This is a genomic window from Streptomyces bicolor, assembly GCF_000719285.1.
GTDB classification, from domain to species: Bacteria; Actinomycetota; Actinomycetes; order Streptomycetales; family Streptomycetaceae; genus Streptomyces; species Streptomyces bicolor.
The window spans coordinates 1-57,671 of record NZ_JOFS01000007.1 but is presented as its reverse complement, the minus strand read 5'-3'; the positions used below and the strand labels follow the sequence as shown (position 1 = coordinate 57,671).

Genomic DNA, 57,671 nt, shown 5'->3' with positions numbered 1-57,671 from the left:
ACCACGTGGCCGGGGTGGACGCCGTGATCCACCTGGCCGCACTCTCCAACGACCCGCTGGGATCGCTGGCGCCCGAACTCACCTACGACATCAACCACCACGCCTCCGTACGGCTGGCCCGGCTGGCCCGCGACGCCGGAGTGCGGCGCTTCCTGTACGCGTCGACGTGCTCGGTCTACGGCGCCGCCGGCGGCGACGACCTGGTCGGCGAGGACGCCCCGCTGCGCCCGGTGACGCCGTACGCGGAGTCCAAGGTGCGGGTGGAGGACGACCTGCACGCGCTGGCCGACGGCGACTTCACCCCGGTGTTCATGCGCAACGCCACCGCCTTCGGTTACTCGCCCCGGCTGCGCGCCGACATCGTGCTGAACAACCTGGTGGGCCACGCGCTCCTGTCCGGCGAGGTCCTCGTGCTCTCCGACGGCACCCCCTGGCGTCCTCTGGTGCACGCCGCCGACATCGCACGGGCCTTCACAGCCGCGCTGACCGCGCCGCGGGAAGCGGTGCACGACCGGGCGTTCAACATCGGCAGCGAGATCAACAACGTGACGGTCGCTGAGATCGCCGAGCAGGTCGCCGAGGCGGTGGCCGGGGCGAAGGTGGTGATCACCGGGGAGACCGGTGCCGATCCGCGCTCGTACCGGGTCGACTTCTCCCGGTTCCGCAACGCCATCCCCGGCTTCGACTGCGAGTGGACGGTGAAGCAGGGCGCCCTCGACCTCGCCGACGCCTACCGCCGACACGGGCTGACCCGGGAGGACTTCGAGCGCCGCTTCACCCGCCTCGCCGTGCTGCGCGCGGCGTCCGACGCCGGCACCGTCGACGACACCCTGCGGTGGCGCGGATGACCGCGGCCGGCGACCAGCCGATGACCTCCACCGGCGCGGAGATGTACGCGCTGGTGGAGCGGCTGTACCCGCTGTGCCGGAGCATCACCGGCGACGGTGTGCGCGCCACCCTGGACATCGTCAGGGAGTACATCCCGCTGCAGGTGCACGAGGTACCGACCGGGACGCAGGTGCTCGACTGGACGGTGCCGCAGGAGTGGAACATCCGGGACGCCTACATCGCCGACACCGCCGGCCACCGGGTCGTCGACTTCGCCGCGTCGAGCCTGCACGTGCTCGGCTACAGCGTGCCGGTGTCGGCGACCATGCCGCTGGCCGAGCTGCGCCCGCACCTGCACACCCTGCCGGAGCACCCGTCCTGGGTGCCGTACCGCACCAGCTACTACAAGCCGGAATGGGGGTTCTGCCTGGCCCAGGACACCCTGGACGCGCTGCCGGACGGCGAGTACGAGGTGCGCATCGACTCCACGCTCGCCGACGGCCATCTCACCTACGCCGAGCACGTGGTCCCCGGGCAGGTCGCCGACGAGGTGATCGTCTCCTGCCACGTCTGCCACCCGTCGCTGGCCAACGACAACCTGGCCGGCATCGCGGTGGCGACGTTCCTGGCCCGGGCGCTGGCCGAGGAGACGCCGTACTACACCTACCGGTTCCTGTTCGCGCCCGGCACCATCGGCGCGATCACCTGGCTGGCCCGCAACGCGGAGCGGGTGGAGCGGGTCAAGCACGGCCTTGTGCTGGCCTGCGCCGGCGACTCGGGCCGGCTGACGTACAAGCAGAGCAGGCGCGGCGACGCGGAGATCGACCGGGTGATGCGGCACGTGCTGGACACCTCCGAACGCCCGCACCGCGTCGCCGAGTTCACTCCGTACGGCTACGACGAGCGACAGTTCTGCTCGCCCGGGTTCAATCTGGGCGTGGGCTCGCTCACCCGGACCCCGTACGCCGGCTACCCCGAGTACCACACCTCGGCGGACAACCTGGACTTCGTCTCCCCGGGGGCGATGGCGGACACGCTCGCCGTCTGCCGCGAGGCGTTCGCCGTACTGGACCGCAACCGGCGGTACGCCAACCTCAGCCCCTACGGCGAACCACAGCTGGGCCGGCGTGGGTTGTACGACGCGCTCGGCGGCCGCAGTGACACCAAGCAGGCCCAGATGGCCATGCTCTGGGTGCTCAACCTCTCCGACGGCGAGCACAGTGTGCTGGACGTCGCCGAACGGTCCGGGCTGCCGTTCGAGACCGTCGCCGCCGCGGCCGACGCCCTGCACGGCGCCGGGCTGATCAAGGCATGACGCCGTTGACCACCGAGGAGGAGAAGACGAGGCCCAAGGCGGCGACCGCCAGACGGGCCATCGTCGGCCGGCTGTCCTGGGGACTGGCCGACCAGGCGGCCTCCAGCATGACCAACTTCGCGGTGGGGATCTACGTGGCACGCTCGCTCGGGCTGACCGCGTTCGGCGTGTTCAGCCTGGCCTGGGTGACCTACGGCGTGGTGCTGAACGTCTCCCGCGGACTGGCCACCGACCCGCTCGTGGTGCGCTTCAGCGGCGTGTCGGACACGTCCTGGCGCGGGGCGGTGGCCCGGTCGTCGGGTACCGCGCTCGGCGTGGGTACCGCCATCGGCGCGGCGTGTCTGGTGATCGGTCTCGCTGTCGGCGGCAGCGTGGGACCCGCGTTCGTCTGCCTCGGCGTCATGCTGCCGGGGCTGCTGCTGCAGGACGCCTGGCGGTACGCGTTCTTCGCCGCCGGCGCCGGGCGGAAGGCGTTCGTCAACGACCTCGTCTGGGGCGTCGCGCTCGTCCCGGCCATGGTCGTGGCGGCCCGCGTGGGCAGCGTGGCCGCATTCGTGCTCGCCTGGGGCGCGTCCGCCGCTGTCGCCGCGGCGTACGGCTGCATCCAGTCCGGCATCCGGCCCCACGTGACCGGAGCGCGCGCGTGGCTTCGCGAGCACCGCGACCTCGGCACGCGGTACCTGGTCGAGAACACCTGCCTCAGCGGCGCGAGCCAGCTGCGGGCGTACGGCCTCGGCGTGATCGTCGGGGTCGGCGCGGTGGGCGCGGTCCGGGGCGCCGAGCTGCTGCAAGGCCCGTTCCTCGCCGTGCTGATGGGGCTTTCACTGGTCACCGTCGCGGAGGCGGCACGGGTGCTGCGGCGGGCCCCGCACCAACTGGCCAGGTTCTGCCTCCTGCTGGGCGGCGCGCAGGCCGCCGCCGCGCTGCTGTGGGGCGCGGCGCTGCTGCTGATGCCGGACCGGCTCGGCGAGTTGACGCTCGGCGGTGTCTGGCGCTCCGCCTCGGAGCTCATCGTGCCGGCCACGCTCGGCGTCGCGGGCGCCGGCCTCGGCACCGGCGCGGCGGCCGGACTACGCGCGCTCGGCGCGGCCCGGCGCAGCCTGCGCAGCCAGCTGTTCGCCTCCGCCTGTTACGTCATCGGCGGGCTCGGCGGGGCGGCCGTGGCCGGCACGGTCGGCTCGGCCTGGGGCGTCGCCGCCGCGACCGTCTGCGGCTCGGCCGTGTGGTGGCTGCACCTGCGTTCCGCCCTGCGCGAGCGCCAACAAGACCCCCTCCCCGAAGTGAGGACGCCATGACCGCCCATCCCCGGCTGAGCATCGGCCTGCCCGTGTACAACGGCGAGGAGTACCTCGCCGAGTCGCTCGACGCCCTGCTCGGCCAGACCTACGAGGACTTCGAGCTGGTCATCTCCGACAACGCCTCGACCGACGGCACCCAGGACATCTGCCGCGAGTACGCGGCGCAGGACTCCCGAATCCGGTACCTCCGGCTGCGCCGGAACATCGGCGCCGCGCCGAACCACAACTACGTGTTCACCGAGTGCCGCGGCGAGCTGTTCAAGTGGGCGTCGCACGACGACCTTTACGCCCGCGACCTGCTGCGGCGCTGTGTGGAGGCGCTGGACGAGCGGCCGGACGTGATCCTCGCGCACTCCGACCAGGCGGTCATCGACGGCGACGGCAAGGTGAAGGTCCCGTACGAGTACGGGCTGGCCACCGACTCGCCGCACGCGCCGGAGCGCTTTCGCAGCCTGCTGTTCGAGCCCGGTGGCGACGACTTCTACGGAGTGATGCGGGCCGACGTGCTGCGTCGGGTGAAGCCGCACGACAGCTACCACCACGCGGACCGCACGTTCGTCGCCGAGATCACCCTGCACGGGCCCTTCCACCAGGTGCCGGAGCTGCTGTACTTCCGCCGCGACCACCCCACCCGCGCCGAGCGGGCGAACCCGTCCAAGCGCTCCCGGTGCGTCAACCTGGACCCGCGCCGGGCCGGCCCGCTGCACCCGACGCCCCGGCTGCTCGCCGAGTACGTCTGGGGCTTCGTCTCGGCGGTCCGGCGGGCGCCGTTGTCTCCGGCCGACCGGCGCGCCTGCTACCGCCACCTGGCCGCGTGGATGACCAGCCGGGTCCGGCCGGGCGCCGGCGAGCGGGTGGAGGACCGCGCGCCGGTCGACCCGGACCTGCTCACTGTCTCCGTCGGCGCCCTCGTCGCGGGCCGTGAGGGGCGGCGGGCATGAAGACGGGGAAACGTGTGGGGGTGTTCGGCCTGCTCGGCTCCGGCAACCTCGGCAACGACGGGTCGCTCGAGGCCGTGCTCGGGTACCTCCGCGCCGAGCACCCGGAGGCGGTCGTGGACGCGCTGTGCGGCGGACCCGAGGTCGTCGCGGCCCGGTACGGGATCCCCGCGACCCGGCTGCACTGGTACCGCGGGGAGTACCGGACCGCGTCCCGTGCGGGCGCGATCGCGGGGAAGGGTCTGGGCAAGCTCGTCGACGTCTTCCGCACCGCCGCCTGGGTGCGCCGGCACGACGTGGTGATCGTGCCGGGCATGGGCGTCCTGGAGGCCACACTGCCGCTGCGGCCGTGGGGCTTCCCGTACTCGCTGTTCCTGCTCTGCGCGAGCGGCCGGCTGTTCGGCACCCGGGTCGCGCTGGTCGGCGTAGGCGCGGACGAGATTCACCACCGCCCGACGCGGGCCCTGGTCCGCTGGTCGGCCAGGCTCGCCGCGTATCGCTCGTACCGCGACGACCTGTCCCGTGACGCACTGCGGGCGATGGGGGTGAACACCGCGCGCGACAAGGTCTACCCGGACCTCGCCTTCGCGCTGCCGACACCGGGCGGGAGCGCACCATCGGGCTCTGTCTGCGTAGGCGTCATGGACTTCCACGGCGGCAACGACGACCGTGCCCGGGCCGAGGAGATCCACCGGCGCTACCTGGACGGGACGACACGGTTCGTCCGCGCACTGGTCGAGGACGGCAGGCAGGTACGGCTGCTCACCGGCGATGCCTGCGACGCGCCGGTCGTGGCCGCGATCCTCGACGCGGTGGACTCCCCCCTGGTCACCGCACCCGAAGTCGGCTCACTCGCCGACCTGATGAACGAGATGGCGGCCGCCGGCACAGTGGTGGCGACCCGCTATCACAACCTGGTCTGCGCGCTGAAGGTCGGCGCCCCCACTCTCGCGCTCAGCTACGCGGCGAAGAGCGACGCACTCATGGACCGGATGGGCCTCGCCACCTACTGCCACCCGGCCCGCGAGGTCGACGCCGACCGGTTGCTCGAACAGTTCCGGGAACTGGAGAAGCGATCGGCGGAGCTGCGACAGACCCTGACCGACCGGAATCTGGCCACGACCCGGCAACTCCACGTCCAGTTCCGAGAGTTGACGGTGGCCCTGTGGCCCGCGAACAACCGACCCCGCCAGGAGGCCGCATGAAAGTGACCGAAGTCCCGGCGATAGCGGGCGCGTTCCTCTTCGAGCCGACGCCGTACGCCGACGAACGCGGTTACTTCTGCCGCACCTTCGACGCCGACGTGATCCGCTCGGTGGGACTCGACCCGCACGCCTTCGTGCAGGACAGCGTGTCCCGCTCGGTCCGTGGAGTGCTGCGCGGCCTGCACCTGCGCTCCGGCGCCGGTGAGGCCAAGCTGGTGCGGTGCTCGTACGGCAGGATCTTCGACGTCGTCGTGGACCTGCGGCCGGACTCGCCGACGTATCGCAATGGGACCTTCTTCGAACTGTCCGGCGAGACGCAGGCGACCCTGTACATCCCGGCGGGGTGCGCGCACGGCTTCCAGGCACTTACCGCCACCGCCGACACCTCGTACCGGATCGACCGCCCGCATGACCCGGCCGAGGACGTGACGATCGCCTACGACGACCCGGAGCTCGCCATCCCCTGGCCGCTGCCGGTCACTTTGATGTCTCAGCGGGACCGGGAGGCGCCGAGCCTCGCCGAAGTCCTCAAGCACAGGGAGAGTTGAGGTCGTCGTGGACACCGAAGAATTCCCATTGCCCCGGTCGCGGCAGGCGAACGAACGGCTGCACGCCCTGATCCCCGGCGGCGCCCACACCTATGCCAAGGGCGACGACCAGTACCCCGAGAACCTGGCCCCGGTCATCAGCCACGGCCGCGGTGCCCACGTATGGGACATCGACGGAAACCGCTACATCGAGTACGGCTCCGGCCTGCGCTCGGTCAGCCTCGGCCACGCCCACCCACGCGTCACCGAGGCGGTGCGACGGGAACTCGACCGCGGCAGCAACTTCGTGCGCCCTTCCTTCATGGAGGTCGAGGCCGCGGAACGCTTCCTGGCCACGGTACCGACCGCCGAGATGGTGAAGTTCGCGAAGAACGGCTCCGACGCCACCACCGCCGCGGTACGCCTCGCCCGCGCCGCCACCGGGCGCTCGCGGGTGGCCATCTGCGCCGACCATCCGTTTTTCTCGGTCGACGACTGGTTCATCGGCACCACGCCGATGTCCGCGGGTATTCCGGCGGCGACCACCGACCTCACCGTGGTGTTCCCCTACGGGGACCTGGCGGCCACGGAGGAGTTGCTCAACCGCCACCAGAACGAGGTCGCCTGCCTGATCCTCGAACCCGCTGCCGCCCACACGGAGCCGCCGCCCGGGTACCTCACCGGCCTGCGCGAGCTGGCCGACCGGCACGGCTGCGTGCTGATCTTCGATGAGATGATCACCGGCTTCCGATGGTCCGAGGCGGGCGCCCAGGGCCTGTACGGCGTCGTCCCCGACCTCTCCACGTTCGGCAAGGCGCTGGGCAACGGGTTCGCCGTCTCCGCGCTGGCCGGGCGCCGCGATCTGATGGAGCGGGGCGGGCTGCGTCACTCCGGTGACCGGGTGTTCCTGCTGTCCACCACGCACGGTGCGGAAACGCACTCGCTGGCAGCAGCGATGGCCGTGCAGACCACCTACGTCGAGGAGGGCATCACCGCGCGGCTGCACGCCCTCGGCGAGAGGCTGGCCGCCGGTGTCCGCGACGCCGCGGCGAGCACGGGCGTCGGCGACCACGTCGTCGTCCGGGGCCGGGCCAGCAACCTGGTCTTCGCCACCCTCGACGAGAACGGGCAGCCGTCGCAGCAGTACCGCACCCTGTTCCTGCGCCGGCTCCTCGCGGGCGGCGTGCTGGCCCCGTCGTTCGTGGTGAGCAGCGCGCTCAGTGACGCCGACATCGACCACACCGTCGACGTGGTGGCCCAGGCGTGCGTGGTGTACCGGAAGGCACTGGATGCCGCGGATCCCACTCCCTGGCTGGGCGGGCGACCGGTGAAGCCCGTGTTCCGCCGCCGGGCGTGACGTGACGTGACGTCAGCGGGCCTGTCCCCGACCGGCGTCGGCCATCCGATCGACCAGCCGGTCAGCCGTCCGGTCGACCAGCCACGCGGTCGCCGGTACCACCGCCAGCGCGGTGCACCAGCCGCCGAGGACGTCGGTCGGGTAGTGCGCGCCCAGAGCGACCTGCGCCCAGCCCATGGCGGCGCCGGCGACCAGCCCCGCGACGAGTACGAGTGACGTGCCGGCCGTCCTGCCGAGGCCGAGCCGGCCGGTCGCGAGCAGCGCCACCACGAGGGCGAACGCGGTGAGGAAGGCGGTGTGCCCGCTCGGATAGGACAGGTTGCCGTCGCCATGAATGGTCCGCCCCACCAGGGACTTGAGCAGCGTCGTCGTCCCCACGGTCAGGCCGGCGCCGGCAACGACGAGCACCGCCGCGCGAGGACGCCGAAGCAGCAGGCAGCCCGTCACGGCGGCCACGACCAGCGTCGCCGCTCCCACGGGTTCCCCCAAGAAGTCCGTGGCCAGTGCGACGTACCGCCACGGCGGCCGCACACTGTCCGCCGTCGGCTGAATGAACCACCGGTCCACCGCGCCCGACTCGCTGTCTCCGGCGTACAGAACCCCGAGCACGACGACCACCAGCGCGGCGAGGGCCGCAATGGGCCCGAGCCACACACGCAGCGACGGGGGCAGCACCGCGGGCGCCGACGGGCCGGTCACACGCCCACCGCGTCCGGTCGACCTGCCCTGGTGACTCCGGCAACCGCAATTCCGAGCACGCCATGGCCCACGTCACCCACCGCGATGCCCCACCCCCGAGAACTGCCTTCTGTCGCCGCCAACTCGCCACCACTGAGCCCTACTTGTCACCCTAACCAACATGCGGTCGGGACAAGCCGCCGTCGGACAGCCCGTGTCCCGTTCCGCTGAACGGGTCATGGCATCCCCTCGATGCCCCCTAACAGAGAAATAGAGTAGATTCCGTTAGGTGAGCGAGGAAGAACGAGAGGGCGTGTATATGTCAGTGGGCCTCGGACTCGACGTGCGGGACATCAGGGGCGACTTTCCCATTCTGGGCAGAGTGATGCGTGGCGGCGCCCCGCTGGTCTACCTGGACTCCGCGGCCACTTCCCAGAAGCCGGTCCAAGTGCTGGACGCCGAGGGCGATTTCAACCTCCGGCACAACGCCGCCGTACACCGGGGCGCCCACCAGCTCGCCGAGGAGGCCACCGAGATCTACGAGGCGGCGCGGGCCACGGTGGCCGGGTTCATCGGGGCCGAGCCCGACGAGGTGGTCTTCGTCAAGAACGCCACGGAGGGCATCAACCTCGTGGCCTACGCGCTGGGCATCGCCGGCACCGTCACGGCCGGCAAGAGGATCGTGGTCAGCGAGATGGAGCACCATGCCAACCTGGTGCCGTGGCAGGAACTCGCCCGACGGACCGGGGCGACCCTCGACTGGTTCCCGTTGACCGACGAGGGCCGGCTGGACCTGACGTCGATCGACGACCTGATCACCGAGGACACCGCCGTCGTCGCCCTGACGCACCAGTCCAACGTCCTGGGGACGGTCAACCCGGTCGAGCTGATCGCCGAGCGGGCCAGGCGGGTCGGCGCGCTCGTCCTCCTGGACGCGGCCCAGTCCGTGCCGCACCGCCCCGTCGACGTGGCGGCGCTCGGCGCCGACTTCCTGGTCTTCTCCGGGCACAAGATGCTCGCCCCGGGCGGCATCGGCGTCCTGTGGGGCCGCCGGCGCCTCCTTGCGGAGCTGCCGCCTTTCCTGACCGGTGGCTCCATGATCGAGGTCGTCACCATGGAGCGGTCGACGTATCTGCCGCCGCCGCAGCGCTTCGAGGCAGGGGTGCCGATGACGGCACAGGCAGTCGGTCTGGCCGCGGCCGTGGACTACCTCACAGCGCTCGGGATGGAGCAGGTCAAGCGGCACGAGGACGAACTCACCGAGCAGGCACTCGCGTTGCTGTCCGACATCCCGGGCGTGTCCGTCATCGGGCCCCGGACCACCGAGGACCGCGGCGCCACCGTCGCCTTCACCGTGGACGGGATCCACGCCCATGACGTCGGTCAGGTACTGGACGAACTCGGGGTGGCCGTCCGCGTCGGCCACCACTGCGCCCGCCCCCTCCACCAGCGCTTCGGCGTTGCGGCGACGACCCGCGCGAGCTTCTACGTCTACAACACCCCCGAGGAGGTGGAGACGCTGGCCCGGGGCGTACGGGAGGCACAGAAGTACTTCGGCTGACGGCCGGTCCGGGCCGGCCGGCTCACGGCAGTTCGAAGGGGAGGTCCATTCCGGCGAGGGCTCCGGGGCACGGGCACATCCGCCGCTCCGGCAGCCGCCGTACCGTCTCCAGGACGATCTCCCGCATACGGGCGGAGTTGCGGGCGAACACCGCGAAGACGTCGTCCTGCTGGACGCTCTCACCGGCGTCCAGGCCCGCGTCGTAGTCGGTGACCAGGGCGATCGACGTGTAGCAGAGGGCGAGTTCGCGGGCCAGGACGGCCTCCGGATGCCCGGTCATGTTGACCAGCGACCAGCCGGCCGCCGCGAACCACCGGGACTCTGCGCGGGTGGAGAACCGGGGCCCTTCGACGACCACCATGGTGCCCCCGTCGTGCGCGTCGGCGCCGACGGCCGCCGCGCCCTTGAGGACGGCGCCGCGCCCGTCGGGGCAGTACGGGTCCGCGAAGGGCACGTGCAGCGCCCCCTGGTCGAAGAAGGTCTGCGTCCGCCCGCTCGTACGGTCCACCAGCTGATCGGGGACGACGACCGCACCGGGGCCGTGCTCGCGGCGCAGCGACCCCACCGCGCAGGGGGCGAGCACCTGGCGCACTCCGAGCGAGCGCAGGGCCCACAGGTTGGCCCGGTAGTTGATGCGGTGCGGCGGGTGGGCGTGGGTGCGGCCGTGGCGAGGCAGGAACGCCACCCGGCGCCCGGCCACCGCGCCGACCGCGATGGTGTCGGACGGCGCACCGTAGGGTGTGTCGACGCTGATCTCCTCGGCCTCTTCAAGCAGTTGGTAGAAGCCGCTGCCGCCGATGACGCCAAGGGTCGGCGCGGCCTGCGTCGTTGCGGTCATGGGGTGTTCCTTCGGGGAGTGCGGCACGGTTGCCGGGGCGGGTGGCGGAGTCAGGCTCCGACGGCGGCGCGCAGGGCGTCGACGCGGTCGGTGCGTTCCCAGGTGAAGTCGGGGAGCTCGCGGCCGAAGTGGCCGTACGCCGCGGTCTGGGCGTAGATCGGGCGCAGCAGGTCGAGGTCGCGGATGATGGCGGCCGGGCGGAGGTCGAAGACCTCGTCGATGGCTTTCTCGATCCTCTCGGGCTCGACCTTGTGGGTGCCGAAGGTCTCGACGAACAGGCCGACCGGCTCGGCCTTGCCGATCGCGTACGCCACCTGCACCTCGCAGCGCGAGGCCAGGCCGGCCGCGACGACGTTCTTGGCGACCCAGCGCATCGCGTACGCCGCCGAACGGTCCACCTTGGACGGGTCCTTGCCGGAGAAGGCGCCGCCGCCGTGGCGGGCCATGCCGCCGTAGGTGTCGATGATGATCTTGCGGCCGGTCAGACCGGCGTCGCCCATCGGACCGCCGATCTCGAAGCGGCCGGTGGGGTTGACCAGCAGGCGGTAGCCGTCGGTGTCCAGCTTGATGCCCTCGTCGAGCAGCGCCTTCAGCTCCGGCTCGACGACGAACTCGCGGATGTCGGGGGCCAGCAGCGACTCCAGGTCGATGTCGGCCGCGTGCTGGGTGGAGACGACCACCGTGTCGAGGCGTACGGCGCGGTCGCCGTCGTACTCGATGGTGACCTGGGTCTTGCCGTCCGGGCGCAGGTAGGGGATGGTGCCGTTCCTGCGGACCTCGGACAGGCGCTTGGACAGGCGGTGCGCCAGGAAGACCGGCAGCGGCATCAGGGTGGGCGTCTCGTCGGTGGCGTAGCCGAACATCAGGCCCTGGTCGCCCGCGCCGCCGGTGTCCACGCCCTGCGCGATGTCCGGGGACTGGGCGCCGATGGAGACGGACACGCCGCAGGAGGCGCCGTCGAAGCCCTTCTGCGAGGAGTCGTAGCCGATGTCGAGCACGGCGGCCCGGACCAGGGCGGGGATGTCGGCAAACGCGGAGGTGGTGACCTCGCCGGCCACATGGACCTGGCCGGTGGTGACCAGGGTCTCGACGGCGACCCGGGCGGCCGGGTCCTCGCTGAGCAGCGCGTCGAGGATCGCGTCGCTGATCCGGTCGGCGATCTTGTCGGGGTGGCCCTCGGTGACGGACTCCGAGGTGAACAGGCGGCCGGGCATGGGTCTCCCAGGGGTGGGGCGGAGGGTCAACGGTCTGCGGGGTCGTCGCCGAGGCGGGCGAGCAGCCGGGCGACGGTGGTGTGGGTCGTCGGGTCGAACGCCTTGACGTAGCCGAAGCGCCGTTCCTGGGTGCAGCCACGGGACAGCTTGGTGCTCTCGGAGGCGACGGCGTAGTCGAGGGTCGTCGCGCCGATCCGGCTCGCGTGCTCCACGGGTTCGTAGAAGCAGAGGGCGAAGTACAGCGGCAGCTTGCCCTGCCAGTCGTAGTCGTAGCCGGTCAGGCGGATGTACAGGCGTGTGCCCCGGCGGACGACCAGGGAGAAGCCGCGCACCGCGCCGTCCTGGGAGCGGGCGGTGATGACCTCGGCGTCCGCGCCGCAGTGCGTGGCGTGCAGCTGCAAGGTGCGGGTCATCGCCTCGGGGGCGTAGGCGTGTCCGTACTTGTTGCCGTGCTTCAGCAGCAGCGGCACCAGTTCCCCGGTCAGGTCGGGTGTGAGGGGCTCGATCCGGAAGCCGACACCGGCCGCCTCCAGACGGCGGCGCTCGTAGCGCACCTTGCGCCGGCGGTCGCTGGGCAGCAGGCGCAGATAGCCCTCGAAGCCCGGCTCGGGCAGCCGGAGGGTGGAGTAGTGGGCGGTGGGGACCTCGGCGTAGCCGCGTTCGCGCAGCACCTCCCGCAGCGCGGTGTCGGACGCGGCGACGAAGAGGAAGGCGGAGCTGGCCGCGCCGGCGGCCCGGGCATCGTCCTCGCCGGCGGCGACCAGTTCGGCGATCCGCTGCCGGCGCCGGTTCTCCGGGAGGCCGGGCGCCGTGACGAGCGCGGTATTTGGCACCCTGCGCCCGCCGAACAGCAGGGTGGGCAGCAGCGCGTCGACGGCTCGGGCGGTGTCCTCGTCCGGTTCGACGCCGCCGGCTCCGGCGAGCATGCGCACGGTCCGGTCCACGCGCATGAACGGCCAGCGCTCCGAGGAGGCGTCCAGTGGGTAGCAGGACAGGCCCGCCTCGGCCCGGCCGGGCTCGCCCGCCAGGTAGTAGCGGGGCGGGAGGTTGGTCTGTTCGCTCTCCAGCGCCAGCCAGCCCGGGGAGCGGAAGAGGTCGTCGGGCGGGACGACGGTGTCCCAGCCCCTCTCGCGCGCCTCGGCCAGATTCTCGGTCGTCCATACGGTCATGCCCCGGCTCCTCGGTCCGGGCCGGCGCCGGCGGCGGCCGGGGCCCCGTCGGTCAGGAGCGCCGCGGTGACCATGCCCTGGACCTCGCGGCGGGCCTGCGTGAGGTAGAAGTGCCCGCCGTCGAACACCTCGACCGCGCACTCCCCCTCGGTCAGTTCGGCCCAGCCCGCGAGCGAACCGGTGGGCACCAGGGCGTCCGCGGAGCCGCCCAGCACGGTGACGGGACAGCTCAGCGGGGCGCGCCGGACCCACTCGTAGGTTTCGTACGCGGCGAAGTCGGCGCGCAGGGCGGGCAGCATCATCCGCATCAGAGCCCGGTCGTTCCACACCTCGTCCGGTATGCCCTGGTAGGCGCGACGGACCTCGGCGAGGAACTCGTCGTCGGGCAGGTGGGCGACGGGCGGCTCCTCCACCAGCCGGTGCGCGGGCGGGCAGGCGGAGACGAACAGCCGGCGGGGCTGGACGGTGAGCCGCCGGGCCGTCTCGTAGGCGACGAGTGCGCCCATGCTGTGCCCGAACATGACGAAGGGCAGGTCGAGCAGGTCCGCGCAGGCGCGGGCGACGCGCTGGGCGAGGGCCGTGATGTCGTCGAGCGGCAGCTCGGCCAGCCGTGCCTCCCGTCCCGGCAGATGCACCAGGCACAGCTCGACGTCCTCGGGCAGTTCGGAAACCCAGTGCGCGTAGGACGACGGTCCCGCCCCGGCGTGCGGGACGCAGAACACCCTCGCGCGGGCCTCGGGCCGCGGCCGTGGCCGCTTGATCCATGCCGATGCCGTCATGCGAAGGCCCTCGCTTTCGTTCCTGAGGTCAGACCGGCGAGCACCGAGCACAGCCGCTCCAGCTCGTCCTCGCTGTTGTAGTAGTGGACGGAGATCCGCAAGAGGCGGCTGAGGCCGCGCTGTTGCATGTCGTGGCAGGCGGCGTTGTCAAGGCACACCCAGCTGTTGATGCCGGCGCGCAGCAGCTCGGCGCGCACCTGGAAGGGGTCGAGGCCGGCGAAGGTGACGGCGATGTTGCCGCACCGTTCCACGCCCCGGTCCTGCACCGTGACGCCCGGCACCCTGGCCAGGTCGGCGCGCAGTCCGGCGGCCAGCGAGCGGATCCGCTGCCAGGTGCGCTCCACTCCCCAACCGCGGGCGTAGTCGACGGCCACCCCGAGACCTATCCGGGCGGCGGCGTTGACCTCCCAGGTCTCGAAGCGGCGCGCGCCTGGGGCGAGCCGGTACTTCCCGGCATGCCACTCGACGCCGTCCAGGCCGAGCACCGGCGGAGTGAGGCGGGGGGCGACGTCGCGGGCGACGTAGAGGAAACCGGTGCCGCGCGGGCCGCGCAGGTACTTGCGGCCGCAGCCCACCAGCAGGTCGCAGCCGAAGTCCTGGACGTCCACCGGCAGCTGGCCCACCGACTGGCAGGCGTCCACGAGGAACAGGGCGTCGGTCCGGCGCACCACCTTGCCCACCTCGGCGACCGGGTTCACCAGGCCGTCGTGCATGGGCACATGCGCCATGGCCACGAGCTTGACCCGCTCGTCCAGGCACTGCTCCAGCGCGGCCGTGTCGACGAGGCCGTCGTCGTCGACCGGCAGGAACTCGAGGGACACGCCGGTGCGTTCGGCGAGGTGGAGCAGCGAGATGTGGTTGCTGCCGTACTCGACGGGTGACAGCAGCACCCGGTCCCCCCGCCGCAGCGGGATGCTGGACAGCGCCATGCCCCAGGCGCGGGTCGCGCTGTCCAGGATCGCGATCTCGTCGGGGTGCGCGTTCAGCAGTGCGGCGAGCGCGTCATGGGCGCGGGCGACCGCCTCGTGGGCGCGCTCGGCCGCCTCGTACGCGCCCACGGTGCTCTCCAGCGCGAGATGCCGGGTCATCGCGTCGGTCACCGCGCGTGGGGCCAGGCTGGCGCCCGCGTTGTTCAGGTGCACGACATGCGCGACACCCGGTGTGTCGGCGCGGGCCCTGGCAAGGTCGAATTGCATCGGTTGGGTCACCTGTCTTCGGCCGGCGTCTGCGCGAGACGCCTGTGGTGGAGGTCCCGGGAGCGCTCCGCGGAGTGCGCGGAGTGCCGTGCCGCGTCAGCCGGCGAGATAGCGCAGCGCCTCCTCGGCGCCGTCGGCGTCGTCCGCCCCGTGTGCTCCGGCGCTCGCCCAGCACACCTGGGCGAGGTCGGACAGGGTGGAGCAGCCCCACAGGTCGGCCATGGGCAGCTTGAGCCCCAGCGCGCCCTCCAGCCGGACCACGACCTCCAGCAGGGCGAGCGAGTCGCAGCCGACGGCGAGCAGTTCGTCCTCGTCCCGCGGCGCGGGCGTGTCGGTGATCTCCCCGACGACGTCGCGGACGAGGCCGCCGATCTCCTCGCGGGAACGGGCGTGCGGTGCGCCCTCGTGTGCGGCGGCGTCCTGTCGGCGGCGTTCGAAGGCGCGGCGGATGCGCTCGATACGGCTCGCCAGGGGCACGGTGGACACGACGCACTGGGCTTCACCGCCGGTCAGCACGGCGCCCAGGACGTCGCCCGCCTGGCCGGGGCGGATCGCGGTGCGGGCGGCGGCGGCTCCGATGCGTCCGGAACCGGGTCCGTCGAACTGCCACGAGTCCCAGTCCACGCTGATCCAGGGGGCGCCGTGGGCGCGCCGCCAGTGCGCGTAGCCGTCGAGGTAGCGGTTGGCCACCGAGTAGATGCCGAAGGCGATGCCGCCGAGCAGGGTGTCGAGGCTGGAGCAGACCAGGCAGTACTCCAGTGGCTCGTCGCGGGTCACCCGGTCCAGGACGGCGATGCCGGGCACCTTGGGCCGCAGGGCGGCCACGGCCTGGTCGGTGCCGGTCTCGGCGATGAAGGAGAAGTTGCGGCTCTCCTCGATGCCCGCCGAGTGCACCACTCCGTCGATGGTTCCCCACCGGGCGTGGATCTCGTCGACGACCTCGCGCATCGCCCTCTCGTCGGCCACGTCGGCGCCCAGCACGAGCACTTCGGCGCCCAGTTCGCGCAGTCGGCGCACGCCCGGCGCGTCCGGGTCGGGGGTGCGGGAGACGAGCGCCAGGCGGACCGGGGCGGTGCGCGCGAACACCTCGGCGATCACCAGTCCGATCCGGCCCAGGCCGCCGGTGACGAGGTACACGCCGCCGGGGCGTACGGGCACCGGCACGGGGCCGCCGTCGGGGGCGGGCAGCGGTTCCACCGTGGGCAGCAGCCGGTCGCCGCCCCGGTACACCACCTCGGGGTCGGCGCCCGGGGAGGCCATCTCCGCGAGCAGTCCGGCGGCGGCCTGCCCGGGCAGGGTGTCCAGGGCGAAGTCGACGGCGTGGCAGCGCAGTTCCGGGTGCTCCTGCGGGATGACCCGGCACAGTCCCAGCACCGCGGACGCCTCCAGGCGCAGGGTCCGGCGGGCGTCCTCGGACGCGGTGGCCCCGGGGCGTGGGGCGGCGGCGGTCTGCGCGTTCTCGGTGCCGATCCACAGGTCGGCGCTCTGCCGTGCCGTGGCGAGGGCCTGCACCAGGTGCAGTACCGCGAGGGCGCCCCGGGCGATGCCGGTGTCCTGGTCGGCCGGGGCGCCGTAGGACCAGAGGTGGACGACCTCGGCCACCTGGCCACCGCGTGTCACGGCCCAGTCCACCAACTGGTGGAAGTCCTCGGCCACCTCGGGCCGGACGACGGCATGGTGGTCGTCGGTGACCTCGAACCGGTCGCCGGGCGCGACGTGCAGCACGGTGCGTCCCGCCGCGCTCAGCTCGGCCGCCAGCGGGCCGGCCGGGCTGCCGTCGCCGTCGCCGTCGCCGAACAGCAGGGTGACGCCGTCGACGGGCGGCAGGTCGCCGGTGAGATACGGCCGGGGCAGCGCGGTCCGTTCCCAGGCGGGCCGGTGGAGCCATTCGGCTACCGGGGCCTGCTCCGCCGCCTCCAGTTCGACGCCGCCCTCGGTGCCGGCCGGGGCGGCCTCGATCCACAGGCGCTCGCCCTGCCACGGGTAGCCGGGCAGCGAGATCCGGCGCCGGTCGGCGGTGTCGAACACCTCGTCCCAGTTCGCGTCGCCGCCCTCGGCCCAGGTCCGGGCCAGTTCGGCGGCCGGAGAGCCGTCGGGGGCGGGCGGGGCGCCGTCGAGCGCGCGCAGCAGCGCCTCGCCGGAGTCGACCGCCACGGCCCAGCGGTGGGCGAGCGGACGGCGACCGGTGGCGAGCGTGTGGGCGAGCGCGCCGAGGTCGGTGTCCGGGTGGGCGCGCAGGTGAGCGGCCAGGCGGCGCCTGACCTCCGTCAGGGCCTCGGCGCTGCGGGCCGACAGGACCACGGGGAGGGTCCGCCGGGGGCCGGATTCCCCGTCACCGGTCACCGGTTCGGGTGCCTGTTCGAGGATGAAGTGGGCGTTGGTGCCGCCCATCCCGAAGCAGCTCACGGCGGCCCGGCGGGGACCGGGCTGCGGCCATGGCTTGAGCGTCCGGTTGAGGTAGAACGGCGTGCCGGTGAAGTCGAGGTCCGGGTTGGGCTCCTCCAGGACGGCCATGGGCGGCACTTCGCCGTGGATCAGGCACAGGACGGCCTTGAGCAGCCCGGCGATGCCGGAGGCGAAGCACAGATGGCCGATGTTCGCCTTGACCGAGCCGAGGGCGCAGTAGTCGGTGCGGTCGGTGAAGGCCCGGTAGGCGCGGGCCAGACCGCGTACCTCGATCGGGTCGCCGACCTGGGTGCCGGTGCCGTGGCCCTCGACCAGGGCGATGGTGTCGGCGGGGACCCCGGAGGCCTCCAGCGCCGCCCGGATGACCCGGGACTGTCCCTCCACGCTGGGCGCCGAGTAACCGGCCTTGGCGCGGCCGTCGTTGTTCACCGCGCTGCTCTTGATCACGGCGTGGACGTTGTCCCGGCGCTCCAGGGCGTCGTCGAGGCGGCGCAGGACGAGCACACCGGCGCCGTCGCCCTCCACGTAGCCGCTGGCGCCCTTGTCGTAGGCGCGGGTGCTGCCGTCCGCGGACAGGATGAACCCGTCCTGGTGCTCGTACGCGAGTGTCTCCAGCGCGCTGATGCTGGCCGCGCCCACCAGCGCCATGTCAGCGCGGCCCTCGCGCAGCGCCTCGCAGGCCAGATGGACGGCGACGGCGGCCGAGGAGCACGCGGACTGGACGTTGACGCTCTCGCCGGTCAGGCCCAGTTTGTAGGAGATACGGGTGGGCAGGGTGTCGGGCCCGTTGGACAGCTGGATGAGCATGCGCTCGGCGGCGGAGCGGGCTCCGAAGTCCCTGGTGCCGTAGTAGGAGTTGGGGCCGACCGAGGTGTAGACGGCGACGGTCTCCCGCACCCGGTACGGGTCGTAGCCGGCGTCCTCCATGGCGTTCCAGGACAGCTCCAGCAGCCGGCGGTGCTGCGGGTCCAGGACCTCGGCCTCGCGGCGCGGGATGCCGAAGAACTCGGCGTCGAAGCGGCGGACGTCCTTCAGGACGCCGCGGGCGTGCACCCAGCGGCGGCCGGTGGCGGGGTCCTCGACGACGCGCGGCGAGCCGTGCGTGATGGACTCCTCGCCCGCTCGGATGTTCTCCCAGAAGGCGTCGAGATCGTCGGCGCCCGGCAGTTCGGCGGCCATCCCGATGACGGCGATGTCGCGACAGTGGGGGTCAGTGGGGTCAGTGGGGTCAGTGGACTGAGGGTTCACAGGTGTCATACCTCGTGCTTGGCCATGGCTTCGGCGAGCGCGCGAACCGTGGGGTATTCGTAGAGGGCCGTGGACGGGAGACGGACACCGGTCCGCTCCTCCAGGCGGAGCTGCGCCTGCTTGATGGAGAGCGAGGTGCCGCCCAGGTCGAAGTAGTTGTCGTCCATGCCGACCGCCGGCACGCCGAGGACCTCGGCCCATATTCCGGCCATCAGCGACTCCAGTTCGCCGGCCGCGGGCCGGTAGGCGGTGCCCAGCTCCAGCCGGGGCGCGCCGGTCTCGGCGCGCAGCGCGGCCCGGTCCGTCTTGCCGTGCCGGGTGAGCGGCAGCCGCTCCAGGCGGTGGAACTCGGTGGGGATCATGTAGTCCGGCAGCCGGGCGGCGAGCCGGGCGCGCAGCTCGGTGACGGTGGGCGTGGCGCCGTACGCCGGGATGACATAGGCGGCGAGCACCCGCTCGGCTCCCTCGCCGCGGTCGACGACGGCGGCCTGGGCGACGGCCGGCTCGTCGAGCAGGGCGGCCTCGACCTCGGTCAGCTCCACCCGGTTACCGCGGATCTTGACCTGGCTGTCGGTGCGTCCGACCACTTGGACCAGTTGGCCGGGGAGCATCCGGGCGAGGTCGCCGGACCGGTAGATCCGGCCGTCGGCGGTCTCGCCGAACGGGTCGGGCAGGAAGGCCCGTTCGGTGAGGTCGGGGCGCCGATGGTACTCGCGGGCGAGCGCGGGTCCGCCGATGTACAGCTCGCCCAGTTCCCCGTCGGGCACCGGCCGCATCCGCTCGTCGAGGATCCAGACCCGGGTGCCGGGCAGCGGGGTGCCGACCGGCGGGGGCGCATAGGCGAGGTCGGACTCCTGGAAGAGGTGACAGCAGGTGAACACGCCGGCCTCGGTCGGCCCGTAGCCGTTGGCGAAGCGGATGTCGGTGGACCGCATGGCCTGCGCCAGGTGCGGGGTGGACACCACCTCTCCGCCGATCACCACCTGGCGCAGCCCGCTGTCCTTCAGCCGGTCCTCGTCGACCAGCTGGTTGAACAGGGTGGGAGTGAGCCAGCAGGTGGTGACGCCGTAGCGGCGGACGGTGTCGATGACGGCGTCCGCCGAGGAGCGCTGCTGCGGCAGCAGGACCAGCCTGGCGCCGTTGGCGAGGGCCGCCCAGATCTCGAACACGGAGGCGTCGAAGGACAGCGGGCACGCCTGCAGGAACGTCTGGTGCTCGTCGAAGTCGCCGTAGACGCCGGTGCGGACGATCCGGGCGGCGGCGCGGTGCGGGACGGCCACGCCCTTCGGGGTGCCGGTGGTGCCGGAGGTGTAGATGACGTAGGCGAGGTTCTCCTCGTTCGCGCGGGCGGAGGTCTCCTCGTTCGTGCGGGCGGGGGTTTCCTCCGTCGGGGCGACGGCGCCGGGGACGTCGGCCCGTACGCGCACTCCGTCGAAGTCGAGACCGCGCTCGTCGGTCACCGGGGTGGTCACGACGACCCGCACTCCGGCGTCGCGCAGGATGAACGACACACGGTCCGCCGGGTCGTCCACCCGCAGCGGCAGATAGGCGCCGCCCGCCTCCAGGATGCCGATCATGCCGATGAGCATGTCGACCGAACGCTCCGCGAAGAGACCGACCACCACGTCGGGTCCCACGCCCTCGGCCCGCAGCCGGGCGGCCAGGGCCCGGGCCCGCTCATGCAGTTCCGCGTAGGTCAGGGACCGTTCGCCCTGGACGACCGCGACGGCGTTCCGGCGCCGCCGCGCCTGTCCGGCGAATTGGTCGTGCAGGCATTGACTGGCCGACCGTGAACCAGGATCCGACTTCGCCTGTTCCGCCATTCCGTACCCTCAACCCTCATTCTTCGCCGGACGACGACCGCTTCCGACGTTTTCTCGGCAAGCGTTGAACAGCCAAATATGGGCGGCCTGTCGTTGTCAATGTCGTTCGGGCGCCCCGACGGCGTCGACTCGCGCTGGAAAGACGCCTGTTCCCGGCATGCGCAGGGCCTCTCCGGCAGCCGCGGAATGTTTCTCGCAGGGCGAGAAACATTCCGTTCTTCTCGGCCGGCGAGAAAGGAAAGAGTTCGCTCTGCCGGGCGCCCTCGGAATGCCGTACGATCCACCGACGTGAAATCCTCCGGTGGTCCGGGAAGGACCCGCCGGCCTTCTTTCGCGGATGGAGTGCTGATGACGCTTCTGACCACCTGGCCCGATTCCGGCCCGGAGACCGCTTTGCGCCGCACCTCCGATCCGGAGGAGATCAGGGCGGCGCTGGCCCCGCTCGGCGTCGCCTACGAGCAGTGGCCCGTGCGGGACGACCTGCCGCCGGGCGCCGGCCCACAGGCCGTGCTCGCCGCCTACGCCGACGAGGTGCGGGCGCTCACCGCCCGGGAGGGCTTCCGCACCGTCGACGTCGTCTCGCTGCATCCGGACGGCTCCCCGGACTGGGCGGACCGGGCCCGCGCGGCCCGGGAGAAGTTCCTCGCCGAGCACACCCACGAGGACGACGACGAGGTCCGCTTCTTCGTCTCCGGGGCCGGTGTCTTCTACCTGCACGTCGACGGCGCGGTGCACGCCGTGTACTGCGAGAAGGGCGACCTGCTGGGCGTGCCGAAGGGGACCACGCACTGGTTCGACATGGGCACCCGGCCCTCGTTCACCGCGATCCGCTTCTTCCACGAGGAGGACGGCTGGATCGGCACGTTCACCGGCAGCGACATCGCCGCGCGCTTCCCCGACTTCGACACGCTGCGGGCCGGCTACACCGGGGTGAGCGTGTGACGCCGCGCTTCAGGGCGACGGCCGTGGTGCTCGACATCGAGGGCACCACCAGCGCGACCCGCCATGTCACGGACGTCCTGTACCCCTATTCGCGCCGGCGCTTCGCGCGGCTGCTGACCGAACGGCGGGACGAGCCGGAGGTCCGGGCCGCAGTCGAGCAGGTCCGGGAGCTGATCGGCGAGCCGGAGGCGGACGCCGACCGGGTCGAGCGTGCCCTCGGCGCGTGGCTGGACGAGGACCGGAAGGTCACCCCGCTGAAGACGCTCCAGGGCATCATCTGGGCGGAAGGCTTCGCGCGCGGCGATCTCACCGCGCACTTCTACCCCGATGTCGTCCCCGTCCTGCGGAGCTGGCACGAGCGGGGAGCGCGTCTGTACGTCTACTCCTCCGGCTCGGTGTCCGCGCAGCGCTCCTGGTTCGGGCACACCCCGCAGGGCGACCTGCGGCCGCTGGTCAGCGGCTTCTTCGACACCCGCACCGCCGGGCCCAAGACGGCGTCCGCGTCCTACCGCGCCATCACGGCCGCCACCGGAGTGCCGCCCGCGGCCACCCTGTTCCTCTCCGACCGGGCGAGCGAACTGGACGCGGCGCGGGAGGCCGGATGGCTGACCGGCGCCCTGATCCGTCCGGAGGAGCCGCACAGCGCGTCGGGCCGTACGGCCCACCCCGCGGCGCGCTCCTTCACCGACATCGACCTCGACCTCGACCTGGAACTCGCGGAGGGAACGGCATGACGGGCACCATCACCACGGGCGCGCCTCGAACGACGGGCTGGGGCGGGGCGCTGGCCGCGGAGGCGGCGCGGTTCGCGGCACTCGGGTGGATGCGCGGCACATCGGGAAACCTGTCCGTGGTCACCGGCCGGGACCCGCTGCGCCTGCTGGTCACCGCGAGCGGGCTGGACAAGGGCGAGCTGGGTGCGCGGGACGTGGTGCCGGTGGACGGGGAGGGCAGGGCGGTGCCGGGCACCGGGGCCGCCGGGAAGCCGTCCGCCGAGGCCGCCCTGCACGCGCGGGTGGTCCGGCTGACCGGCGCCGGCGCCGTCGTCCATGTGCACACCGTCGCCTCCGTGGCGATGGGCCGCCGACGGCCCGGTGGCATCGTGTTCCGCGACCTGGAGATGCTCAAGGGCATCGGGCGCTCCGCCCACGACGAAGAGGTCGTGCTGCCGGTGATCGGCAACTCTCAGGACATGCGCGTCCTCGGCGACCGCCTTCAGGCAGCCCTGAACCCCCTGGTCCCGGGGGTCGTGGTGGCGGGCCACGGCCTGTACACGTGGGGCGCGGACCTCTCAGAGGCCCGCCGTCACACGGAGGTCGTGGAGTGGCTGCTCGAACTGGAGCTCGCGCAGGAGCGGGGCCGGTAGGCGGCGAGGCGAGTGGGTCGGGGGGAAGGGGGCCAAGGGAGCCGCCCCCCGGCCCGCCGGGGAAGGGGCACCGCCCCGGCCCTCCCCTGCCAGGCGAACCGGTCGGCCGGGCTCGGCGTCAGTTCCAGTGGTCCCCCGGCAGTTCGCCCGCAGCGACCTCCAGGACCCCTCGTTCCGTCACCAGCGCGGTGACAAGGGTGCCGGGGGTGACGTCGAAAGCGGGGTTGTGGGCGCGGGTCCGGGTGCCGTTCGGGGCGGTGATGGCGCCGGCTGTCAGGTTCAGCACCTCCTCCTCCCCGCGTTGCTCGATGCGGATCGAAGCGCCCGTGGCCGTGGCGAGGTCCAGTGTGCTGGTGGGCGCGGCCACCATGAAGGGCAGACCCGCGTGGGCACAGGCGAGGGCGATGCCCAGGGTGCCCGTCTTGTTGGCGGTGTCGCCGTTGCGGGTGATCCGGTCCGCGCCGACGATCGCGGCGTCGACCAGCCCGCCGACGACGGTGGCCGCGGCCGCCGCGTCCACCTGCACCTGGTGCGGGATTCCCTCTTGCGCCAGCTCCCACGCCGTCAGCCGCGCCCCTTGCAGCAGGGGACGCGTCTCGTCGACGTACACCGTTTCGAGCAGGCCCCGCCCGTGCAGTTCCCGGATGACACCGAGCGCGGTGCCGATACCCGCGGTGGCGAGCGCGCCGGTGTTGCAGTGGGTGAGGATCCGCAGCGGCCGGTCGGCGTCCACCCGCTTGAGCAGCCAGTCGGCGCCGGCCTCGGCCATGGCCCGGTTGGCCGCCAGATCCTGGCGGATGATGGCGTCGGCCTCGGCGAGTACGGCGTCCAGGCCCTCCGGGATCCGCGCGGCGGCCCGGTCCACGCAGACGGCGAGGTTCACCGCGGTGGGGCGCGCGGCGCGCAGGCGGGCGACGGCGTCGGCCAGTTCGCGGTCGGTCCAGTTCTCCCGACGGGCCTGGGCCACGGCCAGGGCGACACCGTAGGCACCGGCCGCCCCGATGGCGGGAGCTCCGCGCACCGCGAGCCGGACGATCGCGTCGATCAGCGTGTCCACGTCGCGGACGTCCAGACGCCGGAGGGTTCGGGGCAGGGCCGTCTGGTCGATGAGGGACAGGGCGGTGCCCGTCCAGCTGACGGCGCGCGGTTCGTGGCTCACGGGGCTTTCTCCGGGGAGGGGTCGGGGTGGACGGACGCCGGCGCATCGGCCCGGTCGGCGGTGCGGGCGGCGAGGCGATGGCTGCCGCGGTCGTCGATGCGGTGGCCCTTGCGGTCGCCCGTCGTGATGCGGTGCCGGCGGCGGACCGCCGCGAGTCCGGCGACGACGCTGACGGCCGACAGCGCGGTGAAGAAGACCCAGATGGCGCGCTCCCCGAGGGCCTCCTCCAGGCGCAGTCCGGTGAGCGGCGCGATCATCCAGGCCAGCAGCTGGCTGCTGGTGTAACCGCCGAGGTAGGCCCCGTGCAGGTGGGGCGGCGCCAGGCGGGCGACGGTGGCCTGCATGGTGGGCACCCAGAGCATCTCGCCGAAGGCGAAGACGAGCACCACCAGCACGACGACCGCCATGTGATGGGAGACCAGGAAGAGCAGGAACGGAGGGCCCATCAGCAGCACGCCGAGGCTCAGCGTGACCGAGGTCGGCCAGCTCCGCGTCCAGCGGGTCAGGGGCATCTGGAAGAGCAGCACCACCACGGGATTCACCGCGTACAGCAGGCCCCAGGTCTCGGGCGCGAACCCGAAGGATGTGACGGCGATGACCGGCAGGACCGTCTCGAAGGACATGTAGACCATGAATCCGAGGAGCGTCGCCACCAGCAGCAGCAGGAGGGACCGGTCCGTCAGCACCACGCGCGCGGTCTGCGCGGCGGTGCCGCCGCGGGGGCCGCGGACCCGGTCGCGGGGCAGGAGCCGCACGGCGAGCCCGCAGGTGAGAGCGCCGAGCAGGGCGATGCCGAGCACAAACGCGGTCCAGTCGCCGAGGAACAGGAGCAGCGCGGCCAGCGGGGGGCCGACGACGACGCCGAGGTTGTTGGCGGTGCGCAGGGCCGCGTACGCCTGGTCGTGGCGTTCGGGCGGGGTGACGTCCGCGACGATGGCGTTGACGGCGGAGCGTCCCGGTGCCCACACCACCCCGGCCACGACGACCAGGGCGATGCCCCAGGCCGCGCTGTGTCCGACGAGGCACAGACCGAGGATCAGCAGGGACTGGATGCCGGTGCTCATCACCAACACGCTGCGGCGGCCCACCACATCGGACACGAAACCGCCCAGCCAGGCCGCGGGCGGGCTGAGGACGGCGCTGAGGAGAAACATGACGCCCACCTGACCGGTGGTGGCGCCCAATGCCTCGATCGCCCAGACGCCGGCATAACTCCAGAAAGTGGAGAAGGAGGCGCCGCTGATCAGGTGCACCACTGCCGCACGCCCCAGTACGGGGTCCCACTCCATGCCCAGGAGCAGTTTCCCGCAGCCTCGCAGGAGGGCGGCAGGCCTTTTCGTCATGCGGACAACTCCCATGAATCGGGGTGATTCTCTTCTCGCCGCCGGAATATCCCCGGGCCCCCGGCCGAAAAATCGGTCCGGGCAGCTTAACAACAGGTTCTGAGGCTTCGTCAATCAGACGTCGCCACATTCCGTCCGCGCTTTCTCACGGGATGAGAAACCGGCCTCTCTTTCTCAGCTGCCGAGAAAAGCCGGTGCGGCGGCCGCGGAATTCCGGCGGTGGCGGAGTATTTCGCGGCGTCCAGCCCGACGAGGCGTTCCACCGACAGCGCCAGCGAGGCGCGCAGCCGGTGCAGGGCGGTGTCGGAGACCTGGAAGGCACCGCCGCCGGTGATCTCGGGACGTGCCGCGAGGCGTATCTCATGTCCCGCCGCACGGCGTGGTTCGCGGTCCTGGACGGGCCGGGCGTCCGATGCCCGGTCCGTCCAGGACCGCAGGACGGTCACCAGCCCGCCGCCGGGGCGTTCGCACAGCAGGCTCTCGGCACCGCGGCCGCGGACCGCGCGCACCGGCAGCCGCCGGCCGGCGAGCGGGTGCGGCCGGTGGGTCACCGTGACGAGGTCACCCGGCCGGACCGCGTCGGGCGCGGTCATTCCACCGGGGCGAGCAGGGTGCCGGTGCCGGACTCGCGGACCGTGATGGCCTCCATGGGGCAGGTCTCTGCGGCGTCCAGGACCGCGTCGTCGGGTGCGGTGACGGGGCTCAGCGCGTGGGACCGGCGGTCGCGCACCACGAAGTGGCCGGCCGCCACGGCCACGCACACGCCGGAGCCGGCGCACCGCTCCTGATCGACGGTCACCTCCCACTGCCGCTCAGCCATGTGCGGCCTCGCTCTCCTCGGCCGGGCCGGCGGCGGGCAGCGAGTCGAGCCGGACGGCCTGGAAGGTGATCCGCAGATGGTCGGGGCCGCGTACGGCGACGTGCGGCCGGTAGTGCAGCGACGCCTCGTCCAGCTTCGGCTCGACGAACGCCTGGGCGAAGGCGTCGAGAGCGATGGCGCCTTCCATGCGGGCCAGCACCGAGCCGAGGCAGAAGTGCGGTCCGGCGGCGAAGCCCAGGTGTCCCGGATCGCCCCGGGTGATGTCGAAGCGGTCGGGCTCGTGGTGCTGGCGGGGGTCCCGGTTCGCGGCGGCCAGCAGCAGCAACAGAGGTTGTCCGGCGGCCACTTCGTGGTCGCCCAGGGTGAAGGGCTCCCGGGCGATCCGGGTGACCATCTGGGCCGGGGCGTCGTAGCGCAGGACCTCCTCGACGGCCGCCTCGGCGAGTTCGGGCCGCTCGCGCAGCAGCCGCAGCTGGTCGGGGTGGCGCAGCAGGCCGAGGACGCCGTTGAGGATCAGGTTGGCGGTGGTCTCGTGGCCGGCGACCAGCAGCAGGACGCAGGTGAGGATCAGTTCCCGTTCGTCGAGCTGGTCACCTCCCTCCTCGGCGGCGATCAGCTCGGAAAGGACGTCGGCGCGTGGTTCCCGCTTGCGTTCCGCGATCAGCCGGGAGAAGTAGCCGACGAAGCCGGCGCGGGCCTCCTCGACGTTGCGTTCGACCTCGGTGGTCAGTTCGCCGGGGACCAGTTGGGGGTCGACGGTGTAGGCGATGGAGTGCGCCCACTTCTCGAAGACCGGGTGGTCCTCGCGGGGCACGCCGAGCATCTCGCAGATGACCCGGACGGGCAGTGGGTAGGCGAAGGCGGAGACCATGTCCACGCCGTCGGCGCCGCTCGCGGCGATGTCCGTGAGCAGTTCGCGCACGATGGCCCTGACCCGGGGCCGCCAGCGTTCGACGACCCGCGGCTTGAACGCCTTTCCGGCGAGCCGGCGCAGCCGGGTGTGGTCCGGCGCGTCCAGGTTCATCAGGTTGGGCTGCTGGGGCACCTTGGTGATCCCGGCGCCCAGCCGATTGCTCCCGACCCGGGGGCTGCGCAGCACGGTCTCGCAGTCGGCCCGGCGGCCGACGACGACGATGCCGCTCGCGGGGTCGGTGAAAGGTGACGCCTCCCGCAGTTCGCGCAGGAGCGGGTAGGGGTGGGCCCGGGAGGCGGGGTCGGCGAGCCGGGCCAGCCCGGTGGTCAGGGTGGTGGTCACGTTCTGCGTGCTCCTTTGGGGGGCGGGTGCGCGACGCGTCGGCGCCAGGTGGCCGGGAGCGCCGTCACCGGCCGTAGAGGGTGCGCACCAGGCGCACGAGGGTCGGCATCGTGCCGGGGCGTCGGCGGAAGGAGGTGGGCTGCATCGGCGGCCGGAACCGCTGGCTGGTGATGGCCTGGGTGCGGGTGAACTCGCGCAGCCCGTCGGGGCCGTGGACCCGGCCGAAACCGGAGTCACCGACCCCGCCGAAGGGGACGGCGGGCATTCCGGCGAAGGCGATCACGGCGTTGACGGACACCATTCCGGCCCGCAGCCGGGCGGCGACGCCGCGGCCGCGCCCGCGGTCGCGGGTGAAGACGGAGGCGCCCAGTCCGTAGTCACTGGCGTTGGCGCGCTCCACGGCCTCCGCCACGGAGGTCACCCGGTTCACGACGAGCACCGGTCCGAAGGTCTCCTCGGTGACGGCGGCCGCGTCCTCGGGGACGTCGGCGAGGACGATCGGCGCGACGTACGGCGGGGTGATGGACTGCGGGCCGCCGAGGACGGCGCGGGCGCCGCGGGCCAGCGCGTCGCGCACCTGGGCGGCGATGACGTCGAGTTGCCGGGGCAGCACGATCCGGCCGAGGTCGGCGTCGGGCCCGTCGCCGACGCGGAGGGCGGCCGCGCGCTCGGTGACCAGGTCCAGGAATCGGTCGGCGACGGTATCGACGGCGTAGACGCGTTCCAGGCCGACGCAGGTCTGCCCGGCGTTGGTCATTGCCGCCCAGACCGCGGCGTCGGCGGCGGCGTCGAGGTCGGCGTCGGCGGCGACGATCATGGCGTCCTTGCCGCCGCCCTCGATCACCACCGGGGTCAGCCGGTCGGCGCACGCCGCCATGACGCGGCGTGCGGTGGCGCTGGAGCCGGTGAAGGAGATCTTGTCGACGGCGGCCCGGCACAGCGCCTCGCCGGCCGCCCCGTCTCCCGTGACGACGTGCAGCACCCGGATCCCGCCGGTGACCTCGGCGAGGGTGGCCGCCAGCCACTCGCCGGTCCTCGGGGTGAGTTCGCTGGGCTTCAGCACGACGGTGTTGCCGCCGGCGAGGGCGGCCGAGACGGGGCCGACGGGGATGAACGCCGGGTAGTTCCAGGGGCCGATGACGCCGACGACCCCGAGCGGGCGGTGGGCCACCGTGACCGCGTGAGGGAACATCAGCAGCCCGGGCGAGACCCGGCGCGGGCCGAGGACCCGGGCGGCGTGGGCGGCGGTCCAGCGCAGGTGGTGGGCGGCGAGGATCACCTCGAGCCGGGCGTCGTCGGCCGTCTTGCCGGTTTCGGCGCGGATGAGGTCGACCAGTTCGTCCGAGCGGCGCAGGATCAGCGCGCACCAGGCCTGGAGGGCCTTGCGCCGCCCGGCGAAGCCGAGCGCGTCCCAGGCGGGCTGCGCGCTGCGGGCGGCGGACACGGCGGCGGCGACGTCGGGTGTGCCGGAGGTGGCCGTGGGGGCGGCGTGCGGCGGATCGGCGGCGGTGGTCATGCCCGGGCTCCCGCCTCGCGCGGCTCAGGCAGGGCGAGCACCTTGGTCAGCGGGCGCAGCGAGATGGAGGTGTCTCCGTAGCGCAGGAAGTCGCCGGGCACCAGCTTGAGCCGGAACCGCTGGTGGATCATGGCCGTGATCATCCGCAGTTCCAGCAGGGCCATGAAGTTGCCGATGCACATGCGGGCGCCGGCACCGAACGGAAAGTAGGTCATCCGGGGCCGTTCCCTGACCTGCTCCGGGTCGAAGCGGTGCGGGTCGAAGGCCTCGGGGTTGTCCCAGTACCGGGGGTTACGGTGGGAGACCAGGGGCGAGAGCAGCACGGAGGAGCCGCCGGGGATGTGGAAGCCGCCGAGTTCGTCGTCGGCCACGGCGTCCCGTGGGTAGATCCAGATCGGCGGGTACATCCGCAGGCTCTCGTCGACGACCTGGCTGGTGTACGGCAGCCGCTCCACGTCCTCGGCGGCGGGCTCGGCGCCGCCCAGCACCCGTGCCAGCTCCTCGTCCAGCTCCTCGCCGACTGACGGGTGGCGGGCGAGGGAGACCAGAGTCCACAGCAGGGCGACCGCGGTGGTCTCGTGTCCGGCGAGATAGATGGTGAGCATCTCGTCACGGATCTCGTCGTCGGTCCAGCGGGCGCCGGTGACCGGGTCGGTGGCCGCCTCCATGAGCTCCATCAGCGGCCCTTCCCCGGTGGCCGCGTGCCGGTCGCGGATCTCGGTGACGAGCCGGGTGAAGATCCGCCGGTCGCGGGCGATGAGCCGGTTGCGCCTGGTCGGCAGCCAGGAGGGCAGCATCTCGCCGACCGACCCGTGCTTGAACATCACTTCGATCACGTTGTCGACGATGTCCTTCATGACCGGCGCGGCAGGGCGGATGTCGTAGCCGAACAGTGAGCGGCTGAGCGTGACGAGGGTCAGGCGCAGGGTCTCGGTGACCAGGTCGACGGGCTCGCCGCGGCGGGCACGGACCTCCCAGTCGTCGAGCATCTCGCGGGTGGCGCGCACCACGTTGGGGCCGATGGCGGCGACCGCCTTGCGCAGGAACACGGGCTGGACCGCGCGCCGGTGGGCCTTCCAGTAGTCGCCGTCGGTGGTGAGCAGCCCGTCGCCCATGACGATCCGGAACTGCTCGTAGAGCACCCCGCGCGTGTAGTTGCCGCTGTTCTCCTTCAGGACCCGTCCCACGGCGTCGGGAGCCGTCACCAGGTGCACCGTGTACGGGCCGAGGCGCAGCCGGGCGACCTCGCCGTGGTCGCGCTGGGCGCGCAGCAGGAACTGGGCGGTGTCCGACTTCCACTGGGGCAGGTTGCCCAGCAGGGGGACTCCCCGCGGGCCGGGTGCGACGGCGCCGCGCGGGGCGGTCGCGGGGGTCGGTGCCAGGGTGGTCATGTCTCTCGTCACCTCGTTGGTTCGCCTGGTCAGCTGTTGGATCCGCCGCTCACGGGACCGGGAACTGGCGCCGTATGAACGCGTTGTCGAAGATCCGGTCCGGGGTCAGCCGGCGCAGCGCGATGGTGCTGGCGGCGAGGAAGCCGACCGGGTAGCGCGAGCGCGGGGAGCGGGACCTGACGGCCCGGACGATGGTGTCGGCGACCTGCTCGGCCTCGATGGCGAAGGTGCCGGCGAGCGTTCTGCGGGTGCCGTTGTAGATGGCGTCGTAGTAGGCCGCGCTTCGTTCGTGGAAGCGGCGGTACGGGGAGTCGGCGCGGGTCCGTCCGTCCGGGATGTGGTCCAGGAACCGCCGGCCCCAGGGGGTGCGCACGGGTCCGGGTTCGACGAGGACGACCCGGATACCGAAGGCCGCCGTCTCCAGCCGGAGCGCGTCGCTGAGGGCTTCGACGGCGTGCTTGCTCGCGTGGTAGTAGCCCCCGCCCGGGGCCGCGTAGCGGCCGAAGATCGAGGAGACGTTGACGACGGTGCCGGCGCCGCGGGCGCGCATGCCGGGCAGCACTAGCTGGGTGAGCCGGACCAGGCCGAAGACGTTGGTCTCGAACTGGTCGCGGACCTGGTCCAGCGGGGTCTCCTCGAAGGTCCCGGACAGCCCGTATCCGGCGTTGTTGACGAGGACGTCCACCGCGCCGTGCTCGGCCTCGACGGCCTCGACGGCGGCCTTCGCGGATGCGGGGTCGGTGACGTCGAGGGCCAGGGTGCGCAGGCCGCGCGCGGCGAGCTCGTCGAGCGTCGCAAGGTTCCTGGCGCTGGCGTAGACGCGGTGGCCGGCGGCGTGCAGGCGCAGGGCGGTGGCTCGTCCGATCCCCGACGAGCACCCGGTGACGAGGGCGGTCGAGCGCTGGGTCATCGTGCCTTCCCCTTCCTGGGGGTTCTGCGTTGTCAGGGCCTGTCGGGGGTTGCTGGGGGGCCTCACCGGGTTCGGCACGGTGTGGTACCGGGTGGGTGAAGCGGGTGGGTGCCGGACGGCCGGGGGCGCGGGCATCGACGGGGACGCCCCCGGCCGTCCGGGGCGGGTGGGCGGAGCCGGGGACCGGCTCCGCGCGGGCTCAGCCCAGCGCGCCGAGCTGCTGGGCGAGTTCCATGCCGTCCATCGAGAACCAGCTCTCGACGATCTTGCCGTCGACGAAGTGGTCGATGACGATCCCGGAGATCTCGATCTTCCGGCCGGCGGCCGGGATGCCGTAGTAGTCCTCGCCGGAGTGGGTGCCGCGGGCGGTGAACCGCTGGACGACCTTGTCGCCCTCCTCGATCCACTCGTCGACGACGACGTGCAGATCGGGGAAGGAGGCGCGCTGGATGCGGACCCACTCCTTGAGGTGCTCCACGCCCTCGAAGCCGTCGGCGCGGGTGCCGTGGCTGATGTGGTCCGGGACGGCCTTGTCGTAGACGGCGTCGAGATTGCCCTTGTTCAGGCACTCCTCGTAGTAGTGCTCCAGCAGCTTGCGGTTGGCGCTGACGTGCTGGTTGTCGCTCATGCCGGGAACTCCTCGGTAGCGGGCCGGATCGGCTGTGATCGGTTGCGGTCGGATGGGTCGGACGGGGTGAATGGTCAGATGCCGTCGGCCGCGAGCCCGCGGATGCGGATCACGGTCCGGCCGGTGTCCGTGTGCCGGGCACTCCAGACACCGAGTGCCGGGTCCCCTTCGAGCCGGACGGGTCCGCCGGCGGGGGTGCCGGCCGCCGGGAAGGAGAGGTGACGGATCGTCAGCGGGTCGTGCGTGACGGACAGTCCGGGGGCGCGTTCGGTGACCGCGCGGACGATGTTCTCGACGGCGGCGACCGGCACGAGGCACTCGGGCGGCTGCGGCACCACCCACAGGTCGGGCGCCGTGCAGCGGCCGGCCTCGGCGACGATCCGGTGCCGGCCGTCCGGGCGCCAGCGCGCCAACGGCACCACCACCCCGTGCCAGCGGAGCACGGGCGCGGCGCTGAGCAAGGTGGTGCCCAGGGCACCGGCGTGGTGCCCGGCGGGCGGGCTCGGTGCCGGGGTCGCGGCGGCGGCCGCCTCGCCGGGTGCGCCGAAGACCAGCCGCAGGCGCGCGGTGTCCGCGTCGTCCGCGCAATCCGCGTCGTCCGCGCCCGTCGTCATGGCCCCGGCGGGGTCCACCCGGCGGAAGGCGACGTCCAGCCGCCAGCGGCCGTCCGTGCTCCGCCGCGCCCGGATGTCCCGGCGCAGCCGCAGCGGCCCGCCGTCCGGGCAGCGCAGCACATTCCACGGGACGCGCAGGTCCTCCACCGCGTGCAGGGCGTGGTCGGGCACGTCGGCGGGGGTCACCCACTCCGCGCCGCGCACGGCGCTCTCCACCAGCATGCCGAGGGGTACGGCGGGCGTGCCGTGGACGGTGAAGTCGCCGACCGCCGGGCTCGTCGCCGGGTCGAACGTGACGACGGAACACAGGCGTTCGTGCGGCTGGAACACCTCTGCTTCGCCCAGGTGGAAAACCTTCGGGTAGGTCTCGGCGTACCCCGGCAGGGACGGTGGCATGGGATAGCCGGTGGCCTGCACCGGGTCCAGCGCGCGGCCCAGGGGACCCACAAAGGTGATCTCGCCATGGCTGCCGGCCAGCAGCTCCGCCTGCCAGTGGTCCAGGCCCTCGGAGACGTCCAGGGCCGCCATGTAGCGCAGGCTGGCCTCGAAGTTGGAGATCAGCCCCAGCCGGGCCCAGGTCGGCCAGGCCAGTGTCATCACCGGGTACGGCAGCTGCCGCGCGGCCCACAGGCCCAGGCGGGCCAGGCACTCGTTGGCGGCCGCGTAGTCGAACTGGCCGACCATGCCGCCCAGCCGCCCGGTGAGCGAGCCGACTGTGCACAGCAGTTTCAGCGGCCGCTCGCGCAGGGCCCGCACCAGGTGGACGAAGGAGTCGACCTTGGTCGCGACCACGGCGACCACGTCGTCGTCGGACTTGTTGGGCAGGCGGGTCGGCCGGTCCACGCCCGCGTTGTGCACCACGGCGGTCAGGCCGGGCAGCCCCGCGACGAGCGTCCGCACCTGGCCGGGGTCGGTGAAATCGCACCGCCGGTACTCCAGCCGCAGCCCCTCGGCGCGGGCCGCGCGCAGATGCCCGACCAGTTCCCAGGTGCTCTCGGCGCGCCCGACGTCGCGGCGGATGTCGGCCACGCCGCGCCCCTGCCGGTGCCCGGCCCACAGCTCGGCGCGGCGCTCGGCGAGCCGCTCGGGGGTGTGATCGTCCCAGGTGTCCTCGGCCGGCAGCCGCCCGCGCCCGGTCACCACGACCCGCAGCCCGAACTCGGCGCACAGCCGCCGGGCCAGCGCCATGCCGATGCCCCGGCTGCCGCCGCTGATCAGCACGGTGTCGTCGGGGCCGAGCCGCACAGCGGGCGGACCGGGCCGTACGGCGTCCGGCGTCAGGGTCCAGCGCGCGCCGTCCCGGTGCCCGATCTCGCTCAGGTACGGGCGGCCCAGCTCGTCGCCCACCAGCCGGGGCAGGTCCGCGCGGTCGCCGAGGGCGATGTCGAGGACCCGGGCCCGGCAGTTGGGCAGCTCCCGGTGCAGCGTCTTGGCCAGGCCCGCCCACAGCCCGCCGAGCGGCTGGGCGATGTCGTCGTCGGGGTGGTATCCCATGCCGCCGCCGTGGTACGTGACGGCGAGGTAGGTGAGCCGCTGCGCCGAGGTCTCCCGGCTCCACGCCGGGTAGCAGTGCCGCAACGTGTCGAAGGTGCGCAGCAGTGCCGTACGCCATCGGCCGGCGCAGGAGTCGGCGTCGGCGTCGGCGTCGGCCGAGAACCGTTCGGCGAGCGTCAGGTCGACCAGGGTGTCGGGCACCGGTCCGGCTTCGGCCGAGGAGCCGGAGAGCGAAGGGCCGGGCAGTACCGACGCGCCCCGGGCGCGCAGTTCGCCGCGCACCCGCTCCGCGTCGTCCGGGGTGCCGCCGAGGACGAGCACCCGCCGGCCGGTGAGGCCTCGGGGGCTGCCGGGGGCCGGGGCGGGGGTGAGCCGCCACAGCATGCGGCGCACCGGACGGGTCATGGCGTCGGATCCGCCGGTGCCGGCGGACGCCGCTCCGTCCGCGGTGTCATCGCTGAGGAGCGGAAGGTCCGTGAGCGCGGTCATGCGGTACGGCCCCCCGCCCCGGCCGGAGCCTTCGCGGGCGGACGCACCTCGCCGGTGTCCGGGTCGAGATACCCGATCACGGTGGCGTCGACATCCTTCATCTGGGCCACGACGTGCCCGCCGGGGGCGACGGCGACGAACCGGTTGCCGGACCGCGGCGCGGCCGTGAACCCGGGCTGGGTGACGTACAGGTCCAACGCTCCGTGGGTCTGCGCCAGGTCCAGGTCGTTGGCGCTCTGGTACAGGTCGATCCGCCGGATGGACAGCGGGGCGGCGACCGGGACGAGCCCGTCCACCGGGTCCAGCACCCCGGTCCGCGCCAGCGCGTCCAGCAGCACGGTCGGCATCAGGAACTGCCGCCAGGGCCCGGTGGCGGGGTCCAGCTCCGGCCGGAACACCGAGCGGGCGCCCAGCCGGTGGCGCCGGGTGTCGGTGGTGGCCCGGAACGGTCCGCTGAGCAGCACGGGGGCCGACGGCACGTGGTAGGGATCCACGACGGCCTGCTCGCCCTCACCGTCCCAGCGCTGCCACTTGGGCGCCGTCGGGAACGCACCGGCGACCAGGACCCGCACGGTGAAGTGCGGTTTGCCGGATACCAGCAGCACTCCGGACGGGGCGATCACGTCGTGGGTGACGGAGACCTCCACCGTGGTCAGGTCGCCGACCCGCTCGCTGATCCGGGCCGTGATCCGCTTGGGCGTCTGGGCGACGCCCTCCCGGACCTGCAGGAAGTGCAGGAAGCGCAGGTCCTCGAAGGCGACCACACAGCCGTCCGGGACGAGGGTGAGGGCGGCCTCGGCGGCGATCTCGGTGACGAAGGTGCCGGGCAGCGTCGGCACGCCACGCACCAGGTGCCCGGCGAGATAGCCGTCGGTGTCCAGGCCGAAGGGGCACTCGAAGCGCACGGTGCCCGGGCCGTCGCGGTCGCCGGTGTCCGCGTTGCCGGTGTCCGTCGGCAGAGTACGGCGCAGATAGAACCGGCCCCGGGCGGGCGCGCCCGGCTCCCCGGCCGGCGCGGTGGCGGCGACCGCCGGCCGCTCGGTCAGGTAGCCGGGGTAGAACGTCTCCACCGTGGCGCGTTCAGCCGCCCCCATGTGCACGAGCGAGGGGGTGCGGTCCCCGGTGCCGAGTTCGGCCAGGAAGTGCCGGACGCCTTCGGCGACCGGCATGTGGCTGTAGGAGCCCGCCCGCTTGAAGTACTCGCGGGTCAGCTCGTCGGCGCCCATGCCGACCTCGTCCCAGAGGGTCCAGCCGATGACGAACTCGTCGCTGCCGGTCGCCTTCGCGGCGTAGGCGGCGGCCGTGGCCAGGTAGTCGTTGCCGGACGCGTAGTCGGGCTCGCCGCGCTGCCCGAAGTAGCCGAGCAGGGACCCGAAGTCGCACCACAGGCGCGGTGGCCGACCGGCGAGCGCGCGGTGCAGGTTACGGTGCGCGACCAGCTTGAGGTCGCGGATGCGCCGGAACTCGTCGAAGATCTTGTCCTGGATCAGCGCGGAGCGGTTCAGGCCGGGCGCGTTGACGAGCAGATCGATCCGGCCGTGCGCGGCGTGGACCGTGTCGAGGGCGCGGCGCACCGACTCCTCGTCCCGTGCGTCGCAGTGCAGGTACGTCACCCGCCCCGCACCGCTGTGCCGGGCCATCCGGTCCAGGTTCCGCCGAGCGGCGCGCGCGTCGGTCATGCGGTCGAAGCTCTTGTTGATCTCGGCGACGGTACGGCCGCCGGCGGCGAGCTGCTCGCGGATGTACCGGGCCCGGGTGGCCGCGAACTCCTCGTCCGTGCCGTCGAAGGTGCCGACCGGGTAACTGTCGACCGGATTGCTGCCGAGTGCGTAGATACGGCTGCCGTAGCGCTCGGCGACCGCCGTGAGCAGTTCGGCGGTGATGCCGCGAGCCCCGCCGAGGGCGACCACCACGGACTCCCGGTCCAGCGGGGCGGGTTGGTCCGCGGCGGCGGCGGTGGCCGGCCGTGCGGTCAGGGTGGGCACCCGGCGCAGGTCCCCGTCGCGGTGGACGACCGGGAAGGCACGCTCGCAGGCCCGCTCGGCCGCGATCAGCTCCGCCGCCGCCTCCGGGTCGCCCGTGGCGGTCAGCAGGGCGAAGCAGTCGGCGTCCGGGCGTTCCAGGCGGACGCATTTCAGCAGACCGGTGAAGAGTCCGGCGAGCGGGTGGGCGGTGCCCTGGGGCTCGGCGCCGAGCAGGGCGAACACCGCGGAGGCGGGTGCCTCGCCGAGGTCGGCGTAGCGCTGCTGTACGACGAGGAAGGCCAGGTCGTGCAGCGCGGTCAGGCCGGGGTGGTCCGCGGTGAGCGCGGTGCGCGGCGGCGCGGACGCGGTCAGGTCCGTGACCAGGACGAGGTGGCGCACCGGGCGGCCCAGCGCGTCCAAGGCCGCGCGCACGCCCTCCGGGGTGCTGGTCACCTGCCGTACGGCGGGCCGCTCCCCGGTGACGGGTGTGGTGCTGAACACGGTGCAGTCCGCGGCGCCCCGGGCTAGGCGCTCGGCGAGGCCGGGCCGGTCGGTGAGGATCAGCGCACCGTCGGGCACCCCGGCGGGCACCGGGCCACGGGGTGCGGCGGGCGCCGGGGTGAGCGTGACGGCGTACCGCTCGACCAGGTCGGGAGCGGAACCGGTGGGTGCGGCCTCGGTCCGCATGGCGGTCTGTGCGGCCTCCGTTGAGGCGGCCTCGGCTTCCACGGGGGCGGAGCCCCGCGCGTCCCGTGCCGGCTCTCCGACCGTGACGACGAGGTGGGTGGCCATGTCGTGGCCGTTCTCCCGGCAGTGGATCCGGGTGGTGGTGCCGGTCCGCTGGAGGGCGCGCAGGATCTGCGCCCCACCGGCCGCGCCGAGGTAGTGGCCGTAGCCGCCGCGCGAGCCGCAGTCGAGGACGTCCGGTGTCCCCTCGCCGGTGCCGGCCTCGCGCACATCGGCCTCGTCGATGATGCCGAGGACGCGCAGTCCGGCCTCCCTTGCGGCGCGCTCGGTGGTCAGCCCGAACAGGAAGGCGCCCTCGGCCGGCCGCACCGGCTCCTCGAAGACGTCGGCGAGCAGCCCGCCGAGTTCGGGCAGGCTGTTGCCGTTGATGCCGCCCGCGAGCACGAAGTCCAGCTCGCCGCTGCGCAGATAGCGCACGGCCGTCGCGAACGCCGCCACGGTCGAGGCCAGTCCCGCGTCCACGGTGATGTTCGGGCCCTTGAGGTCGAAGTAGTTCGCCACCCGGGCCGAGATGATGTTGGGCATCATCCCGGGGAAGGAGTCCTCGTTCGACGGCGGGACCAGCGAACGGACCCGTTCGCGCATCCGCTCCAGCAGCGGCGTGAGCTGCGCGGTGGCGGCGAGTTCGGGGTCCTGGCGCAGGGCGTGCTCGATGTCGTCGAGGTAGCAGCGGTTGGCGTAGAGCATGGCGGCGCGGGTCGGGCCCATGTGGCCGACCACGACACCGGTGCGCTCGGTGTGCCGCTGCCAGAAGTCGCCCAACTGGTCGCGCAGGTCGTGCGCGCAGGCCAGGATCATCAGCTGGCAGCGGTCGATGGTCCGTACCGTCGCCGGCGGCATCCGCACCTGCTGGAACGGCGGTGCCGGGTACTGCTCGCCGAAGCTCTGCTCGATGTCCCGGTCCCCGGAGAGCCACTGCAGGACCTGGTCACGGTCCTCGACGCCGGGCAGCTTGACCGACCAGCCGACCACCGCGATGCGGTCGGTCGCGGACCGGGCCGCGGCGGCCGTACGGCCCCGCTCCCCTTCGGTCCCCTCCGTACCCTCAGTACCGTCAGTGCCCTCCGTGAGGATCAGGTGGGCGTTGGTGCCGCCGAACCCGAAGCCGGAGATCGCCGCCGTGCGGGCCCGGCCGGGGACGGCGGGCCACGGCCGCGGGCTGCCGGAGATCTCCAGCCGGGTGCGGTCGAGTTGGAACATCTCGGGGGCGGAGGAGAACCGGTACTGGCCGGGGATGGTCTCCCCCTGGAGCGCGAGGATGGACTCGATGAGCGAGATCACGCCCGCCGCCCAGCCGGTGTGCCCGATCAGCGACTTGTTGGAGGTGACGGCGGTGGCGCGGGCGTTGCCGTAGTGCTCGCGGAGCGTGGTGAACTCGGCGAGGTCGCCGGCCGGGGTACCGGTCGCGTGCGCGTTGATCCAGTCGACCTCCGCCCCGTCCAGGCCGCCGGCCTCCAGCGCTCGCTCCACCGCCAGGTTCTGCCCGGTGGAGCTGGGCGCGTAGATCGCCTTGCCCTTGCCGTCCGAGGAACTGCCGAACGCCTTGAGCACGCCCAGCACGCGGTCGCCGTCGGCCTTGGCCCGGCTGAGCCGCTTCAGTACGACGACGCCGGCGCCGTCGGCAAAGATCACACCGTCCGCCTCGGCGTCCAGCGCGTGCACCGCGCCGCGCTGGGACAGGCCCTTGAGCTTGGAGAACAGCACGGTTCCGCGCGGGGCCAGCGCGAACGCGCCGCCGCACACCGCGATGTCCTGCTTGCCCATCAGCAGGCCCTTGATGCCGATGTCGATCGCGTACAGCGAGGAGGAGCAGGCCGTGTCGACCATCTGGAGCTGGGTGGCGTCCGGCAGGACGCCCGCCATCGCGGCGAGGCCCACCTGGTGCGGCAGGAACCGTGGCGCGTCGGTGGCACCTCGGTGGTAGCGGCCGGACAGCACCTTGTCGACGCGGCCCACCAGACGGGCGCGGTCCTCCTGCGTGAGGTCCAATCCGGCGGCTATGTCCTCGGTGAGATGCCGGGCGGCGTGCAGGACGCCCGCCTCCTCCAGGTGCTGGCTGCCGTCGGCGGTGTAGCCCACGTGGAAGGAGAAGCGGTCGGTGTCACCGACGCGCACCCCGTCCAGGGCCTGGACCAGCGAGTGGCGCAGCCACAGCGTGGTCAGCTCGGTCTCGTCCGGTACCGCCGGCAGACCGTCCAGGACGGCGCGGCCCGGTTCGAAGTCCGTGATGAACACACAGGTGTCCTGGTAGGACTTGTCCTCGGCGGACCGGTCGGGCGACGAGAACCGGGCCCGGTCCCAGCGGTCCTCGGGCACCTCGACGAACAGCTCACGACCGGTGGTGCGCAGCTGCCAGAACCTCTCGGGACTGTCGGCGCCGCTGACGACGAGCCCCATGCCGACGACGGCTATCTCGTCGTCCTCGGGGAAATCCGTGTCCGTGTGCGTGTCCCCGTCGGCCTCCGCGGAGGTGAGAGCGGCGGGAACGGCCGCGGGCTCCGCCTCGGCCGCCCCCTCGGCCTCAGCCGTGGCCTGCACGACCGTGGGTTCCACCGCACCCGTGCCCGCGGGCGGCGAGAGCAGCGGTGCGCCGAGGGACAGTCCCCCGTCGGCGAGGACCACCTGGCCGGTGATCCAGCGGGCCCGGTCGGAGGCGAGGAAGGCGACGACCTCGGCGAACTCCTCGGGCGTGCCCAGGCGTCCGAGCGGGGTGCTCGCCGCGATGGCGGCCTGCATCGCCTCGGCGTCGGGGAAGGCCTCGGCGACCTCGCTGACCAGCATCGCGGCGGAGGCGGTGTTCACCCGGATGTTGAAGGGTGCGAACTCCACGGCCAGGTAGCGTGCGGCGGCCTCGACCGCGGCCTTCGCGGGGGCGCAGGCCAGGTAGTTGGCCATGACGAGCTGTGAGCCGCCGAGGGCGGAGATGTTGACGATGGAACCGCCGCCGGCCTTCCGCATCAGCGGGGCGGCCGCCCGGGCGCAGCGCAGGCCGCCCTTGAGGTTGGTGTCGAGGGCCTTGTCGAGATGGGCGTCGGTGACCTCGGAGCCGGGGACGAGTGCCCCGTTGGCCGCGTTGTTGACGAGGATGTCGAGCCGGCCGAACCGCTCCTCGATCTCGGCGAACATCCGGTCGACCTGCTCGGGACGGGCCACGGAGGCGCGGAGCAGGTCCACGCGGGCGCCCCGGGCACGCAGTTCGCGCTGGGTCTCCTTGGCCTGCTCGTGCGAGTGGAAGTAGTTGACGAGGACGTGGGCGCCTCGGTCGGCGAGGGTGGCCGCGATGGCCTTGCCCACGTTCCGGGCGCCCGACAGCAGCTCCACCTGCTTCACCGAGTCCACACCCAGCTCCGCCTCCAGCAGCACACCCGGCGTGAACACCTCCTCCGGATACTCCAACGCCCGCGCGTACAGCCCCCGCACGGTCGCGAACACCTCCTCCCGCCCCGGCACCTCCACCACGGCGGCAGCCGGCCGCGACAGCAGCTCCACCTGCTTCACCGAGTCCACACCCAGCTCCGCCTCCAGCAGCACACCCGGCGTGAACACCTCCTCCGGATACTCCAACGCCCGCGCATACAGCCCCCGCACGGTCGCGAACACCTCCTCCCGCCCCGGCACCTCCACCACGGCGGCAGCCGGCCGCGCACCGGTGTCCGGCCCCTCGGCCGCGCCGTCCGTGCCTGCGGGCTCGGCCGTACCGGCCGGCTCGTTCTGCGGCGCGGTACGGAAGTCCGACAGCCGCCGGCTCACCAGGGCGGTGATCTCGTGGCCGGTCGTCGTCCAGAAGGTGGAGAACTCGGCGGCGGTCAGCTCGGGGGCCAGGTACTGGCGCAGGGAGTCCAGTCCGTCGCCGGCCGACAGGCCCGCCCGCCGCAGCTCGGCCAGGGTGTCGGCCAGCCGCAGGGTGTTGCCGCGGCCCACGGACAGCGTGGACAGCGAGGTGACGTCGTCCGGGCCGCCCAGCACCTTGGGCACCAGCGAGGTGAGGGTGGCGCGTCCGCCGGCCTCCACGAAGACGCACGCGCCGTGCTCGTGGAGGAGGGTGACGGCCGAGGAGAACCGCACGGGCAGGGTGAAGTGGTCGGCCAGCCGGTCGCCGAGGCTCTCGTCCGGGTCGTAGAAGCGCTGCAGGATCGGCGAGTACACGGGCACGCTCAGCGGGCCGCGCGGCAGGTCCCGTACGGCGGCGGCGAAGTCGGGTGCCACGGAGGCGAGCGACGGGTTGTGGAACGCGAACGCGGCGTCCAGTTCGGCGCAGCCGATCCTGAGCTGCTCGGCGATGGCCTTGACCTGGCCGATGGCCTCGCGGGGACCGCTCAGCACGGTCTGGGTGGCGTGGTTCTCGGTGGCGACGGCGAGACGGTCGTTCTCCACGAGCGCGATCAGATGCCGGGCGCGGGAGGGTGCGGCGGCCAACGCGACCATCGCTCCGCTGCCCCCGTCCAGCCCGGCGATGGCGGCGGTGCGGCGCAGTACGATCCGGGCGCCGTCCTCGACGGAGTAGCCGCCCGCGGCGACCAGCGCCGTGATCTCGCCGAGGCTGTGGCCGACGAGGGCGCAGGGCCGTACTCCGTGCTCCGTGAGCACGCGGTGGGCCGCGAGACCGGACCCGTAGATGGCGAGCTGGGACACCCAGGGCTCGTCCCTCAGCAGGTCGGTCAGTTCCACCGGAGTGTCGCGGAACAGTGTCGCGGACAGCTCCCGGCCGTGGATCTGCCGGGTCACGGTGTCGATCCGTTCGAAGACGGCCCGCACCTGCGGGTAGCCGTCGGCCGCGCGTGTGAGCGCGACACCGTCGAAGCCGCCTTGGCCGGGGAAGAGAAGAACGGGGCCGGCATACTGCTGCGTACCGGGCATGGTGGGAATTCCTCCAGAACAAGGTGTCACGGGCTGGGCTCCGAGCAGCCGCACAACGGCGTCGGTGCGCGGGCGTGTCATCGGGGATGGCGAAGGGCCGGTGGTCGTACCGGGGCGTGGCTCAGGCAGCCGTGCGCAGGAGAAGCTCGCCCATGAGACCGAGCCGGGCCGCCAGCAGCCGGTCGGCGAGCCGGGCCGTGGCCTCGGGCCGGCCGGGGACGGCGTACAGCAGCCAGCGCAGCATGCGGATGGTGTGCGGCAGTCCGCCCTCTTCGTCGAGATAGTCGAACAGTTCGCGGAAGCTGCGGCGGGAGTAGAACTCTTCCGGCGGGACGACCGCGGCGAACAGCCCGATCATGGTGCGCGCGTGCCAGGGGCTGCGGCTCATCGCCTCGATGAGCGCCCGCTCCTCCCGCGTGTGGTCGAGGATGCGCGCGTAGTCCCGGGTGTAGTCGTAGTGGTCGCGGACGAGCGCGTCCCGGGCGCGGGCGTACGCCGCCAGCTCCAGTGCCAGGCCGCGGCCGCCGGACAGGCCCCGGTGCACGGCGTCCGCGAGGAGTTCGGCGCCGAGCACGGCGTGGGTGATGCCGGACGCGGTGATCGGGTCGCGGGTGGCGGAGGCGTCGCCGACGAGGGCCCAGCCCGGACCGTGCGGCGTGCGCAGGAAGTTGGGGACGGAACCGGTGAGCCAGCGACCGGCCCGTCGGCCCGCCCGGACCTCTTCGGCGAACTCCGGGTCCACGTCGGCCAGGGCGGCGATGACCGTCCGGTCGGTCGCCTCGTCACTGCCCGGCGAGGGGAAGTCCGCCGTGGGCCAGGCCACTCCCACGATGGACAGGCCGTCGTGGGTGGGCCAGGTGAACGGGTGGCGGCGGTTCTTGCGGTAGGTGCGGACGAGCGAGGGCTGCGCCGGCCCCTCCCAGTACGTCCACAGGCTCTTGCTCAGCACCGGTTCGGCGCGGTACTGGCCGACCCCGGCCAGCCGGGCCACCTTGGAGTTCTTGCCGTCGGCGCCGATGACGACGGTGCCCTTCTCCTGGAATCGGCCCAAGCCCTTGGCCGTGCCCGCAATCCCCACGACGGTGCCGTCGGCGTCGCGCAGCAGCTCCTGGACAGAGGTCTCCTCGCGCACTTCGGCACCGGCGTCGGCCGCGCAGCGCACCAAGGCCTCGTCCAGTTTGACGCGGGGCGGCGACAGCGCGTAGTCCACGTCCTCGACGGCGGGCAGCCGGGCCTCCAGCCGGACGGGGCCGCTCTCCAGGCGGTAGCGGCTGATCCGCGGGATCGTCGGGTCGCCGAGCCGGTCGAGCACCCCCCACCGGGTGAGCCGCTGGACGCCCGGCGGGTGGATGAGGTTCGTGGACGACGACGTCGGGCTGGGAAAACGCGCCCGGTCGACCAGCAGCACCCGGTGGCCGAGCCGCGCCAGCAGCAGAGCCGTGGATGCGCCGGATATTCGTGCGCCTACAACAATGGCGTCGTACACGAAAGCCCCCGTCCACGAATGAAGATCTCCGGATGGAAATCCGGCGCGGCCAGCGTAACAAGACGCCCCGAGTATTCGTCAATCATTTATTTACCGGCCTCTCACCTGCACATTCTCGGCTGGCGAGAAAACTCGAACCGATTTCTCGGCGGATGAGAAATATCGCCGACCGTCACCGGCGCCCGGTTTCTCATGTGCCGAGAAAAGGGCGGCTGTCGCGGAAACTCGGTTCGCATTCCGCTACGCTGCTCCGGGTAGGACTGATTCCGGGTACAGCTGATTCCGGTACCGCCGGTACCGGCGAACACGGCGGAGTGAGCAAAATTGGGTTACACGCAGGCCTTTTTCCCTGACAGCCAGGTCGTGGGCGTGGGCCCGGAACCGCATCCGTGGATCGCCCCGGCCCTCCCCCTGCTCGGCATGTGGCGCGGGTCCGGCACCGGTGGATACGCCACTCTGGCCGACGGCTTCTCCTACGAGCAGGAGATCACCTTCAGCCACGACGGCCGGCCCTTCCTGCGGTACGAGGCGCGCGCCTGGCTGACCGACAGCGAGGGCCGGCCGGACCGCCCGTCGGGACGCGAGACCGGCTGGTGGCGGGTCGGCGCCGATGGCTACCTCGAGGCGGTGGTCGCCCATCCCATCGGGATCGCCACCACGTACGTCGGCCGGATCTCGGGCGGCGAGATCGAGATGGCGTCGCGGGACACGGTCGTCACCCCGCTCGCGAAGGAGGTCACCGCGTCCCGGCGCCGCCTCACGCTGCGCGAGGACGAGCTGACGGTCGTAACGGAGGTGGAGGCGGTCGGGCAGCCGCTCCAGCAGCACCTGTCGGCCCGCCTGCGGCGCCTGCCCGGCTGACCGGGCCGGTCACGTGGAACTGTGGTGGTGGCGGCACGGCACACCGGTGCCCGAGGGCTTCACCGAGCTGCTGGACGCGCCGGAACGCGCGCGGGCCGCCGCCTTCCGCTTCCCGGCCCACCGCGCCCGGTTCATCTGGGCGCGGGCCCTGACCAAGCGGATCGCGGGTACCGCCGCCGGGGTCCCCGCCCGGGACGTACGGCTGACCCGGGAGCCGTGTCCCTGCTGCGGTGACACCGGACACGGGCCTTTGGTGGCGGAGCTCGCGGACGGCGCGGTGCACCTCAGCCTCTCGCACAGCGAGGGCTACTCGGCCCTGCTGTTGTCGCCGCACCATCCGGTGGGCCTCGACATCGAGCTGCTGCGGCCGATGCCCGTGGACGTGCTCGCGCCGACGACGCTGAGCGCGGACGAGCGGGCCTACGTGGCCGAAGAGCCTGCGGGCCGACGCCGTTCGCTCGCCTACCTGCGCTGCTGGACGCGGAAGGAAGCCGTTCTCAAGGCGGTGGGCACCGGGGTCGTGGGCGACCTGACCGACCTGGACGTGCGGCCGCGCGAACGGACGGCGCGCGTATCGCGCGGCACGGGGCGGCGCGGGGGCGACTGGCGGGTCAGCGACCTTCTGCCGGCCCCCGGCCTGCTGGCGGCGGTGGCCGGGCCGGCTGCCGGGCCGGACGAGCCCGTCACGGCACACCGGGCCCACGCGGAGCCGTCCGGGCCGACCGGGCCGATCTGACCGACCTGGCCATCCGGACCGACCGGCTCGGTGGCTTGGATCCGCCCCCTCGCACGCCAGTCGGATCCTCCATTCCGCTTCTTCACGCGGCAACGGTCGACGGTCCGCGCCGAGACGGAGCACAGGGCACGGCAAAATTCAGCCGAATCCGTTAGAGAGTGAGGCCCGTCACACTCCCGCCCGCCAGGTCGCTGTACCGTCCAACAAAACGCACGTAACTCGCCTGCGGCAGGTACGGGAAACCATCCCGCCAGCACCGCAAGTAGTTGCACAAAGAACCAACGGGGGCTGTGCATGCATTTCTCGCCATTGACAACCCATTCGACGGCACCAAGGCCGGACACATTTCGCACATGTCGGCTTTTCGCGCGAAGGCACTCATCCATCCGTCACTGAAGTCACGCGGTGACTCCGACGCCCGCCGACCACATTCCCCCCATTTTCTGTGTCGAGAGGTCATACCGTGCGCCACGGTGCCGCCCATCAGTCCGGTGTCACACGGACCCCATTTCCCATCCCTCAGCAAAATAAATTCAAAAACCAGCCCAAGAATACGTCGCACACCGCCGGGTCGAGCCACGCCGAGCGCGTCTTCCGCGTGCAGCACGCCTTCACCCAGCTGGGCGGCGAGGTGCACGGACTCGCGGAACTGGCCCGGGCCTCCTCGCTGGACGACTCCACCGTCTACCGGATCCTGCGTTCCGGTATCGAGCAGGGCGCGTTCGTGCAGGTCGCCCGGGGCCGGTACCGGCTCGGCCCGGCCGCCGCGCGGCTCGGCACCCAGGCACTGACGCCCCGGCTGGACCACGACGCGCTCAGCGACTGTCTGGAACAACTGCGCCTCAGCGCCGACGGCGGGATGGTGTTCCTGTACGGCCTGACCAACCTGGGCCACCCTCAGCGGCACTGCCTCGACATGGCGGTGGGCGCCCACGACCTGACCGAACTGGGGATGTCGCCGCGGGAGATCATGCGGGTCAACCGCTCGCTGCGGATCGGCGCCTCGGGCCGGGCGATCCTCGCCCACCTCTCCGAGAACCTCCAACACCGCGTGCTCGCGGAGCAGTTGCCCGCGGCCGTGGGACCGGGCGTGTACCGGGACCGCGGTCAACTGCTCGCCTCCCTCGCGGAGATCCGGGTCAAGGGTTACGCGCTCGGCTTCCAGGAGTGCGCGCGCGGCTGGGACTCCTTCGCCTCTCCCGTGCTGTGGGACGGCACCGTGCTGGGCTCGCTCGTCCTGCTGAAGCCGGCCCACCAGTCGGCAGCCATCCGTGACCGCTGCGTCCTGGCCGTCAGGTCCGCGACGGCCGAGGTGAGCCAGCTGATGGGAGTGCTGGAACCGCAGCCGCGCGGCAGGATCGCCTGACCCGCGGCTCCCCGCGGGGGCTTCGCACGGCACCGTCGCCCGGTCCATGCGAAGCCCCCGCGCCTTCGGTCGGGTCAGCGCGCCGCGATGGCCCGCCCCTCGGCCGGAGTGTCACCGCCGTCCGCCTCCGCCTCCACCTGCCGCTGCTTCCGCCGGATCAGCAGGTACCCCGCCTCACCGATCAGCAGGCCTGCGACGACGATCGCGGCGGACGGCACACCCAGGTAGCGCATCTCCACGTCGTGGTCGAGGAAGAAGCTCCCGACCACCGGAGCGAGCGAGACACCGACGTAGTTCGCCGAGGAACTGAGGGAGATGGACATCTGCGCGACCGCGGGGTTCACCCCGGCGAGCCGGTGCTGGATCGGGACGAGCATCGCCCATCCGCAAGCGCCCCACAGCATCGCGGCGACGAACGCGGTCGCCAGGTGCCGGCTGCTCCACGGCGTGGTGGCGAAGACGGCGACCGCGATGACACCGGCCGTGTTGATCACGACACGATTGCCGAACTTGTCGGTCAGGCGTCCGGCGGTCATGTTGCCGACGACGGCCGCGATGCCCCAGGCGAACAGCAGCCAGGCCAGAGTCCGGCCGTTGCCGTCCGTGGCCGGGGCGAAGATCTGGCTGACGTAGGTGTACAGGACGAACAGGCCGCTGTAGCCGACCAGGACCAGCAGCAGCGTCAGGGCGATCCGGAGATCGGTGACGGGCGACAGACGCTGTTTCAGCGTCACCGCCGGCGGGCTGGGCACGGTGGGCAGGGCCACCGAGACGGCGATCGCGGCCACCAGACCGACCGCCGCGACGAAGATCATGGTGCCGCGCCAGTCGGTGAAGCCGCTGATCGCGGTACCGATGGGGGAACCGAGGGCGGTGGCCGCGCTCAGTCCGCCGAACAGGATGGACAGGGCGGTACCCCGCCGCTCCGGCCCGGCGAGCGCGACGACGACGCCGGCCGCGGTCGGTGTGAACATGGCACCACCGAGCGCGGCCATCACCCGGAAGCCCAGCGCCACCTCGAACCCGGACGCGAGCCCGGTGCCGATGTTGCCCGCGATGAACACCAGCAGGCCGCCGATCAGCAGCAGCCTGCGCGGCACCCGGGCGGCCACCGCCGCCACGACGGGCGAGAGGATGGCGTAGGACAGCGCATAGGCCGTGATCAGCTCGGCGCTGGTGGGCACGTCGACGTCGAGGTCCTTGGCCACGCTGGGCAGGATGCCGGCGACCACGAAGCTGTCCGTGCCGATGGCGAACATGCCGATGGCCAGCGTGACGAACCGCCAAGTAAGGCCTTTGTCTGGTTTTTCCACGGGGATCCCCATCGTTGACAACGGAAGCCAGGGGTGGCTGAAGAGTCACAACTAACGGGAACGCAAAGTATTCTCCGTTAGACATCGCGACCTTATCCCAGCCTCACGGAAAGTCTCAAGTGCTAGCGTTAGGTCATGGACGCTGCCGAATCCTCCACCGCGACGGCCCCGCCGCAGGCTCCCGGCGAGGACCGCCACGGCGCTCTGGCACTGGTCAACACAGAGTTCAGCCGGCCGAACGGCCCCTATGACGGACTGCGCGACACCGAGAGCGCCGCCGCCTGGCTGAACAACCGGGGACTGCTCCCCTCCGGGACCCCGGTCGTCAGCCGGGAGCTGGAACGGCTGCTCGAACTCCGGCGCTCACTGCGGGAATTGCTCGACGCCCACCTGAGCGACGCGGCACCCGCCCCGACAGCCCTGTCCACGCTCAACACCACCCTCGCGGCGGCCCCCACCGTCCGCGAGATCCACTGGGAGCACACCGGCCCGGTCGCGGCCGTCCGCCGCCCGGCCGACGACCCCGTCGGCGCGGCCCTCACGGTGCTGGCCGAGAACGCCGTGGAACTCCTGACCGGCCCCCCGAGCGGCCGCCTCTCCACCTGCGGAGCTCCCGGCTGCACCCGCCTCTTCGTCCGCACGCACGGCGCCCGCCGCTGGTGCTCCGACCGCTGCGGCAACCGCGTCCGCGCGGCCCGCCACTACACCGATCACCGCACCGCCCGAGGCCGCACAACCTGAGACGACGCCGGCTCGGACCTCGACCAGTGCGCTGCCATCTCGGCTCTCGTGCACGTCAGTTCAGATCCTGGAGCTGCTGCAGCGGAGTCGCCGCGGTCAACGACCGCAGTTCACCGATCAGTTCCCGGTGTTGCCCCACAGCCAGATCGACGTCGATCCGTACCTGGACCGCTTCGGACCTGAGGCTCTCCAGTTCCGTGACGTGCTGGATCACGGCCCAAGGTCGATCTCCAGCGCAAAGCCCAGGCCCCGCCGCGCTGCGCCGACGAAGCGCTGGATGTGGCCCACGCTGGAGTCGAGGGCGGAGCACTCGACTCCTGATACCGGACGACACGTGAAGCCTCTGGTTGTACCGAACGTGATCTTCGCAGACCCGTTCCGACCAGAGGCTTCACTCCCACCAGAATCTTCGAACGCCTCGCCTGCTACCTGAACCGCCTGCCGAACCCCGAAACCTGGATAGTCAGCCCTTACGAGACTCAAGACACCAGACAACCGACCACGTGTTGCAACGACCCCTGGAAACCGCCCCGCGGAACGGCGGCCTTCGGTGCAGCACCGGCTGTGCCCAGGGCGTGGGAGCAGGGGAGGACGGCTATACCCACCCCTCGCGGGCGGCGAGCACGCCGGCCTCGAACCGGCTGCGCGCTTGCAGCCGGGTCATCAGGTCGGCGGCGAGCCGACGGACCGTGCGCACCGAGATGGCGAGGTGGCGGGCGGCGATCTCGTCGGTGCAGCCCTCGGCGAGCAGCCGCAGCAGTTCACGCTCCTGGGGGCCGAGGCCGCGGTGGTCCTTCGACAGCGGCGTGCCCCAGGGGGCGGCGTTCTTCCAGACCTCCTCGAAGAGCATCACCAGGGCCGTGACGGCGCCCGGGCTGTGCAGGACCAGGGCGCCCTTGAGGGCGTTGCCCGGCTCCAGCGGGACGACAGCGACCTTCCGGTCCGCGATGATCATGCGCATGGGCAGGACGGGGACGGTGCGCGTCTCACTTCCGAGCGAGGTGAGCCATCGGACGTAGCCGGTGGTCGCCGCGTCGTTGCGCAGGCTGTCCTGGTAGATCGAGCGGACCGAGACGCCGCGCTCCAGGGCCTCCTGGTCGGGCCCCTTCGCAGCGGCCATGTCCTCGGGGCGCTGGGCGCCGCCGATGACGAAGGACAGGCACTCCTCCTTCATGTTCGCCGCCAGTTCCTCCAGACGGTCGCGGACCGCGTCAATGTCGTCGAGGCATTCGGCGACCTCGGGCAGGAATTCCCGGCGTGAGCTGCCGTACTCGGCGGCCAGTACGGCTATGGATTCCTTGGCCTCTTCCAACTGTTTCTGGTGCCGCGCCAGCGAAGCGCTCCGGCGCGCGTGCAGGGCGCTGAGGCTGACAGCCGGATCGACCGGGCGAAGGCTCTCGGCCCCTGGCCCGGTGGGGCGCAGCAGGTGCAGGCGGGCCAGCTGGTCCAGGGTGGCTCGGACTGCGTTCTCGGTCAGCCCCGAGCGGTCGCACAGTTCCTCGATCCCCTGCTGCGGGGAGTCAAGGAGTGAGCGGTAGACGACTTCGGCAGCGGGCTCCAGGCCGAGGGCTTCGAGCATACTTCACCTCTTTTGTGGCTGGTGTGGCGACAACAGGAATCGGGGGGTATGCCCGTTCTGCGATTCCATGCGGCCGCAGCCGGCCAGCGAGAGGTGAGCGGCGGGCTCGGGGCGTGCGGACGCCTGAAGATGTTCTGTCCACATGCCCCCCCTGCCTGCCCGCACGTCACGCACGCCGTACTGGCCCCCCGTGGCCAGGCGAACGCCGACGGTCAATCGGCGCCGGAGCGATCCTAGTTCGCTGCATGACGAGCGGCATCCGTCTTAAGGAGGCTTTTGGCGCACCCCCGGTGCGCTAGTTGATGACAAGGCTGGCAATTAGACGATATTCAGCATTCATGGCATTTGCTGCAATGATGGGTTTATGCCAGAGATGTTGGGCTCCTGCGCGTCGGGGGCGGAGTGGCATCTCGCGGCCAGGCACGACACTGCCACGGGGGTAAACGATCAGGTCAGCGCCCATTCGAGGGGCGGTCGAGTTTGCACCATGGTGACAGCGCGCTTCATGCCAAGGTCAGGTGCTTACGGGGTGGGGGCAGGGGCGGCCAAGCTCTAGCAATCACCAGCCGATCGAGCCCAACGGCAGCCGGCTGAAGCCGGAAGCAATCAACCGACACCCTCTCGAGGAGTACCGCCATGCCGCGCAACGTCCCTTTTGCCTCTTCCACCCTAATTGTTCTGGCTGTTCTGGTCGGCGTCTTTGCCACCGTGGACTCCACCGCGCACTCGCGGCCTGTCGCGGACGCCGCGCCGAACGCGACCGTCATCGCCGAGACCGTCACCTGGGGCCCGTGCCCCGAGGAGGGTGCGGTTCAGTAGTGCACAGCCTCCCTGGTCAGCCCGCCCGAGCAGGTCATCGCAGACGCGTTTGACCAGGCCGAGGCATGCGACCCGCGGTAGCCCCGGCCCTGGATCGCCCCGGCGGGCGGCGCCTGCCACCGGCTCGAACTGATCGAAGCCGAGACCCGCCGACGCGGCATCACGACCCATATCCTGCGTGGACTTCGTCCACGCCGCCCCCGTACTCCGGGCCGCCGCCCATGTCTTGCGCAATCCCGGCACACCACCGAAGCCGTCGCCGCTTGCCCGCTGCCTGACCGGACACGTCAACCGTCGAACCGAACCCACCCAACCGAGGAGCCGCTCCGTGCTCGCTGTACTCATCCGCATGGTCCCGGCCCCCGACGGAGAGAAGGCGTCATCCGCGGTGCTGGTGGAGGAGGTCGTGTGGGCAGCGGCCGAACCGCAGGACCGCCTGGAGCACCTCACGGTGGTCCACGACACGGCGGGCCGGTTCGGCCTCATGGCCTTCGTGGCGGCAGGTGACAGGCACCAGGCAACCGTCCAGGCCCGAGGACTGATCGACCGCACTCTGCTGCGCGCGGGCGCGTTGCGCGGCTGGAGTGTCCTCGAGTGCTCCGCCGTGGAGCTTTCTCGCGACTCGGACTACGGCGGTGAACCGGTACCCCTGCAGGAACTGGACGTCTTCGATCTGTGACGATCTGGACGGCCTCTTTATATCGTTGACCACGCCCGTGGCTCCCAAATGATCCGTCTGTGCGGAGCGCAGACACGATCGCCCGGAGCCACGGGTGAACTGCGTCCGGGATTCACCCTCGAAGAGTCGGTCGGAGTTCGCCGTACGACTCCGCCGGCCGATCCGGCGTGGCGGCGCCGATGCGCCGCTCGCGGAACCGCTCGAGGATCTGCACCGCGGAAACCGTGGAGCCGGGCGTGCGCAGACTCGATTCGCGATTGCCGCCGAACCTCGAGCAGACCGCGATGTGCGCGTCGTAGGCCGTCGACATCGCATCGAGCAGCTTCCGGTAGGACTTGTCGACGGCCGGAGCGGGCGACGCCAGCAACGGCTTGACCCGGTTGATCGACTTGAGCAGAACCCGGTGATCACGCAACTGGAGACCGCTGAACTTGGCATTGATGTGCGGCGGCATCATCGCGGGGCGTACCGCGTCCGTGTAGTGCGTGCGCGTGAAGTCACCCGCGTACCGCATCGATGTGCCGGACCCGATCATCAGCACCGTGGCGTCCTCGAGCAGTCGGCAGGCGCTCTCGATGTCTTCCGGATCGTCCTTGAGGAACTCCTCGAGGCAGCCGACCGAGACGACCAGCGCCTGGATGAGTGCGAAGAACACCTGATGACCGAGGCGCCAGCGAATCAGGGGATCGGCCGCCACGTCGTCGATCCTCGGGCCGGCGTCCTGCGGGCGAGCGCGAGCCGCGTCCTCGAAGGGTGTACCGGCGACTCCGATGCGCCACAGAAGGTGGAAGGTGCTGGTGAATGCCTCACGCAGTTGAGCTCGTTCACCGCTGAACAGGCTCACCCCGGCGGAGAGGGAGTCGTTGAGCTGGCTGCGGAGGGCTTCGAGCATGGTGCGGGTGAACGTCTCCACCGGGTTTCCCGTGACCCTGATCGCGCCGAAGAATCGGTCGTGTTCCTCGTAGAGGTCCTCCGGCAGGGCCTTCCGCTCCGCATCGGTGTACGTGGTGGCGGCAGCCGGTGCGGTCAGGCAGGCCAGGGCAGCATCGACTGCGGACAGTGCGTGCCGGTCGGAGTCCCCCGGAGCTATGTCGATGACGGTCCGCAGAGCGTCCGCGGTGCGCTGGTTCATCATGCCGGTGACGGCGCTTCGTGAGGCCGGCAGGTGCTCCGCCTTCAACAGGTGGAGGGGCGGCATGTCCGCATGACTGGCCTGGGTCTCAGCCTCGATCACTTCACAGACTCCTTCGAGTTGAACTGTCCACTGGGGATGAGTGAGACCGGCAGGCTGCTGTATCCGCGGAGGAACGTCGAATAGATCGGCTTGGGGTCACCTACGAGCTCGATCCGCTCCACCTTGTCGCAGAGGGTCTTCAGGACGGCAGTGATCTCGGCTCGCCCGAGATAGGACCCGAAGCAGAAGTGGGGTCCGGAGCCGAAGCTCAGGTGCTTGTTGGGAGTCCGTGCCACGTCGAAGCTCTGAGGATCCCGGAATATGCCCTCGTCGCGGTTGGCGGAGGTGTTCCAGAGGATGACGTGCTCGCCTGCGTGGATCGTCCTACCGCCGATGGTGACGTCGGCCGTTGCGGTGCGGCCGATGTGCATCGACGGAGTCGTCCAGCGCAGGATCTCCTCGACCGCGCTCGGTATCGTGGCCCGGCCCTCCTTCAACGCCAGCCATTGTTCGGGGTGTTGGGAGAAGGCGAGCAGGGCGCCGACCATGGCCAGGCGACTGGTGTGGTCCCCCGCGAGGATGAACCCGTAGCAGTTGACGACCACTTCGTCGTCGGTCATCGGCTCACCGTTGATCTGGCAGGTGGCCATCGCGCTGATCAGGTCGTCCTGCGGATTCTCGCGGCGGGCCTCGATGATCTCCTGGCAGTAGCTGAGGAGTTCGTTGCGGGAGAGCCAGCGGTCCTCCTCGGTCTGCCCCTCGTCGTCCGTGCTGAGCGCCTCCCGGCTCAGGTCGAGCAGGTACTTGTGGTCCTTCGACGGGAAGCCGAGGAGATCGCAGATCGTCCCCATGGGGACCAGCTCCGCGACCTCCTTGGCGAAGTCGAAGGTCCCGATTCCGACACCGTTGCCCAGGAGCTGGTCGACCCGCTGCTGCAGCTTGTCCGTCACCACCTTGCGGGTCCGGGGGCTGAACGCCTTCAGCAGGATCGTCCGCATGGCGTTGTGGCGCGGCGCATCGGTGAGCGCCAGGTTGATGCCGGCCGCCGGATCCCCTCCGGGCTTGTGCAGCGAGGACAGCATGTTCCCGGGCCGCGAGCTGAACCGCTCGGGGTCCTGCAGAACGGTCATGACGTCGGTGTAGCGGGACACCACCCAGAACGGGGTCCCCTGCTCCGTGGCCGGGTGCAGGTAGATGGGCTGCTCGGCCCGGACGCGCCGCCAGAAATCCTCCATGTCGGTCTGCACGAAGGTGTTCGGGTCCGCGAGGTTCACGCTGTTGAGGTCGTCGGCATATATGCCGTTGTTCGGCATGGAAAATCTCCTGGCCTTCAGAATGGGTGACTAATGCGTAGATGCTTCCTTGCCGGAGAGATCGGCGATCAGCATCGCCAGGCGATCCAGCCCTGCTTCGATCTCGTCCGGCGACACCACGCTCACCGAAAGGCGTAGCTGATTCTCGCCGCCGCGGCCGTCGTAGAAGTGGCTCATGGGTGTCCACAGCACGCCGTACTTATTGGCCCCGTATTCCAGTGCGGCGTCGTCGGCAGCGAACGGAACAGTGACTACCACGAAGAAGCCACCGCCGGGCGTGTTCCACGAGACCTGGTGGTCCCCGCCTCGCGGGAACCGCCGGTCCATCCCCTCCAGCAGCAGTCGCAGATTCCGGCTGTAGAGCTCAATTTCCCTGGTGTTCGCCTTGACCAGGCTGCAGTCGTGCTCCAGCAGTTTGCCTCCCGCTATGGCCTGGGCCACGGGCGGGGTGTTGACGGTGAGCATACTTTTGATCTTGGAAAGGTCGTCCGCGAAAAGGTTGGACTCTCCGTTCGCGCCGGCCACGCGCTGATCCGCGACGACGAAGCCGATCCTGGCTCCGGGGAAGCAGGTCTTGGAGAGCGAGCCCAGATAGACGACCCGCCCCGAAGGGTCCAGGGCCTTGAGCGTGGGCGGGCGCTGACCGGCCTCGGCCTGGAACAAACCGTACGGGTTGTCCTCGAGGATCAGCAGATCGTGCTCGGCCGCGATGGCGAGCAACCTCTGTCGGTCCTCCAGCTCGAGGCTCGCGCCGGAGGGGTTGGCGAAGTCCGGGACGAGGTAGAAGGCCCGCGGCCGCTTGCCCTCGGCGCGCACCGCCTCGATCTGCTCGATCAGGTGGTCGAGGTCGATGCCGTCCGCATGCTCCCGCACCGGCCGGACGGACATGTCCACCAGCCGCGCGGCACCGGTCAGTCCGACGTAGCCCGGCGCGACCGTCAGCACGACATCACGCTCGTCCGTGCGAAGTGCCCGGAGCACCAGGAACATCGCCTCCTGGCAGCCGACCGTGACGACGATCGACTCCGGGTCGACGTCGATGCCCTCGTCACAGGCGAGATTCCGGGCGAGAAGCTCGTGGATGATGCCCTTGGTCCGGCCGTACTGGAAGAGGGTGCGGCGTACACGCTCTGCGTCCAAACCCTTCTCGGCCGCCAGGTAGTCGCAGAAGATCTGCAGATATCGGGGAAGGTCGTCGACGTCGAAGAACTCTTCACTGGGCCGGCCGGCGGCGAGCGAAAGGGCCTCCGGGAACCGGCTGGCCACCTCGTTCAAGAAGTTCATGGAGGCGAGTGCCGGATCCCGGAGCGCTGCGTGCAGTCGATCCGTGCTCAGGTCGGCGGCCAGGAGTTCCACTCCGCTGTCGTTCATGCATCCTCGCTTGCCTAAGGGGAACAGCGAACTCGCGACAACGTCGACGAGCCCTACTTCGATGCGGTGGTGGAAGCCGCTTCCGGTGCTTCCGTCGTGGCGGACGCCTCTTCGGTCGCTTCCCGAATGGCGCGGTTGCTCAGCGCGGGCAGGCTGACCAGGGCCACCAGGACCATCAGGAGGCCGCCCATGACGAACGGCGCGCGCACGCTGATCGCACTCGCCAGGAAGCCGCCGAGGAGACCGCCGAAGGGTGCACCCACGAGCGAGATCAGCCGGCTGGCCGAGAGCACGCGGCCACGAATCTCCGCCGGTGCGAGACGCTGCCGCAGCGAACCGACGACAACGATCTGGACACTCATCGAGAACCCGATGACGGCCATCATTCCGCCGGCGATCCAGGGGTTTCCGGTCAGGCCCTGCCCGACGATCGCCAGTCCTTCGAGGGTCATGCCGATGCATCGCATGGTGCCCACCTGGAGCTTCCTGGCGACCGCGGACGCCACGAGACTGCCGATGAAGGCGCCGACGGCGGTCGAGCTCAGCAGCAGGCCGTAGCCGATCTCGCCGAGACCGAGCTGCTCCGTGGCCAGCAGGACCAGCAGCGACATCTGGGCGGTGAAGACCAGGTTGCCGACAGCAGCCGTGGCGGACAGCGCTCGTAGGACGCGGTGCTTCAGCAGCCAGCGCAGTCCTTCCGCGACCTCGGCGCGAAGGTTCCTGCGGGCCGGCTCGGTGGCCGGCGCGTTCCCGAAATCACCCTTCAGCGAACCGACGAAGACGGCACTGATCAAGAAGGAGAACGCGTTCCCCAGGAACGGCAGGAAGTGCGACAGGGAGAAGAGCACACCGCCGAGCGACGGACCTGCGAGCTGCTCCCCGTTGATCTCGGCTGCGGAGATCCGGCTGTTGGCCCGGATGAGTGCCTGATCCCCGGAGGTGACCACCGGCAGGACGGCCTGCGCGGAGATGTCGAAGAAGATGTCCGCGCACCCGAGGGCGAATCCCGCCACGATCAACAGGGAGATGTTCGCGTGGTCGGTCAGTACGGCGACCGTGAGCAGGGCGAGGATGACGAGCCGGATGAGGTCCGCACGAAGCATCACCTTCTTCCGGTTCCACCGGTCCACCAGGGCTCCGGCCGGCAGGCCGACCAGGAACCACGGCAGGGTGCCGACGGCGCCGACCGCGCCGATGAGCAGTGGATCACTGGTCAGCTGAAGGGCCAGCAGGGGCAGCGCGGCCAGCTGAACGCCGTCGCCCAGGGACGAGGCGATCTTGGCCACCCACACCTTGTTGAAGTTGGCGCCCAAGGGCGGCTGCGGCACCTTCTCTTTGCGGGTGAATTTCAATGGTTCTCCTGAGAACGGCTTGTTGATGGACGACTGGGATGCATGAGCACCCCAGAAGACTGGTGCGGGGTCACGCGTTGCCCCGGGCCACCGAGCTGTCGGCCAACCGTGCGGCCAGCACCTGTGCGATTTCGGACAGCGGGCCGGGCTGAGTCATGGCCCCGTGCACGCAATCGATGGCGTGCACCTCGATTCGTCCGGTCGTATGCGGGGACCAGATGTCGGGAGTGAGCTCACCATCCGTCTTGTCGGCGACTGCGGCGAAGAAGAGGATGTCGCCCATGAACTTCCCGACACTGATGTGATCGCTCAAGTTGGCGATGTCCACGAAGACGTTGACCAGAGCCGAGAACTCGTCCGCGCCGAGCCCGGAGAGAGGACTCTCGGGCGATGCCGGGTCGTGTCCGACCGACTCGGCGATCGCACTCAGCACGTCCGGGCTGTCGTACGACAGCCGCTCGCCCTCCCAGCCGTCCGTGGGCAGGTAACTGTCCATCATGGCGAGCAGAGTGACTTCCTCGCCTTCCTCCTGCAGGCGGACCGCAAGGGAGTGGGCCACGATGCCGCCGAAGGACCAGCCCAGGAGGGAGTACGGGCCGGAAGGCTGAACGGTCCGGATCTCGTTCAGGTAGTCCTCGACCATCTCCTCCAGCCCTGGCGTCGAGGCGTCAGGCTCGCTGAACTTACGGGCCTGCAGACCGTAGAGACGCTGCTGGCGGTCCAGATGGCGCAGGAGGCCAGAGTATGCCCAACTCAGCCCTATCGCCGGATGAACACAGAACAGCGGGTCGAGATCGCCTTCGGCACGCAGCGGGAGCAGGGCCCCCAGTGAGTCCCCGGAGGAGCTCCCCGGTGTCCGGTCCAGGTGCTGGACAAGGGTGGCGATGGTGGGGGTTTCGAAGAGGGCGCGTACCGGTAGTTCGATGTCGAGGGTGGTGCGGATCCGGCTGATGAGGCGGGTGGCGAGGAGGGAGTGGCCGCCCAGCTCGAAGAAGTTGTCGTCGAT

The 57,671-nt window shown here is 71.7% G+C and carries 45 protein-coding genes (1 of these 45 running past the window's edge); 17 read left to right on the top strand and 28 right to left on the bottom strand.

Going from position 1 to position 57,671, the window contains the following annotated elements; genetic code table 11:
- The 7 genes in view from IF78_RS0110715 to IF78_RS0110685 are tightly spaced (at most 20 nt apart) and all read left to right on the top strand, a layout consistent with a single transcriptional unit that may run on beyond the window.
- Nucleotides 1-848, top strand: the 3' portion of a protein-coding gene (locus IF78_RS0110715) for an NAD-dependent epimerase/dehydratase family protein (protein ID WP_031480618.1). It extends 178 nt beyond the left edge of the window; only the last 848 of its 1,026 coding nucleotides appear in the window; its start codon lies off the left edge, out of view; its stop codon occupies nt 846-848.
- Between the two features lie 20 nt (nt 849-868).
- Nucleotides 869-2,143: a DUF4910 domain-containing protein gene (locus IF78_RS0110710; protein ID WP_031480620.1), complete on the top strand. Its 1,275-nt coding sequence runs from the start codon at nt 869-871 to the stop codon at nt 2,141-2,143.
- Complete coding sequence (locus IF78_RS0110705; RefSeq protein WP_031480622.1) at nt 2,140-3,438, top strand: MATE family efflux transporter; 1,299 nt, start codon at nt 2,140-2,142, stop codon at nt 3,436-3,438. Before IF78_RS0110710 ends, IF78_RS0110705 begins: the two co-directional genes overlap by 4 nt.
- Entirely contained in the window at nt 3,435-4,382 is a 948-nt protein-coding gene (locus IF78_RS0110700) for a glycosyltransferase family 2 protein (RefSeq protein ID WP_031480624.1), read from the top strand. Before IF78_RS0110705 ends, IF78_RS0110700 begins: the two co-directional genes overlap by 4 nt.
- Nucleotides 4,379-5,584 (top strand): polysaccharide pyruvyl transferase family protein, encoded by a 1,206-nt coding sequence (locus IF78_RS0110695; protein ID WP_031480625.1) that lies wholly within the window; start codon nt 4,379-4,381, stop codon nt 5,582-5,584. The genes IF78_RS0110700 and IF78_RS0110695 overlap by 4 nt, the downstream gene beginning before the upstream one ends.
- Nucleotides 5,581-6,132 carry a dTDP-4-dehydrorhamnose 3,5-epimerase gene (rfbC, locus tag IF78_RS0110690; RefSeq protein WP_031480627.1) on the top strand — a complete coding sequence of 184 codons (552 nt, stop codon included), beginning with the start codon at nt 5,581-5,583 and terminating at the stop codon, nt 6,130-6,132. Before IF78_RS0110695 ends, rfbC begins: the two co-directional genes overlap by 4 nt.
- Nucleotides 6,133-6,139: 7 nt before the next feature.
- The gene (locus IF78_RS0110685; RefSeq protein WP_031480629.1) at nt 6,140-7,468 is read left to right on the top strand and encodes a glutamate-1-semialdehyde 2,1-aminomutase; all 1,329 of its coding nucleotides are present in this window, start codon (nt 6,140-6,142) and stop codon (nt 7,466-7,468) included.
- Nucleotides 7,469-7,480: 12 nt separating this feature from the next.
- Here IF78_RS0110685 and IF78_RS0110680 read toward each other — a convergent pair whose 3' ends face one another.
- Nucleotides 7,481-8,167 (bottom strand): phosphatase PAP2 family protein, encoded by a 687-nt coding sequence (locus IF78_RS0110680; protein ID WP_031480631.1) that lies wholly within the window; start codon nt 8,165-8,167, stop codon nt 7,481-7,483.
- Nucleotides 8,168-8,465: 298 nt separating this feature from the next.
- Here IF78_RS0110680 and IF78_RS0110675 point away from each other — a divergent pair, with 298 nt between their 5' ends.
- Nucleotides 8,466-9,707, top strand: a complete 1,242-nt coding sequence (locus IF78_RS0110675) for a cysteine desulfurase (protein WP_031480633.1) — start codon at nt 8,466-8,468, stop codon at nt 9,705-9,707.
- A 22-nt stretch (nt 9,708-9,729) separates the two neighbouring features.
- Here IF78_RS0110675 and IF78_RS0110670 read toward each other — a convergent pair whose 3' ends face one another.
- The 7 genes from IF78_RS0110670 to IF78_RS0110640 form a co-directional block, all read right to left on the bottom strand.
- Nucleotides 9,730-10,545, bottom strand: a complete 816-nt coding sequence (locus IF78_RS0110670) for an S-methyl-5'-thioadenosine phosphorylase (RefSeq protein WP_031480635.1) — start codon at nt 10,543-10,545, stop codon at nt 9,730-9,732.
- Between the two features lie 50 nt (nt 10,546-10,595).
- Nucleotides 10,596-11,759 carry a methionine adenosyltransferase gene (gene metK / locus IF78_RS0110665; protein ID WP_031480637.1) on the bottom strand — a complete coding sequence of 388 codons (1,164 nt, stop codon included), beginning with the start codon at nt 11,757-11,759 and terminating at the stop codon, nt 10,596-10,598.
- 26 nt (nt 11,760-11,785) lie between these two features.
- The gene (locus IF78_RS0110660) at nt 11,786-12,928 is read right to left on the bottom strand and encodes a GNAT family N-acetyltransferase (RefSeq protein WP_051827683.1); all 1,143 of its coding nucleotides are present in this window, start codon (nt 12,926-12,928) and stop codon (nt 11,786-11,788) included.
- On the bottom strand, nt 12,925-13,707 hold the full coding sequence (locus IF78_RS0110655) for a thioesterase II family protein (RefSeq protein ID WP_051827682.1): 783 nt from the start codon (nt 13,705-13,707) through the stop codon (nt 12,925-12,927). The genes IF78_RS0110660 and IF78_RS0110655 overlap by 4 nt, the downstream gene beginning before the upstream one ends.
- Nucleotides 13,704-14,903: an aminotransferase class V-fold PLP-dependent enzyme gene (locus tag IF78_RS0110650; protein ID WP_031480643.1), complete on the bottom strand. Its 1,200-nt coding sequence runs from the start codon at nt 14,901-14,903 to the stop codon at nt 13,704-13,706. The genes IF78_RS0110655 and IF78_RS0110650 overlap by 4 nt, the downstream gene beginning before the upstream one ends.
- Before the next feature lie 96 nt (nt 14,904-14,999).
- Nucleotides 15,000-18,566, bottom strand: a complete 3,567-nt coding sequence (locus IF78_RS44935) for an SDR family NAD(P)-dependent oxidoreductase (protein WP_078662392.1) — start codon at nt 18,564-18,566, stop codon at nt 15,000-15,002.
- Complete coding sequence (locus IF78_RS0110640) at nt 18,563-20,380, bottom strand: non-ribosomal peptide synthetase (RefSeq protein ID WP_051827678.1); 1,818 nt, start codon at nt 20,378-20,380, stop codon at nt 18,563-18,565. Before IF78_RS0110640 ends, IF78_RS44935 begins: the two co-directional genes overlap by 4 nt.
- A 348-nt stretch (nt 20,381-20,728) precedes the next feature.
- Here IF78_RS0110640 and IF78_RS0110635 point away from each other — a divergent pair, with 348 nt between their 5' ends.
- From IF78_RS0110635 to mtnB, 3 genes are read left to right on the top strand one after another with little or no spacing between them, the layout of a single operon-like run.
- Entirely contained in the window at nt 20,729-21,322 is a 594-nt protein-coding gene (locus IF78_RS0110635) for a 1,2-dihydroxy-3-keto-5-methylthiopentene dioxygenase (protein ID WP_031480649.1), read from the top strand.
- The gene (gene mtnC / locus IF78_RS0110630) at nt 21,319-22,056 is read left to right on the top strand and encodes an acireductone synthase (protein WP_031480651.1); all 738 of its coding nucleotides are present in this window, start codon (nt 21,319-21,321) and stop codon (nt 22,054-22,056) included. The genes IF78_RS0110635 and mtnC overlap by 4 nt, the downstream gene beginning before the upstream one ends.
- Nucleotides 22,053-22,688, top strand: coding sequence for a methylthioribulose 1-phosphate dehydratase (mtnB, locus tag IF78_RS0110625; protein WP_031480653.1), 636 nt, complete (start codon nt 22,053-22,055; stop codon nt 22,686-22,688). The genes mtnC and mtnB overlap by 4 nt, the downstream gene beginning before the upstream one ends.
- Nucleotides 22,689-22,806: 118 nt before the next feature.
- Here mtnB and mtnA read toward each other — a convergent pair whose 3' ends face one another.
- From mtnA to IF78_RS0110565, 12 genes are all read right to left on the bottom strand, one after another.
- Nucleotides 22,807-23,847: an S-methyl-5-thioribose-1-phosphate isomerase gene (gene mtnA, locus IF78_RS0110620; protein WP_031480655.1), complete on the bottom strand. Its 1,041-nt coding sequence runs from the start codon at nt 23,845-23,847 to the stop codon at nt 22,807-22,809.
- A complete protein-coding gene (locus IF78_RS0110615; RefSeq protein WP_158751332.1) occupies nt 23,844-25,190 on the bottom strand; it encodes an MFS transporter in 1,347 nt (448 codons plus the stop codon). Before IF78_RS0110615 ends, mtnA begins: the two co-directional genes overlap by 4 nt.
- 110 nt (nt 25,191-25,300) lie before the next feature.
- Nucleotides 25,301-25,783 (bottom strand): hypothetical protein, encoded by a 483-nt coding sequence (locus IF78_RS0110610; RefSeq protein ID WP_031480659.1) that lies wholly within the window; start codon nt 25,781-25,783, stop codon nt 25,301-25,303.
- On the bottom strand, nt 25,780-26,010 hold the full coding sequence (locus IF78_RS0110605; RefSeq protein ID WP_031480662.1) for a ferredoxin: 231 nt from the start codon (nt 26,008-26,010) through the stop codon (nt 25,780-25,782). Before IF78_RS0110605 ends, IF78_RS0110610 begins: the two co-directional genes overlap by 4 nt.
- A complete protein-coding gene (locus IF78_RS0110600) occupies nt 26,003-27,265 on the bottom strand; it encodes a cytochrome P450 (protein WP_051827676.1) in 1,263 nt (420 codons plus the stop codon). Before IF78_RS0110600 ends, IF78_RS0110605 begins: the two co-directional genes overlap by 8 nt.
- A 64-nt stretch (nt 27,266-27,329) precedes the next feature.
- A complete protein-coding gene (locus IF78_RS0110595) occupies nt 27,330-28,781 on the bottom strand; it encodes an aldehyde dehydrogenase family protein (protein WP_051827674.1) in 1,452 nt (483 codons plus the stop codon).
- Nucleotides 28,778-30,172, bottom strand: a complete 1,395-nt coding sequence (locus IF78_RS0110590; RefSeq protein ID WP_051827672.1) for a cytochrome P450 — start codon at nt 30,170-30,172, stop codon at nt 28,778-28,780. The genes IF78_RS0110595 and IF78_RS0110590 overlap by 4 nt, the downstream gene beginning before the upstream one ends.
- A gap of 49 nt (nt 30,173-30,221) precedes the next feature.
- Nucleotides 30,222-31,082, bottom strand: a complete 861-nt coding sequence (locus IF78_RS0110585) for an oxidoreductase (RefSeq protein ID WP_031480670.1) — start codon at nt 31,080-31,082, stop codon at nt 30,222-30,224.
- Nucleotides 31,083-31,281: 199 nt separating this feature from the next.
- Complete coding sequence (locus tag IF78_RS43510; protein WP_037640169.1) at nt 31,282-31,710, bottom strand: ester cyclase; 429 nt, start codon at nt 31,708-31,710, stop codon at nt 31,282-31,284.
- Nucleotides 31,711-31,784: 74 nt separating this feature from the next.
- Nucleotides 31,785-34,307 (bottom strand): KR domain-containing protein, encoded by a 2,523-nt coding sequence (locus tag IF78_RS44930; protein WP_031480674.1) that lies wholly within the window; start codon nt 34,305-34,307, stop codon nt 31,785-31,787.
- A complete protein-coding gene (locus tag IF78_RS0110570) occupies nt 34,304-41,875 on the bottom strand; it encodes a type I polyketide synthase (RefSeq protein WP_051827670.1) in 7,572 nt (2,523 codons plus the stop codon). The genes IF78_RS44930 and IF78_RS0110570 overlap by 4 nt, the downstream gene beginning before the upstream one ends.
- 121 nt (nt 41,876-41,996) lie before the next feature.
- On the bottom strand, nt 41,997-43,361 hold the full coding sequence (locus IF78_RS0110565) for an NAD(P)/FAD-dependent oxidoreductase (RefSeq protein WP_051827669.1): 1,365 nt from the start codon (nt 43,359-43,361) through the stop codon (nt 41,997-41,999).
- A 369-nt stretch (nt 43,362-43,730) separates the two neighbouring features.
- On the opposite strand from IF78_RS0110565, the gene IF78_RS0110560 reads away from it, so the two are divergent.
- The 3 genes from IF78_RS0110560 (at nt 43,731) to IF78_RS43500 (ending at nt 46,324) form a co-directional block, all read left to right on the top strand.
- Complete coding sequence (locus IF78_RS0110560) at nt 43,731-44,222, top strand: heme-binding beta-barrel domain-containing protein (protein WP_234439795.1); 492 nt, start codon at nt 43,731-43,733, stop codon at nt 44,220-44,222.
- Between the two features lie 13 nt (nt 44,223-44,235).
- On the top strand, nt 44,236-44,958 hold the full coding sequence (locus IF78_RS0110555; RefSeq protein WP_051827667.1) for a 4'-phosphopantetheinyl transferase family protein: 723 nt from the start codon (nt 44,236-44,238) through the stop codon (nt 44,956-44,958).
- Between the two features lie 514 nt (nt 44,959-45,472).
- On the top strand, nt 45,473-46,324 hold the full coding sequence (locus IF78_RS43500; RefSeq protein WP_063762170.1) for an IclR family transcriptional regulator: 852 nt from the start codon (nt 45,473-45,475) through the stop codon (nt 46,322-46,324).
- Between the two features lie 74 nt (nt 46,325-46,398).
- Here the strand turns inward: IF78_RS43500 and IF78_RS0110545 are convergent, their stop codons facing one another.
- Nucleotides 46,399-47,637, bottom strand: coding sequence for an MFS transporter (locus IF78_RS0110545; RefSeq protein WP_234439796.1), 1,239 nt, complete (start codon nt 47,635-47,637; stop codon nt 46,399-46,401).
- 135 nt (nt 47,638-47,772) lie between these two features.
- On the opposite strand from IF78_RS0110545, the gene IF78_RS0110540 reads away from it, so the two are divergent.
- Nucleotides 47,773-48,378 (top strand): CGNR zinc finger domain-containing protein, encoded by a 606-nt coding sequence (locus IF78_RS0110540; protein ID WP_037640165.1) that lies wholly within the window; start codon nt 47,773-47,775, stop codon nt 48,376-48,378.
- 55 nt (nt 48,379-48,433) lie between these two features.
- On the opposite strand, the gene IF78_RS49120 is transcribed toward IF78_RS0110540, so the two are convergent.
- Both IF78_RS49120 and IF78_RS0110530 read right to left on the bottom strand, forming a co-directional pair.
- Nucleotides 48,434-48,592 (bottom strand): BTAD domain-containing putative transcriptional regulator, encoded by a 159-nt coding sequence (locus tag IF78_RS49120; RefSeq protein WP_199921392.1) that lies wholly within the window; start codon nt 48,590-48,592, stop codon nt 48,434-48,436.
- A 381-nt stretch (nt 48,593-48,973) separates the two neighbouring features.
- A complete protein-coding gene (locus IF78_RS0110530) occupies nt 48,974-49,957 on the bottom strand; it encodes a helix-turn-helix transcriptional regulator (RefSeq protein WP_031480690.1) in 984 nt (327 codons plus the stop codon).
- 636 nt (nt 49,958-50,593) lie between these two features.
- On the opposite strand from IF78_RS0110530, the gene IF78_RS0110525 reads away from it, so the two are divergent.
- Together IF78_RS0110525 and IF78_RS0110520 are read left to right on the top strand one after the other, a co-directional pair.
- Complete coding sequence (locus IF78_RS0110525; RefSeq protein WP_031480692.1) at nt 50,594-50,776, top strand: hypothetical protein; 183 nt, start codon at nt 50,594-50,596, stop codon at nt 50,774-50,776.
- 328 nt (nt 50,777-51,104) lie between these two features.
- Nucleotides 51,105-51,455 carry a hypothetical protein gene (locus tag IF78_RS0110520; protein WP_031480695.1) on the top strand — a complete coding sequence of 117 codons (351 nt, stop codon included), beginning with the start codon at nt 51,105-51,107 and terminating at the stop codon, nt 51,453-51,455.
- A 112-nt stretch (nt 51,456-51,567) separates the two neighbouring features.
- Here IF78_RS0110520 and IF78_RS0110515 read toward each other — a convergent pair whose 3' ends face one another.
- The 5 genes from IF78_RS0110515 to IF78_RS0110495 all read right to left on the bottom strand — a co-directional run.
- Nucleotides 51,568-52,689 carry a hypothetical protein gene (locus IF78_RS0110515; protein ID WP_031480697.1) on the bottom strand — a complete coding sequence of 374 codons (1,122 nt, stop codon included), beginning with the start codon at nt 52,687-52,689 and terminating at the stop codon, nt 51,568-51,570.
- Nucleotides 52,686-53,942, bottom strand: a complete 1,257-nt coding sequence (locus tag IF78_RS0110510; RefSeq protein WP_031480699.1) for a cytochrome P450 — start codon at nt 53,940-53,942, stop codon at nt 52,686-52,688. Before IF78_RS0110510 ends, IF78_RS0110515 begins: the two co-directional genes overlap by 4 nt.
- 30 nt (nt 53,943-53,972) lie before the next feature.
- Nucleotides 53,973-55,313, bottom strand: a complete 1,341-nt coding sequence (locus tag IF78_RS0110505; protein ID WP_031480701.1) for an aminotransferase-like domain-containing protein — start codon at nt 55,311-55,313, stop codon at nt 53,973-53,975.
- Nucleotides 55,314-55,366: 53 nt separating this feature from the next.
- A complete protein-coding gene (locus IF78_RS0110500; RefSeq protein WP_051827663.1) occupies nt 55,367-56,665 on the bottom strand; it encodes an MFS transporter in 1,299 nt (432 codons plus the stop codon).
- Between the two features lie 70 nt (nt 56,666-56,735).
- Nucleotides 56,736-57,671 (bottom strand): thioesterase domain-containing protein (locus IF78_RS0110495; RefSeq protein WP_031480705.1); only part of this gene is annotated, 936 nt, incomplete at its 5' end.

Excerpts from the sequence above, each read along its gene's own strand:
- IF78_RS0110510 (WP_031480699.1), bottom strand. The coding sequence starts at position 53,942 with ATGCCGAACAACGGCATATATGCCGACGACCTCAACAGCGTGAACCTC.
- IF78_RS0110675 (WP_031480633.1), top strand. The coding sequence starts at position 8,466 with ATGTCAGTGGGCCTCGGACTCGACGTGCGGGACATCAGGGGCGACTTT.
- IF78_RS0110695 (WP_031480625.1), top strand. The coding sequence starts at position 4,379 with ATGAAGACGGGGAAACGTGTGGGGGTGTTCGGCCTGCTCGGCTCCGGC.
- IF78_RS0110590 (WP_051827672.1), bottom strand. The coding sequence starts at position 30,172 with ATGACCACCCTGGCACCGACCCCCGCGACCGCCCCGCGCGGCGCCGTC.
- IF78_RS0110610 (WP_031480659.1), bottom strand. The coding sequence starts at position 25,783 with ATGACCGCGCCCGACGCGGTCCGGCCGGGTGACCTCGTCACGGTGACC.
- IF78_RS0110540 (WP_037640165.1), top strand. The coding sequence starts at position 47,773 with ATGGACGCTGCCGAATCCTCCACCGCGACGGCCCCGCCGCAGGCTCCC.
- IF78_RS0110640 (WP_051827678.1), bottom strand. The coding sequence starts at position 20,380 with ATGGCGGAACAGGCGAAGTCGGATCCTGGTTCACGGTCGGCCAGTCAA.
- IF78_RS0110700 (WP_031480624.1), top strand. The coding sequence starts at position 3,435 with ATGACCGCCCATCCCCGGCTGAGCATCGGCCTGCCCGTGTACAACGGC.
- IF78_RS43510 (WP_037640169.1), bottom strand. The coding sequence starts at position 31,710 with ATGAGCGACAACCAGCACGTCAGCGCCAACCGCAAGCTGCTGGAGCAC.
- IF78_RS0110505 (WP_031480701.1), bottom strand. The coding sequence starts at position 55,313 with ATGAACGACAGCGGAGTGGAACTCCTGGCCGCCGACCTGAGCACGGAT.
- IF78_RS0110705 (WP_031480622.1), top strand. The coding sequence starts at position 2,140 with ATGACGCCGTTGACCACCGAGGAGGAGAAGACGAGGCCCAAGGCGGCG.
- mtnB (WP_031480653.1), top strand. The coding sequence starts at position 22,053 with ATGACGGGCACCATCACCACGGGCGCGCCTCGAACGACGGGCTGGGGC.
- IF78_RS0110605 (WP_031480662.1), bottom strand. The coding sequence starts at position 26,010 with ATGGCTGAGCGGCAGTGGGAGGTGACCGTCGATCAGGAGCGGTGCGCC.
- IF78_RS0110655 (WP_051827682.1), bottom strand. The coding sequence starts at position 13,707 with ATGACGGCATCGGCATGGATCAAGCGGCCACGGCCGCGGCCCGAGGCC.
- IF78_RS0110570 (WP_051827670.1), bottom strand. The coding sequence starts at position 41,875 with ATGCCCGGTACGCAGCAGTATGCCGGCCCCGTTCTTCTCTTCCCCGGC.
- IF78_RS0110595 (WP_051827674.1), bottom strand. The coding sequence starts at position 28,781 with ATGACCACCGCCGCCGATCCGCCGCACGCCGCCCCCACGGCCACCTCC.
- IF78_RS0110660 (WP_051827683.1), bottom strand. The coding sequence starts at position 12,928 with ATGACCGTATGGACGACCGAGAATCTGGCCGAGGCGCGCGAGAGGGGC.
- IF78_RS0110585 (WP_031480670.1), bottom strand. The coding sequence starts at position 31,082 with ATGACCCAGCGCTCGACCGCCCTCGTCACCGGGTGCTCGTCGGGGATC.
- IF78_RS0110525 (WP_031480692.1), top strand. The coding sequence starts at position 50,594 with ATGCCGCGCAACGTCCCTTTTGCCTCTTCCACCCTAATTGTTCTGGCT.
- IF78_RS44935 (WP_078662392.1), bottom strand. The coding sequence starts at position 18,566 with ATGACACCTGTGAACCCTCAGTCCACTGACCCCACTGACCCCACTGAC.
- IF78_RS0110635 (WP_031480649.1), top strand. The coding sequence starts at position 20,729 with ATGACGCTTCTGACCACCTGGCCCGATTCCGGCCCGGAGACCGCTTTG.
- IF78_RS0110670 (WP_031480635.1), bottom strand. The coding sequence starts at position 10,545 with ATGACCGCAACGACGCAGGCCGCGCCGACCCTTGGCGTCATCGGCGGC.
- IF78_RS0110650 (WP_031480643.1), bottom strand. The coding sequence starts at position 14,903 with ATGCAATTCGACCTTGCCAGGGCCCGCGCCGACACACCGGGTGTCGCG.
- IF78_RS0110710 (WP_031480620.1), top strand. The coding sequence starts at position 869 with ATGACCTCCACCGGCGCGGAGATGTACGCGCTGGTGGAGCGGCTGTAC.
- IF78_RS0110615 (WP_158751332.1), bottom strand. The coding sequence starts at position 25,190 with ATGACGAAAAGGCCTGCCGCCCTCCTGCGAGGCTGCGGGAAACTGCTC.
- rfbC (WP_031480627.1), top strand. The coding sequence starts at position 5,581 with ATGAAAGTGACCGAAGTCCCGGCGATAGCGGGCGCGTTCCTCTTCGAG.
- IF78_RS0110530 (WP_031480690.1), bottom strand. The coding sequence starts at position 49,957 with ATGCTCGAAGCCCTCGGCCTGGAGCCCGCTGCCGAAGTCGTCTACCGC.
- metK (WP_031480637.1), bottom strand. The coding sequence starts at position 11,759 with ATGCCCGGCCGCCTGTTCACCTCGGAGTCCGTCACCGAGGGCCACCCC.
- IF78_RS44930 (WP_031480674.1), bottom strand. The coding sequence starts at position 34,307 with ATGACCGCGCTCACGGACCTTCCGCTCCTCAGCGATGACACCGCGGAC.